Below are 57,671 nucleotides of genomic sequence, written 5' to 3'. Positions count from 1 at the left end.
GCCATTTTAAATTCTGCGGTCCGGCGCACTCCGGCCCGCCTTTGCCGATCAGGAAACAGCATGACCCCCACTCTGCAACTGGCCTTTGATTTAATCGCCCGCCGCTCAGTCACCCCGGATGATGATGGCTGTCAGGCCCTGATGATGGAGCGTCTGGCCGCCGCCGGTTTCAATAACGAAGAACTGCGTTTTGAAGAGGTGGAAAACTTCTGGTCACGCCGTGGCACAGAGGGTCCGCTGGTGTGCTTCGCCGGCCATACCGATGTGGTACCTACCGGCCCGGAAGGGCGCTGGAGCCACCCGCCGTTCACGCCAACCATTGTCGATGGACTGCTGTACGGCCGTGGTGCCGCCGATATGAAAGGCTCACTGGCCGCCATGGTGGTTGCCTGTGAAAACTTCGTGCGCAAACACCCAAATCACAAAGGCTCCATCGCCTTTCTGATCACCTCCGACGAAGAAGGCCCGGCGAAAAACGGCACGGTAAAAGTGGTGGAAACTCTCGAAGCGCGTAACGAGAAGATCGATATGTGCATCGTCGGCGAGCCATCTTCCACCAACGCTGTTGGTGATGTGGTGAAAAACGGCCGCCGCGGCTCACTGGGCGCCGTGCTGCATGTACACGGTATTCAGGGCCATGTGGCCTACCCGCATCTGGCGAAAAACCCGGTACACATTGCCGCCCCGGCACTGGCTGAACTGGCGGCAGAGCACTGGGACGAAGGCAACGAATTCTTCCCGGCCACCAGCTTCCAGATTTCCAATATCAAAGCCGGTACCGGTGCCACCAACGTTATTCCCGGCGAACTGGAAGTGGTGTTCAACTTCCGCTTCTCCACCGAACTGACCGCCGACATCCTGAAAGAACGCACCCACGCCATTCTCGATAAACACGGCCTCAGCTACGACATCGACTGGAACCTGAGTGGCGAGCCTTTCCTGACTGCACGCGGCCCACTGGTCGAAGCCAGCGTACAGGCCATTAAAGAAGTCACCGGTCGCGACACCGAACTGTCGACCGCCGGCGGCACCTCCGATGGCCGCTTTATTGCGCCAACCGGTGCCCAGGTACTGGAACTCGGCCCCTGCAATGCCACCATCCATAAACTGGATGAGCACATTGTCGCCGAAGATCTCGACACCCTGACCGTGATCTACGAACGCATCCTCGAATTACTGCTGGCCTGAGAGACAACGCGTGAACAAAGTGATTGCCTGCCCGGTATGCGGGCTGGAGCTGCAGGCCGCTGATAAGCGCTGGAGCTGCAGCGCCGGCCATACCTATGATGAAGCCCGTCAGGGCTACCTCAACCTGCTGCTGGCCCAGCATAAAAAATCGAAAGCTCCGGGCGACACGCTGGAAATGGTCGACGCCCGCCAGCGCCTGCTCGACAGCCAGGTCTACCGGCCGATTTCCGACATGCTCAATCAATGGGTGCTGGAACTGGCACTGAACCACGACGGCGGTCTGCAGATTGCCGACGTTGGCTGTGGCGAAGGCTATTACACCCAGCGTCTGCAGGAAGTGCTCGACGATCATCAGCTGCCGCATTGTTTATATGGTGTCGATATATCCAAAGACGCCGTCCGCCGTGCGGCACGGCGCAGTAAACAGATCGACTGGTTGGTCGCCTCCGGCGGCCAGCTGCCCTTTACTGCGCACAGCCTGGACCTGATCACCTGCCTGTTTACCAACCTGATGCCGCAGGGTTTTGCCCGCGCACTGCGCCCAGAAGGGCAGATTGTGCTGCTCAATACCGGCCTGCATCATCTGGTCGAACTGCGCGAGATCATCTACGACGAAGTGAACCTCGCCGCCCTTGATCCGCGTCCGGCCATGGCCGAACACGGCTTTGACTGCAAAGGCGAGCAGACCCTGAAATACCGTGTCAGCCTGACCAGTAACCAGCAGATTATGGACCTGCTGATGATGACCCCACACCGCTGGAAAGTGCGCAATGAAGCGCTGCAACGCCTGGAAGCGTTGAACGAACTGGAGGTAACCATCGACGTGGTTCTGCATCAGTTCGGACAATCGGTGTGACGCAGCGCAAAGAGCCTGACAGCAGCATTTGCCTTGCCCTGAGGCCAGAGGTAGCATTCTGGCCTCAGTTACCAACATGGCAGCCCTTGTCCGACCGGCCCAAGCCGGCACAGACCAGCCCGACCTCATGACCTGTATCCGCCAGCGGGCAAAAAGCCCGGAACAAAAAGCCCTGCGCCGCCAGCAAATTCTGGACGCCGCCGCCGGCTATTTTGCCGAAGCCCCCTTTGAACAGGTGAGCCTGCACGATATTGCCCAGCGGGTCGGCATCACCAAAGCTGCCCTGTACCGCTATTTCCGCAGCAAAGAGGCCCTGTTTCTGGCGCTTTACCACCAACAGATGGAACGGCTGATTGAACACGGCGAGCAACTGCCGCCGGGTGATGATGCTGCCACCGTCTGCGCTCAGGCCCTGGCTGAGGAACCCCTGTTCTGCCGTCTGAATGCCATTCTGCATACCGTACTGGAACGCAATCTGACCGAAGACGAAGCGCGCAACTTTAAGCTTGGCCTGCTGCCACTGCTGCAGCGCTTTGCCACATTAATCAGCCGCTGGCTCAGCATCTCAGTAGCCGAAGCGGTAGAACTGCTGCTGCATATTCAGCAGGCCATGATTGGCTGCTGGCATATCTGCCACCCGAGCAAAACCGTGGCCGCCGCCATTGCCGAGCCTCCGCTGACCCTGTTCCGGCTCGAATTCAGCGCCACACTGCAGCAGCACCTGAGCTGGCTGTTTGCCGGCTATAAAGCCAGCCATATACACCGTACAGCCGGTAACGCTCTCAATAGCGGACCGGCTCATAACAGCCCCGACAGCACGGCAGAAACACAATGACCCAGGTTGATTTTTACATCCTCGCCGCCCAGACCCGCGCCGAACAGATGCTGTTTGCCTGCCGCGTGGTGGAAAAAGCCTTCAGCAAGGGTAACCGCGTACTGATTCAGGTCGATGATGAAAGCACCGCCCGCCAGCTTGACGAGCAGCTCTGGCAATTCCGCGACGATGCCTTTGTGCCGCACACCCTGCTCAGCGCCAGCGACGCTCCGGCCGACTGCCCGGTCAGCATCAGCTGGCACAACGATCCAGGCCATCATCATGATGTGATGGTGAATCTCAGCAGCCAGCTACCGGCGTTTTTCAGCCGCTTTCAGCGATTTATTGCCGTCGTAGTACAGGAAGATCAGGTGCTGGACTACACTCGTAGTCACTACAAATTCCTCAAAGACCGGGGCTACCCGATCAACAATATCGACATGAGATTGCGTTAATGAACCAACGTAACGACCAGGACGAACCCGGCAATCTGCTGCGTGAACTGGAAAACCTGCAACGTGTACTCGATGATGCTGCCAGCGATCAGGTAGACCACAGCCGCAGCATCCCGACACTAGACCCGGCCGATGACATTCCGCTGCTGGACGAACTGTTCAGCGAGAATGACATACCGGTATTAAAAGCCGTATCGGCCAAACCAACCGCAGTGCCACTGCGCCCAATAGCCGATAGCAGCCGCCCGGCGAACCAACCGGCAGCCAAAGCGGCAGAAAGCAACGCAACGCAGAACAAGCCAGCAGAAGGCAAACCTCAGGCCGCCAGCCCACGTCCGGTATTGCGCGCACAGCCATTACCCGACGTGGTGATTCAGCGTCCGCAGGGCGATATGCCAGCCCGGCCAGCTCAGGTATCTGCCGCGCCACTGGTCGGCACAGAAACAACAGCACCGGTAACGACCCCGGCCACAGAGGCATCGGGCAATACTGGTACTGCTCCGGCACGGGTATCGGCTAACCCCTTTCTGCCCCAGGCCATTCTTGATCGCCTGACCCAGGAGCGCGAAGCGGCCCAGCACAGCGCCCAGGAAGCACACCGCACCATGCAGCGTGTAATGGAGCAAAAGCAGGCACGCGCCAGCGAACAGGCCGTGCAGCAGCACATGCAACAACTGACGCCACTGCAGAAAGAACACCTGATCGACCAGCTGGTTGCCGAAATGCTGCCGCAACTGACCGAACGCCTGCGTGAAAAGCTGCGCGAAAAGCTGAACCACTGACCTTCCCGCCATGGCGATTCCGGCAGCCGCCGGAATCGCCGCACAAACAGCGAAACGCTGCAAAACCCTGCCCCTGAACCGCAGTTTCCGTTATAATCGGCGCCATTTTTTGAACCCGAAACCAGCCACTGCCCCGCCGGGACTGGCTGCGATAACGACGAGACGAGCAGCAGCGAACCATGGATAAAACGTACAAGCCCAGCGCCCTTGAACAAACCTGGTACAAAGAGTGGGAAGAAAAAGGCTACTTCAAGCCTTATCAGGACGGACTGACCGGCGAAGGTTACTCCATCATGATCCCGCCGCCGAACGTCACCGGCTCGCTGCACATGGGTCACGCCTTCCAGCACACCATTCAGGATGCCCTCACCCGCTACAAGCGTATGCAGGGTAAAAAAGCGCTGTGGCAGGTAGGTACCGACCACGCCGGTATCGCCACGCAGATGGTGGTTGAGCGCAAACTGGCGGCCGAAGGCCAGCCTGACCGTCACGAATTAGGCCGCGAAAAATTCCTCGAAAAAGTCTGGGAATGGAAAGAACAATCCGGCGGTACGATTACGGGCCAGATGCGTCGTCTGGGTAACTCGGTTGACTGGGACACCGAACGCTTCACCATGGATGACGGTTTCTACAAAGCCGTACAGGAAGTGTTTATCCGCCTGCACAAAGACGGCCTGATTTACCGTGGCAAGCGCCTGGTCAACTGGGACCCGAAACTGCACACCGCCATTTCTGATCTGGAAGTGGAAAATAAAGAATCCAAAGGCTTTATGTGGCACCTGCGCTATCCGCTGGCGGATGGCCTGAAAACCGCAGAAGGCAACGACTACATCGTGGTGGCCACCACCCGTCCGGAAACCATGCTCGGTGATACCGGTGTAGCGGTTAACCCGGAAGACCCGCGCTATAAAGATTTAATCGGCAAAGACATTATTTTGCCATTAGTGGGCCGCCGCATTCCGATCGTGGGCGACGAGCACGCCGATATGGAAAAAGGCACCGGCGCGGTAAAAGTAACCCCGGCACACGATTTTAACGACTACGAAGTGGGCAAGCGCTGCGGCCTGCCGATGATTAATATTTTCACCTTTAATGCCGACGTGCGCGAAACCGCGCAGGTATTTAATACCGACGGCAGCGTGAATAACGACATCGACGCCAGCATCCCGGAAAAATACCGTGGCATGGAGCGCTTTGCCGCGCGTAAAGCCATTGTTGCCGATTTTGAAGCGGCTGGCCTGCTGCAGGAAATTAAAGACCACGATTTAACCGTACCTTACGGCGACCGTGGCGGTGTGGTGATTGAGCCAATGCTCACCGACCAGTGGTATGTGGATGCCAAAACCCTGGCCAAGCCAGCGATTGAAGCAGTAGAAAACGGCGACATTCAGTTTGTGCCGAAATCTTACGAAAATATGTACTTCAGCTGGATGCGCGACATTCAGGACTGGTGTATTTCCCGGCAGCTGTGGTGGGGGCACCGTATTCCGGCCTGGTACGACGAAGAAGGCAACGTATACGTTGCCCACGACGAAGCCGAAGTACGCGCGCAGAATCATCTGGCCGATGACGTCGAACTGCGTCAGGACAACGACGTACTCGACACCTGGTTCTCCTCTGCCCTGTGGACTTTCGGCACGCTGGGCTGGCCAAATCTGGACGACCCGGAAGTGGCCAAGCGTATGGCCGATTTCCATCCGACCGACGTGCTGGTAACCGGTTTCGATATTATTTTCTTCTGGGTAGCACGCATGATCATGATGACCATGCACTTCTGCAAAGACGAAAATGGCAAGCCGCAGGTACCGTTTAAAACCGTGTACGTTACCGGTTTGATCCGCGACGAAGTCGGCCAGAAAATGTCGAAATCCAAGGGCAACGTACTCGACCCGCTGGATATGATCGACGGTATTTCGCTGGATGAACTGCTGGAAAAACGCACCGGCAATATGATGCAGCCGCAGCTGGCCGAAAAAATCGGCAAGCGCACCAAAAAAGAATTCCCTGAAGGTATTGCCCCGCACGGCACCGATGCCCTGCGCTTTACCCTCGCCGCCATGGCCTCCACCGGCCGTGATATTAACTGGGATATGAAGCGCCTCGAAGGCTATCGTAATTTCTGTAATAAATTATGGAACGCGTCACGCTACGTCATGCTCAGCGTGGCTGGCGAAGAAGCCGTGGAAAACGCCGCCGCAGCCGGCAGCAATATCGCCATTACCGACGATATGAAAGTTTCCTGCGGTGCTAACGGCGAGCCAGCCGTATTGTCATTGGCCGACCGCTGGATTATTTCACGCTTGCAGAATGCCGAAAAAGAAGTAACCCGCCATATGGACCAGTATCGTTTTGATATGGCCGCACAGGCGCTGTACGAATTTATCTGGAACGAATACTGCGACTGGTATCTGGAACTGTCCAAACCAGTGCTGTGGGACGCCAACGCGCCAGAAGAAGCCAAGCGCGGCACCCGTGGCACCCTGGTACGCGTACTGGAAGCCACCTTGCGCCTGGCGCACCCGATTATTCCGTTTATTACAGAATCGATCTGGCATCAGGTAAAAGACCTGGCCGGCAAAACCGGTCCTGACTCGGCAAAGAGTATCATGCTGGCGCAATATCCGCAGGCACAGGACGCCTTTATTGATGCTCAGGCCGAGGCCGATATCGAATGGCTGCAGGGTGTGATCACCGCCGTGCGTAATATCCGTGCAGAAATGAATATTGCACCGGGTAAAGAACTGGAGCTGCTGTTTAAAAACGGCGACGACGAAGACTTCCGCCGCGCAGAAGAAAACCAGACCTTCCTGATGAAACTGGCCAAGCTGGAAAAACTCACCTGGCTGAACGACGGCGACGAAGAACCGATGTCGGTCACCCAGCTGGTTGGCGATATGGAGGTGCTGATTCCGATGGCCGGCTTTATCGATAAAGACGCCGAAGTAGCCCGCTTAGGCAAATCCATCGAAAAGCTGGAAAAAGAACTGGAGCGCGTAACCAACAAACTCGCTAACCCGGGCTTTACTGAAAAAGCACCGGCTGCGGTTCTGGAAAAAGAGAAAGAAAAAGCCGCAGGCTTTGAGCGCGACATTGTTAAGCTCAAAGAGCAGATCGAGAAAATTAAGGCGCTGTAAGCGCTGACTTACCGGCTCTGCAATAAAAACCGCCCACTTGATAAGAGTCGGCGGTTTTTTTATTTATGTCGGTCAGAAATACCTCAATATCGAAAAGTCTAAGCGCACGCCGGATAGAATAATGACACCCTTCCGTCTCCTGACAGCAACAGGTACCCTCAGCCTGATTATCTGGGTACTGATAACACCTCAGATTCCTCTTGCTGCCCTGCTACTGCTGATCCCGCTTATTCCGCTTATTCCGCTTATTCCGCTGCAGATAGTACTTTCGCAATCCTCCAGCCAGTGCACAGAATGCGGTATCAGCGTATCCGACCCGGCATTTAATAACCCGGAACGTGAACTGCCGTTTAAATTTGACTACAGCAAAATAGGAAATGACTGGGCATCCAAAAACTATCGCCGCAAGCTGGAAGCGCTGCCGCTGTGTGCGGCATGTAAGAAGCAGATCAGGGAAAGTGACGGACAAGATTCACTAAACTGAACTGCTTTAACTTTGAATTCGTTTGAATACTGCAATGTCTTTTCTGGCTGAATATATTCTGGCATTGGACACCTCGTCAGTTTGACTTCGGTGTCCGTTAAAATGGGGCAGGATCAGTTGTCCGCCAGCAGTGCTTTGTCAGGCATCCTCTGGCCCGATGTAAAGCAAAACTGAAAGGCCTCCGTTACTTTGCCGTCGGTGCTTGCAGAAAATCTGTGATCATAGGCACCAACCAATCGACCCGCGTCGTCACTTTCATGTGATCTGTATCGGGAAGCACGGCGAGCTGAGCGTGCTGGAAGAGCCGGAATGTTTCTACGGCATGTTCCGGGCGTATGACGTCGGCGTCGCCGACAACAATCAGCGTCGGCGCGGAAACGCTGCGGATCGCATCAGTTGGAATATCCTTGAATTCCAGCACGCGTCGCGCGGCCTTGTCGTGAAATAGCCGTAGATTCTCTGGGTGAGGCGCAACCTTGAGATATTCTTCTTGCAGTTCCTGTGGCATGTTTTCCAACTTGGCATTAGCCATCGCGTCCCAGAGCCACGGATACGCGCCATCGCGCTTGAGAAGGGCCGAGGCCAATACCAGCTTGCGCACTACCTTTGAATGTCTAATCGCCACCTGCAAAGCGATGGTTCCCCCGTTGCTGAAACCGAAAAGATCGGCTTTTTCAATATGCAGATAATCCAACAGTGCGGCAGTGTCGTCGGCCGATTGTTCAAAGCTGAATGGCCGTTCGATGATGTCTGCGGTGTGTCCATAGCCCTGCTGTTCGAATGCAATGATCTGCCGGGTGCGGGAAAGTTCTGGCAGGATTTGACCAAACGACGTATTAATTGTATCGCCACCACCGTGTAGCAGCACCAGAGGCGGCTGCGCTGGGTTCTTGATGCCATGGATCTCGAAGTAAATGCGCAGACCGTTGACAGGAGCGTAACCAGTCTGAACTGCTTGTGGGTTCTGATTCATTGCTAATTGCTCCGCATTCTGTGCTGCTGTTGGCGCAGCGCCCCCGAAAGTGAATATTGCTACTGTTGTGGTTAAATGCAGAAGCTGCATGACGATTCTTTTATTCATTGTGAAATCCTCTCGAAAGAATATACAAGGATGACAAGGCGCTCGATATTGATCGACCAGTCCTTAGCCCTCTATATAGTCGTACGAGAAGTTTCGAAATCGACATCAGTTGTAAATTTTTTGGGTTTCCGGTGAGTACGCCATTTGCCTATTTAACAAAGGGAATCATATCAACGCTAAGCTAAGCGCGTTAGCGCGTCCTTGCTTGAACGCCTTGTTAGGCCTGGATTTGATGCCAAATTTCTTCGCAAACTCAGGATCAACCCAAATCGATTCAACTTGATCTGGCTTCAGCTCAACTGTTTCAGGTTCTGCACACTAGAAATAAAATTATTCAATGAACTAGCAAGAAACTCCGTCTCAGAGGTTTCGTGATCCCAGAAGTAGACAGCCTCATCAACTTCAATGAAAAAGTTTCCTGATTCATCCTCTGCCAATACCTTTGCCCATTCAAGCTCACTTGAAAAAGGTAGTGAGGCTTTGCGGATTATTCCGAACTCAACACCCTCTTCACTAATGAATACCCTGGAAATGTACGATTCATTTCAAGAGCCCTAACGCCGCAAGCAGCGGTGAGCGAAGCGAATCCGCTGCTTTACCTTGTTAAGTATTTTTACCTTCTATAGCTTCTTGCCATTCGAAATATGTATAGTCAGCAGATAGCGATGCTGCTGGCATTTCAGCCCAGTACTTAATACCTTCAACTCTTGTTCTTTGATCGTAATTGAATGCTCTGCTCGATAGCAACTTATCGATTTCACTGATTACGTTATACTTCCCAAACTGAGCAACAAGATAGAAGGGAATAAGCTTATCACTAAGGTCCCATTTTGAATCTGCAACTTCCAATAGTAACTCTTCTGAGGACCGAATCGCTTTAGGGTCAAAATCAATCAACAACATTGCTGCTATTGAACTAGCTCCATCTAATTCATATTGCAATGCTATAGGAAACAGAAGCTCAAAAAGTCTCGCTGATCCCAAACGGAATACAGCTTGGCGCAACTCAAAGAATTGATCGTGATTCTTAATTTTGGACAAATTATCCCTTGAAATTAGCTCTTCTGGTTCCATGCTCGATTTCTACTTTGATGCTTAACGCCGCCAGCAGGGGCCGAAAAACCAGAGCGAAGCGGCGGTTTTTTGGTCCCTCTGGCTGGCCTTGTTAAACGCGGACTCAGAACAGTGTAAGAACATCATCACTCCACTCATGACTGTACTTTGTCCATTTTGTGTCCGGCGGTGGAAAGTTGGTTCGGCAATAGCCTCTTTTAGCAACAAAGTCGAAAGCTGCATGAGGATAGCCGTTTATTAGCAATAGAGCCTTGTTCCCGTCTCCTGACCACACTATTTGTGCTTCCGAGGGAAGATGTTTGTCAGTGACATTGGCGACATTATAAATATGGAGGGCATCGAGAATGGGGTTACCATCTCGGCCTCTATCTAATCCGTATAAATATCCAGTATCTCCGTCATCCTCGAACACTACCATGTAGCTATTCTTAGGCGACCCACTTTCAAGAGTAGTTTTTACTCCAACAGTAAACTCTGTTTCGGCATATATCATTGCCTCATCGGCCATGCTTATAAGGCTCCAGGTAATCGTTATTGTTAGTAGTAGATGCTTAATGCTTATTTTCGTTTAACGCCGCGCTCACCGGCAATTTTGGAGCGCAGCGGAAAAATTGTCCGAGTGCAGCGCTTTGTTAAGCGCTACTCTCCCAGATGAATGTGATGACTGAAACTGCTGTGTTCAATAGCGTCAACAAAAATCCGTCTAGCCTTTTCAAGGCTTTGATAGTAATCCCTAAATTGGAATGAGAGTTTATCGGCAAGCTCTCTTGATTCGGGTATGGGGATTAGAATCTCATGCATTCTTTTACCGACATCTTCTCTATTTGTTTGCATGAATACTATACGCTCCCACTGTGCAACTACTTCTTTAAGAGTAAGCGCCCAAAGTAAGTAAAATTGATCAAACAAGTCTGTATTAGTTCGGACAACAATAACCTCCTTGGTTAATACCGAGCTTTCTTGTCCAGGCATTAGAACACAAAACTCACCGATATTTTTAGATGCTCTTTCAGGGGAAACCAGATCATATGCTTTCAGACCTGAGGTATCCGCCCCCCAGAATTTCTTTGCTAGAGCAAGAGGAACCATATTTGTTGGATTAATATTGACATGCCCTGCGCGAAGATCGGACACCTTTATATATGGAATTTCACCAATCCGCTGATCGGAGCTGGGACTTCCATGACCACCGAATAATAATATCTTCTTTTCTTTTTTAAGCTGTCCTAATGACTTGATTGATAACCCTTGATTGTTTTTTGCAAGCTCTTCAATCCCCTCAAATGTTTTATGATCAAAATACTTTGGAACATATGAACCACTTTCTACAACTCTACTTGTGTCATAGAAAAAAACCTCTTTTCTAGAAAAATCCCCAGACTTAACAAGATCACAACATTCTGCCAGATCATCATCTATATCAGAGTTTGAGCGAATTCCAGTATCTGGATTCACAATATACTGTTCATGGCCATCCTTATTAATCCCGCAAGTTTTTGCGTTTACAATTAGGGTTTTTCCATCTTGGAACCAACTAGGTTTATGCATTTTTATTGGCCACCTTTTCGAAAATATAGAAGTTCGTCTTCGCACGACAAAATCCTTGAAATGCTTCCATAGCAATATTCAGCATCCCTTTTAATTCAAACCGATCTTTAAGCCAAAACCTAAGCCAGGCATAAGAGGGTGAAAACATATATGTTTCGGGCAGGATAATTCCTAACCTTCCGCCTTCTGCAAGCAAATCATAGCAGCGCTCAAGAAATAAAATCCCAATCTCTCGTTCTTCATAAATGCTCTTTGAAAACTCAAAACCGCCACTTGCAAGTTTCTTCGGCTTTCTGGAAATGGTAAAACCGGCAGCTTTTGCATCGACCTTTGAAACCTTTAATCCTTTTCCAAAAGGTGGGTTTGTTACAATGCATGTAAATGAACTAGGCGTAAGGGCAGTCTGCAAATCTTGAAAATATGTAGCCCACAAATGCTTTCTTATAGAGTCACCCAAATAAGTGTTCGTGCTCCCATCGCCAATGGTCAGCATAATTGCCTTTGTCAACTTAACATTGATACGGTCTTTATCGACTCCAAATAGATGTCGATTTGCCCAGCTCTTCGTATCACCGTCTGACATGTTAGGGTGGTTTTCGATTAGCTGTCTAAAGCTCTCTAAAAGAAACCCTCCTGTTCCACATGCTGGGTCTAGAACTTTGTCACTTGGCTTTATTTCCATTAATTTGATCGCACTCCGGATGACAGGATATGGAGTGTAATATTGGCCTTCTTCGGACTTTAAGCTCGACGTTCTAAATATTTGAAATGCCTCAGAGATAACGCTAATTGAGGTGTCACGAAGCTTATATTTAGAAATTTCATACGCACAAGCATGAATCGTATGGTCATCGAGATGTATGTCTTTGTCCGAATCAGTTAGAAATAGGTCGCTATGGGCAATGCGCATACCAGCAAAAAGTGCTTTCACCTTTGTCGCTGTTTCGTCTTCACTACCCCATACCTGAAAAGGGGCTGGATCATCTGGGGAATATTTGGCTAACTTATCACCTTCCAGCTTCGCAAGAATAATATTGCACAAATTGTTGAGCTGATCATCTCTGCGAGTACTTAAAGTATCTCTGCTTACCACTACATCTAACAGCCGGGAAAATGTTTTTTTTAATTCCGCAGTAGTCGGTACTTCTAGGTCAGCCCACGTTAAACGCTTCCCTGTCGTTCTTATAAGGCTATCCGTAGGCTTGGGAAGACTCCCATTCTTCTCAATTTCAAATTTTCCATCAGGAGTTCTATAAACAAGAATCAATTCCTGTCCATTAGTCCATATCCCAAGCAATACATGAGGCTCGAGACTCATGTAAATCTCTAACTGGTTTATTCCCTCATTTATAGTTGGTGCTTTTGTTTCAATTATGACTTGAAGATGCTGATAATCACCTACATGAGATGGATGATCAAAAATCGCAACATCGATAGGAAATGATTTAAAGCTCTGTCCTTTTTCACGACGACTAGCCTCGCTAGGTGTTTTCGGCACACGCCATTCCGGCTCATATTGAAGCTGGTTTTTATCCCATCCAAGCTTGAGTAATTTTGCTACAAGAGGAAGGCGTACTTCAGTATGTTCACTCATTAAGTTTACTTCTCATTAGTTTGTTTACTTCAACGTTGACTTTATCGCTTAACAGCTTATTAGTGTGCGTGCGCATTTATCCTGAGCGACACTTTCGAGAAAGCCTTTGTAAATCATTGACTCTTCTAAGAAATCTTCCATAACTTAAAAATCCCTTCCAGAAAAACGCGCACGCCTGCTAATTCCAGCTTTCTGTGCACATAAACTTGTCAACCAACGTTGTAAGCTATTGATTCAATTGACGTTTACATTACTACCCGCCAGCAAAACGAGCAAGCACGAATGTAAAGCGTGCCAGATTTCTTGAAAATCTTAAAATATACTGTATATATAAACAGCAAATCTTTACATTCGGAGGTCAGGATGGCGAAGAGTATATTTCTGACAGAGGTCCGTGAATTCATGCGGCTGCATGGCTACAGCATCCGCACAGAACATACCTATATCTACTGGATCAGGTTCTATATCCGGTTTCACCGCTTACAGCACCCCGCCAGCCTCAGTCCAGATCATGTCGTGATGTTTCTGAGCTTTCTGGCCAACCGTAAGGATGTTGCCATCAACACCCAAAAGATTGCCTTAAATGCTCTGGCTTTTTATATAATAAGTACCTGAACCAGCCCTTTGGTGATATCGGTTTTACCTTTGCTACCCGACCGCGTCACTTACCTACGGTATTATCATCCGCCGAAATAGGAAGGATTCTGAGTGTCTGCGATAACTGCGATCGGCTCATTTTCTCGCTGTTATTCGGTTCTGGCTTACGAATTTCAGAATGTTTGCGTTTACGAATAAAAGACTTCAACTTCAACCAAGGGTCGCTGACCGTCTTCGATGGCAAGGGCGCTAAAGATCGTGTCACTATCTTGCCGCACAGCCTGAAGCCCTTATGTAATGAGTTTTTTGATAAAACGATTACATTACAACAAAGTGATAATCAACGAGGTTTGGGTCCATCCCTACCCGGTGTACTCGGTAAAAAGTACCCTTCCGCTCACCGGCAACCCGCCTGGATGTTTGTGTTTCCATCGGCAGATGTTTGTATTCACCCCCGAAAATTCTCTGCCGCCATCACCTCCATGATTCTGTGCCCCGAAAGGCATTGAAGCAGGCAGTACAGGACGCAGGCTTATCCTCTAAGCAAATTACCTGCCATACCTTTCGTCATAGTTTTGCGACTGAGCTTTTACGCTCCGGGCGAGATATCAGAACCTTGCAGGAATTATTAGGCCATAGCGATGTGGCAACCACTCAAATCTACCCCCATGTAATTGGTCAACATTTTGCTGGTACTGCAAGCCCTCTGGATGCCATTGCATCGTTCTGAATTAAGGCACGTTGCCGCCCTTCTTTGTTGATGCCATAACAGGACTGGCAAAGTTTGATTTACGCATATCGTTCTCAGGGAGTATCAGCATCCGTTCCGCTGCTCAGACGAGCGGGTAGGCTCAGCAATCCCTGCTTTTTCATTAGACTATCGGACTTTATTACCGCCCTCAACTGATAAATCACTGATCATATACATGGGTATATTGTAAACAACCGCTCTGATTTATCAGCGCGTTAACCCCGATTTGTGCCTTCTCAACCCGGCCCGGCTGGATACCTGTATTTGTCGCGTCCTGGCAAATATCCGGCAAACCCCGCAAAACCGGCTACACTTGAATGCAGAGTTTCAATTTTAAAGCCTGCTCGCCAGACAGCGGCAGAAGCAGGCAGACCGTGACTGCCAGCCATCCCTCGCAGCACGCACACGGAGGTAATCTCACCATGACCGATCTGATGGAAAGCACCGAAGAACTCACCCGCCTGACCGCCGAGGTTGAGCGCTTGGAAGACGAAATTCACCGCATCGCCAATAAGCTGAACAACGATGGCTTTATATCCCGGGTTCCTGCGGCGATGATTGAAAAAGAGCAAAAGAAGAAGGCCAGCTTTGAGCGTGATCAGGCAAAACTGAAAGAAAAAATTGCGGCTATGGGAAACTGACCAATGATCGTTCTGCGCTCTCTTTTCGCAGGCTTTCTGCCAGCCCTGAGCCGGCTCAACGCCGGTCATCTGTCTGACCAGGTCTGAGCTCCGACTACAGAGGGTTCGGGCTTATGGTTTATTAGCCACCATGATCCGTTTCAGATCAGCATCTTCAGCCCTCACCGGATGAGCCAGAGGGGCTCCATCGTGCACATACACCTTGCGTGCTCCGGCACTTAATCCAAGCTCGGTGTACATGCGCCGCTCAATATCACTGATACCGCCTTCTGTTTTTTCCATCGGCTGAATAATCAGCACAGGCGAGCGCGGCAGAACAATTTTTTCATACACACTGGCAATGCCGTAACGCAGCAACCGTTCTGCATAAGCAAAATCGGCAATTAACAACCGTGGATGATCCAGAGGATTAGCCAGTGTTATATCCTGCGTTTGCTTTCCATTTTGTTGTTCGTTGCGCTGTTCTTTTAATTGCTCTTGCTGATACAACTGCGCAGCTTTACGTCCGACAGCCATCACAATTCTTTTACCGTTTTCGCTGCGTATCGCCAATAACGGCTGGTCGTCAAAAACCCTGGTTGATTGCGTGCAGCTTATACGGATACGGTCGCTCCAGAGTTGCGCATAGCAGGTTCCTGATGGCAGTGAGCGGATAAAATCAGACAGCATGTTTACTCCATTTAGTTGGTAATAACCTTCCCGGGCGATTTGTGGCTAAAGAATGTCAGGTGAATGTTATACATCATTTAACAGCGCCAAGGTGTAGTTCAGACGCTCGTTGGCCGAATCCATTTCCAGTATCTCCTGCAGAATATCGGCATCGAAAGCGATCATACCAAACAGTTCAAAACTGAACGCCTGCGCACTTATTGTCTGCCATTCTTCCGATTCCATTAAATATTCGATACTGCGTTGTACATCATCATCACCCTGCCCTAGCGCGTAAAGGCGATGCAGGATTTTATCTTTTAACAGGGCATTATCAGCATCATCCAGCTCCGCTTCTGGCGCGGGTAATTCGCGGTCGGGAAAGGGCTCACATTCGTATATCTGATAGGGCAATAACTGCACCGAGTCTCCCAAACGATAACGCTGTTCAAGATGCACATTCAGATACATGCGGCCGTCATCGCTGGTTTCTACCAACTCGCAGCGTCCGGCACTGACAACCGGATATGGCCGGTAGGTTGCCTGATTGCTGTTCAGCGCTTCTTTCAGATTCCCGGTGGGTTTGCCGGGACTGATCATCTTTTCGGTATGACAGATAGCGACCGGCATGCCGGTGTCGAGACAATGCTGGATCATGGCGCGATAGCGCGGCTCAAACACGTGCAGCGGGAACACCGTACCAGGAAAGGTAACGCAACCCGGGATCGGGAAAATACACAATCTGCTCATACAACCTCCACACGTCGGCACGTCAGGCTTGCTGCCACTATAACGCGATTTTCAGAAGGCTGCAGAGCATGGCTGAAGATAAATCTAAGGCGTTGTTATGGCGCTGTTATAGCACGACAGGTTTCCGCATTGGCCAGATCCATTGCCAGCGGCACGCGGCTCAGACGGTTCCCCAGAGCAGAAAGCTGATCAAAAATAAGGCCCTTCTCTGTTACCAGTAAATCGTAACCGTTAAAGCCTTCTCCGGCACCAATAGCCAGCGAGCTGGGTGATTCAAAGCTCAGCGGTGCTGTTGCTATTCGGTCCCCGGCCGCCGATTGATACACCAGCTGCCCCTGCAGGTACATCGCCACGGCAATACCACCGCAGTACGGCATGATGTCGTCAATCAGTGTCGCACCGCTGAACAATACGTTGTCGGCCGCAGCATTGCTGATGCTGTTGCCGGCGTAATCCGTCAGGGTTAAGGGTATTTCTCCCTGCGCATTAAATATAAAGCGGCGTACTTTATTACCATCCGATACGTACAGTGTGTTACCGCTGACCCGCACACCATTTGGCGATTGTATGCCGTAAGCATCTCCCAGCCAGTTTTTTTCAAAGCTTTTAATCGCTGGCGGTGATGCCGAATAATCCAGACTGATGCGGCCCAGTGCTGAACGACCAAAATAATTGGTATCGGCAATTATTAAGTTTCCATCCGGAGCAAATGCCAGACCATTGGGAATGGACAAACTATCCAGCGGGTCGGTTGTACCTTTACGATCCAGCGCGCGGAATATTAAAGGCCGTTGCTTTAGGCTGGCTGCCAGCAGGTGTGTATCCTGCACCAGAACCAGCCGGAACCAGCGCCATTCCAGCCGGTTTTCTTGACAGACCGTAAAAACCCAGCCGTTATGCTCGGCAATACCAGCAAAAGCACAGTCGCTCCCCTCATACAGTGCCCGCCTTTGGTAGCTGGTATTGCCAAGAGCATCCGTTGAACGCCGGATCTGATAAATATTTTTACCACCACTGACCAGTAAATCTCCGGTGGAAGTAAACAGAATATTTTCAGCATCTGGTATTCGAACCAGAGTTTCTTTTTCGATACAACCGGTAAGTACAAAAATGGTTATCAATGCGCAGATTATGCGTAAAGCCCATTCGGGAAAAAGCAGTTTCACTGCAAAGAAAGAACGCAGATAGCGTCCGGCAACAAACGGAGTGCGGGTAAGAGCAACGTTGCGCATGCAGAATCCTTTTTATTGTTTTGATTATTCCAGGTCCGGAATTCACCGGACTTATCAAAACTGGTTCAGCATGGTTAAAGGTGCAAATAACTGGCCCGGATTGTCCGGGCTTTTCTTTAACGTAAAACAACCGCCGGCACTGTTACTCTGGCGATAATAAAAATCAGGCAAAACAGCCAGGGAAGACTGTTATTTTTATTAATAAAGAGCGTGAAAATTTACGCCAGCATACGGATATTGTCAGCAGTCAGATTAATAATATTCTGCCGTGCCTGCGGACTGATCCAGGCGTTATGCGGAGTAACAATCAGATTAAGATTGCCCTGCTTAAGCGCGGACAGCAGCGGGTGTCCTTCGTCTGGTGGTTCTACCGGTAATACATCCACAGCCAGCCCACCCAGATGCCCAGACTGTAACGCCCAGAGTGCGGCCATTTCGTCGATGATGCCACCGCGGGCACAGTTCACCACCAGACAGCCGCGCTTCAGGCGGTCGATATTGTCGCGGTTGAGCAGGTGCCGGGTGTGTTCATTCAGCGGACAATGAAAACTGAGCACATCAGCCTGCTCAATCGCCTGCTCAAAAGGTAGGCGGCTGTCATCTTCTGCTCCCGGACGGGCGCAGAACATCACCGTCATGCCAAAGGCTTCAGCCAGTTTAGCCACGGCACTGCCCAGCGTGCCCTGACCAACAATTACCAGGGTTTTACCCGCCAGCTCAGTCGTATTGTGATTCAGCAAACAGAAGAATGGGCTTTGCTGCCAGGCACCACCACGGATGTCGTGCTGATAACGCGACAAGCGCGCCGCCAGCGCCAGTATCAGCATCAGGGTATGTTGTGCCACCGAGTGCGTGCCGTAATTGCTGACGTTGCGCACCGGTACACCCTGCGCCCGGGCAGCGTCCATATCGATATTGTTGGTGCCGGTGGCCAGCACCAGAATGCCCTTACGGCCCTGCATAGCCCAGCCGGGTATCTGCACCTTGTTGGTAAGAATCAGTTCGGCATCAGCCAGATGCTCTTCCAACTGTTCCGGGCTGGTACGGGTAAATACCCGAAGTTCGCTCACCAGCGCCCGGATCGGGCTTAAATCAACGCCAGAGCCGAGTGTGTCGGCGTCCAGTAATACGGCTTTCATCATGTTCGGCGTCCCAGTTCAGGATGTGTGGATCAGGCCTGCTGAATTCGGCCCATTGTTAGTGACTATAACGCTCAATACAACAGTCTGTTGCTGTGGCGGCGGGTGAAATCCGACGCTGCGGCCCTATATAGTTATCGCAATAAGTAAGTTACTCATTCATCCCGGAGAATGTATGTCCACCGATACCCAAGTTCTGTTCAACGCCACCATCACAGGCGATATTTCCCTGCCCAACCGTTTCGTTATGGCGCCACTCACCCGCTGCCGCGCCGTTGGCCACCAGCCCAATGAACTGATGGCCGAATATTATGCTCAGCGTGCCAGTGCCGGTCTGTTAATTACTGAATGCACGATGGTAACACCCCGCACGTCTGCCTTTGGTAATGATCCGGGTATTTACTCTGCGGAGCAGGTTGAAGGCTGGAAACTGACCACCGACGTCGTGCATAAAGCCGGTGGCCGTATTTTTATGCAGATCTGGCATGCCGGACGTGCAGCTCATCCGCTGCTGAACGACGGCACCGAAGCGGTTGCCCCAAGCGCCATTGCCATTAATGACGAAGTGCACACACCGGAAGGCAAAAAACCTTACAGCGTGCCACGTGCTCTGAGCAAAACAGAAATTGCCACCATTGTTGATGACTTCCGCAAAGCCGCTGCCAATGCCATTGCCGCCGGTTTTGATGGTGTGGAAATTCACGGTGCCAACGGTTATTTAATTGACCAGTTCCTGCGCGATGGCTCAAACCAGCGCACGGATGAATACGGCGGTTCGCTGGAAAACCGTGCCCGTTTTCTGACCGAAATTCTCGACGCCGTTACCGCTGAAATCGGCAGTGGCCGCGTTGGTCTGCGCTTATCGCCACTGAATAGTTTTAACGATATGCGCGACAGTGATCCGCTGGCCTGGACCGAGTATCTGGCCAAACACCTGAACCGTTTTAATCTGGCTTATCTGCATTTAATGCGTGCCGATTTCTTTGGTGTACAGCAGGCGGATGTGGTGAGTATTGCGCGTGAACATTATCAGGGCCATCTGATGCTTAACATGGGTTATAACGCCGATGAAGCGGCGGCCATTATTGCTGCCGAAAAAGCCGATTCTGTTGCCTTTGGCACCGGTTTTCTCGCCAACCCGGACTTGCCTGCACGGGTTCAGGCCGGAGCAGAACTGAACACACCGGATCAGAATACCTTCTACACCCAGGGTGCTGAAGGCTATACCGATTATCCGTTTATGACGGCCTGAAAATAAAAATCCTGCACCGGACTAATATCCAACGCAGGATTTTTTATACCCCGCAGATCTGATCAGGGACGTTCGTCGTACTGAGGAATATCGTCGTGCGGCTGATCCCAGGAGGCTTTTGAGCCCATATAAATATGGGCCACGGGTTTTACCTGCACATCGGTGTCGAGCGTGCCGATACGCAGCCGGTAAATATCCGGCATGGATGGACGCCGGCTGTACAACGGCGAGCCACAGTTTTTACAGAAGGTGCGGAAGACCCCCGGCGTGGATTCAAACTCCCCCACCAGTTCCTGCCCTTTCAGCAGGCGGAATTCATCGACCTTAATCGCCGCATTAACCGCAAAGGCGCTGCCATTGGATTTACGGCACTTGCCACAATGACAAACCATGGCCTGACCCAGTTCGCCATCGATCTGATACTGAATTCCATTACACAAGCAGCTGCCTGTCAGCATAACGATCTCCTTATCAGGCTTGCAGCGCACGCTGGATTGCATCTGCCACCACCGCATCGGTGACCTGCAGATCAGGAGCAAAACGGGCCAGAACCGTACCGTCTTTACCGATCAGGAACTTTTCAAAATTCCACATGATGTCGCTGTCATTGGCTGGCAGCAGATCTTTGGCGGCCAGCTTTTCTTTCAGCGCACCACCGGCAACGGCTTTTGGCTGGGCTGCAATTAATTGCTGGTACAGCGGATGGCGCCCCGGGCCATTTACCTCAAGCTTGGCGAACATCGGAAAGGTAACGTCATAGGTAAGGCTGCAGAACTGCAGAATTTCATCTTCACTGCCCGGTTCCTGTCCGAGAAACTGGTTGCAGGGAAAACCTAAAACTTCCAGCCCATTAGCCGCTTCAGCCTTGTACAGAGCTTCAAGCCCCTCATATTGCGGCGTCAGACCGCATTTGGACGCTACGTTCACCAGCAGCAGCACTTTGCCGCGGTAATCGTTCAGCGCCTGAGTCTCGCCCTGAATGTTTTTAACCTGAATATCGTAAATGCTCATACCTGATCTCCGCAGTAGGTTTTTACAGATCACAGGCTGAAGGAATAAACGCAGCTGGTCAACGACCAGAAATGGAAACAATGCTTGCAGGCTAACGCCGCTAATCGCCCTGACGGGTGCGCTTGATAAAATGCGCCTGACAATCTTCATTCACCAGAGTGAAGATGCTGTAGTATTTTTTACCGGTTTTTACGTAGCTGGCCACCTCTTTCTGGCGGCTGGGATGGTGCACTTTCAGCACCCGGGCCGGATGAAAAATTTCGGCCGTTTTGAAGTAGCTTTTGGCTTTATCGTCGCTGGCCGCTTTGGCGTCGCGGTCAAGGCATTCGGCATACGTCACTGGCGCCAGAAACAATAGCCCTGCCGTCAGAATTGCCAATAACCGTCTGAAAAAAGTGACCCAATAAACGCGCATAAACCTCTCCGGATATCAGGGAAGTGTAGACGTATCAACCGCCAGGTCGCCGGATAACAGACAAAAAAAAGCCGCAGACCAAAGGTGCTGCGGCGAGCTTCTCGAGCACAGAGAAATCGTTAGTCGTCGGAGCCCATCACACCCAGAATCTGCAGCAGACTCAGGAACAGGTTGTAGATGGCAACGTACAGGGTAACGGTTGCGGAGATGTAGTTCGTCTCACCACCGTGAATAATGGCACTGGTCTGGTAAGCAATCAGGCCGCTCATCAGCATGATAAACATGGCTGATACCGCTAGAGAGATCATTGGCAGACCCAGGAACAGGTTACCGATAGACAGCGCGAAGGCGACCAGAATACCCACCATCAGGGTTTTGCCCATACCGCTCAGGTCTTTACCGGTGCTAAGCACCCAGCCAGACATAGTCAGGAAGATCAGGCCGGTAGTACCCAGTGCCATGGCGATCATATCGGTACCGCCCGGCAGTTTGGCGTACATAGAGACGATTGGTCCCAGAGTCAGGCCCATAAAACCGGTCAGTGCGAATACTGAAACAATGCCCATCGCGCTGTTCTTGGTTTTCTCAACCAGAAACAACAGACCAAAGTAGCCCACCAGCGTCAGGATGATACCCGGATGTGGCCAGTTAAAAGCCATCGACATGCCAGCCACACCGGCACTGAAGATCAGTGTCATGGACAGCAGCATATAAGTGTTACGCAGTACTTTACGGCCATCCACGGCCTGCGTGTCATACGCCTGATTCTGTTCAGCCGGTACAACCACCGGCTCAGCGGATGCAGACTTCATGTTCAGATAATCGGGACGATTCATTGCCAACTCCTGTTTGTAAGAGATTGCGCCATTGTAGGCAGCGCGAATACAAAATAATATTCGAATTATCTTGCACTAATACATCGGTTTTTACGAACATTTTATGAAGCGCCTTAACTATAAGCACCTGCTCTACTTTCATACGGTAGCTGCAGAAGGCAGTATTCTTGCCGCCGCCAAACGGCTGAATGTGACACCGCAAACCATCAGCGGTCAGCTAAGGCTGCTGGAAGAAGATCTTGGCAATGCCCTGTTTGCCAAGGCTGGGCGTGGACTGGAGCTGACCGACGCCGGACGGGTGGCGCTGGATTACACCCGCGAGATGTTCCGCCTCGGTGATGAATTGCAGGAAGTGATGCACCAGGGAGCGACCGAACGACCACTGGAATTCCGAGTGGGTATTGTGGATGCGCTGCCCAAGTCCATCGCCCACCGCTTACTGGTACCGGCGCTGAGTTTATCCGGGCGCATGCGCATCGTCTGCCACGAAGAACAGATGCCTATTCTGCTGGGTGAGCTGGCCGTGCACCGTCTGGATCTGGTGCTGGCCGACAGCCCGATTCCTTCCGGGATGAATATCCGCTGCTTTAACCACCTGCTTGGGCGCAGTACGCTGGCTTGCTTTGCCACTCCGGCACTGCGTGAACGCTATTTGGGGGAGTTTCCTGAATGCCTGCGCGATGCCCCACTGCTGCTGCCGACCGATACCGCTTCTGGTCTGCGTACCGAGCTGCTGAGCTGGCTCGACCGCCTGAGCATTCCCATGCAGATTGCCGGCGAGTTTGATGACTCCGCCCTGCTGGAAGCCTTCGGTAATGAAGGCCATGGATTTTTCTTTGCACCAGCCGTTATCCGCGACGAAATCTGCCGCAAGTATCAGGTGGAATGCGTCGGGGAAGTGAATGATCTGGTGCAGGAATTCTATGCCATCTCGGCCGAACGCCGCATCAGCCATAACGCGGTCAGACTGATTACTGACCGCGCCAAGGATGGGTTTCTGACCAGCTGAACTCCTGACCAGCTGAACTCCTGACCAGTTGAACATGAGCCAAGAGTTACTCGACCGGGTTCAGACACTCGTTGCGGGTTGGGTCCACTTTGCAGCGGATTTTGCGCTGCAGTTTAAGCATCAGCGGGTCGTACACGCCTTTATCACGCAGAGCGATACGCAGATCACGCAGGCGTGCCTGCTCTCTGGCCTGATCCGCAGCCGGTACATCTATCCAGAACGATGCTGGAATATTCGCCCGCTCTTTTTCAACCCGTTTAACGTAGTTATCGAACTTGAACAGGAAATCTTCGCGCAGAATCTGTGCCAGACCGATCGGGAAACGCTCACTGCGGCCAATCAGCTGAATGGTCGACTGCGACAGTGGCATGTTCATTATTCCCATACCCTGTTTTGCCTTACCCGCACCCGCGACATGATAGGCAACCAGTGGCGCCAGCATGGCTTCGGCCTGCCCGCTGACAAACTGATCGACACTGGTCAGCAGACCTCCCGGACGGGCATTGGCTTTCAGCTGTCCGGCCAGCGCGCGTAATGATACATCGCTGTCCGGCACGACCAAATCTTTGCCGGCCATCTGGGCAAATTTATGCAGCGTCTTACTGCCGGAATAGGCGTAGTTTTCCCCCAGAGAAGCCACCCCCAGCACGACATAATCCCCTTCCTGCAGCCTGTCAGCCATTTTCGGGCTGGCAACCACCTGCATCAGCATCTGCAGGTGCTGCACATCAGGGATGCCACCCAGTGCTTCCAGCGTACCGGCAAAGCGGTTAAAGCTGAGGGCGCGACTACCGCTGATCAGAGCGGCATCACACTGCCCGGATGTCAGATCGTTGATCAGACTGTCCTCGTCCTGATAGGCGATAATGGTGAGGTCGAGCCCATAATGCAGCGAACGGAGTTTCTGATCATCAACGGCGGCAAATACCGGACCGGCCTTTCCGAGCATATCCCAGACGCAAAAACTGCGATTAATTTTGCCATTCTCCAGCTGGTCAGCGTACAGCTTCTTCAGTGCCCTGATCCGTTTTTCCAGAGGCAGATTCTGACTCATTACCGTTGCCTGCAGCTTATCCTGCTGCTTGGCATCGCGTTCCGCTGCACTCACCGTGTGCATGCCAAGTAATACTGTTGCCAGGCAGGCAACCCATAGGCCTTTGATCATCCGAATATCCTGCTGATGTGGTGTTTATGGTTGTTGTTGTTTTTATTGTTGGCAGTAAAGGACATGAACCATACAAGGCTTATCCCTTTGGGCCTTATATCTGTGAATCAGCGCGCATTAAATATAAACGGTGCCGTATCCACAATGTTGTAATCTGCCTTTATAACCCTTTTTATTGCCGGAGATAACCGTTACGACAGGCCAGTGCAAAGCACAGAATAAGAAAACAGACTGCTAACTATGCCTCTGTAATCGATATCGACAAAACGGGTGATAACGGAGTGGGCTATCAGTGTTCAGTTGTTCAGCAATTTACCATTCTTAACAGAACAAAAATGAGTTAGTTATTACTGTGTGAACAGCCCGAAATTCAGCAATAAAAATAACAAGGATTTACGCATGTCAGTCAAGACACCTCTCGAAATGCTTTATTACTGGGAAAAGACCACACCGGATGCCGTTTACCTGCGCCAGCCAATTGATGGGGTTTTTCATGATTTCACCTGGGCACAGGTGGGTGATCAGGTACGCAGAATCGCTAACGCACTGATTGCGCAGAACTTCGAACAAGGTTCACATATTGCCATTCTGTCGAAGAACTGTGCCGAATGGTTTATTACCGACCTGGCTATCATGATGGCCGGGCATGTTTCAGTACCCATTTATTTTACCGCCGGGCAGGAAACCATCCGCTACGTGCTTGCCCACAGTAACTGTAAGGCAATATTTATTGGCAAGCTGGACGATACCGAACACCAGTGTGCCGCCATCGACAGCCACATTACCCGTTTCGCTATGCCGTATGGCGATATACCTGCCCGCTATCAATGGCCGGAATTACTGCAGCAACCACCGCTGGCCAGCTCGCCGGTTCCTGATGCCTCTGACACCATGACCATTATTTATACCTCTGGCAGCACCGGTAATCCGAAGGGTGTCGTTAACACCTTTGGTTCTTACGGCTGGAGTTGCCAGGCTCTGGCCCAGGCTCTGAAGGTTGGCAATAAAGAACGCATGCTCAGCTACCTGCCACTGGCTCACATTACTGAGCGTGTGTATGTCGAGGGTGCCAGCCTGTATAACGGCTTCAGCGTTGCTTTTGTTGAGTCACTCGATACCTTTGCCGAAAACCTGAAGGCCGTATCACCGACGTTATTTATCTCGGTGCCGCGCCTCTGGACACGCTTCCAGATGGGCGTACTGGCCAAAATCCCACCGAAGAAACTCAATCGTCTGCTCAGTATTCCGATTCTGAAAGGCATCGTCGCGAAAAAAATCCGCCAGCAACTGGGACTCGACAGCGCACGCCTGTTTGGTTCCGGTTCGGCCCCGATTTCTCCGGCTACCCTGCACTGGTATGAACGCATTGGCATTAATATCAGCGAAGGCTGGGGTATGTCGGAAAACAATGGTCTGGGCACGCTGAGCTATCCGTTCCGCCGCGATAAAATCGGCTGTATTGGTCACCCCTACGACGGGGTTGATCTGCGCATTGCTGAAGATGGCGAAATTCAGCTGAAAGGTCCCTGCGTGATGAAAGAGTATTATCTGGAGCCGGAAAAAACTGCCGAAGCCTTTACCGCCGATGGCTATCTGCGCACCGGTGATAAGGGCACCGTCGACAGTGATGGTTACGTCCGGATTACCGGCCGCCTGAAAGAAATATTCAAAACCGCCAAAGGTAAATACGTCGCGCCGGTGCCGATTGAATCCTTATTAATGGAAAATTCACTGATTGAACAGATCTGTGTTACCGGCAGCAATCTTAAACAACCCATTGCTCTGGTAGTACTGACACCGGAAGCTCAGGCGCATAATAAAGACCACTTACGCGACAGCCTGCAACATACCCTGGAACACATAAATAAAAAGCTGGAAAGCCACGCCCGCCTGGATGCCATGGTCGTCGTGGATGACAGCTGGAGTGTGGAAAATGGCTTACTGACGCCGACGTTAAAAATCAAACGCCACTTAATTGAGAGTAAATACCACGACCTGATTCAGAGGGAACATGCCCAGAGTGTCGTCTGGCAGTAAGCCTGATAAAGGTACCACCAAAGAGAGCGGGCGTTATTCGCCCGCCAACTCCTCACAACGCCAGACGCCCTGCTCTCCGGCCAGGTGCTGACTCAGCCTTGGCAACAGGTTCTGCATTTTATCTTTCAGCGTCCATGGCGGATTAATCACAATCATGCCGGAAGACGTCATTCCCCGCCCTTCGGTATCCGCACTTAATCCCAGCTCGAATAACTGAATACGGGCAATGCCGCTGGCTTTCAGTTGCTGCTCCAGCTTATTGATACGACTGCGTTCCACCACAGGATACCAGAGTGCATAAATACCTGTGGCAAAACGCCGGTGGGCTTTTATCAGCGTATCAACCACCAGTTCATAATCGCTTTTAATTTCATACGGCGGATCAATTAATACCAGTCCACGACGTTCACGTGGTGGCAGCGCTGCAATTAATCCTTTAAATCCATCGCTTTGCTCAACACGCAAGCGGCGGTCAGTCGCCATTAATTCATCCAGCAAACGAAAGTCCTGCGGATGCAGTTCAAATAGCTGTGCGCGGTCCTGCTCTCGTAAAAACAGTTGCCCAAGTCTCGGTGAGCCCGGATAAAGCTGACTGGCTGTCAGACCACTCTGATCATGATCCGGGCGGCTGCTGGCCACCGCATTAAGGTAGCTCTGTAATTCCGGCCAGTCGCAGTTCTGCAGACGGCCGATACCGGTTTCAAACTCGGCATTCTTCTCTGCTTCCGCCGATTGCAGTGAATACAGACCGGCACCTGAGTGAGTGTCGATATAGACGAAAGGTTTTTCTTTCTGCTGCAGGTATTGCAGGATTTCAACCTGAATCAGATGTTTCAGTACATCGGCAAAATTGCCGGCATGAAAAGCGTGGCGGTAGCTCAGCATAGAATGTCCGCAGTGCTCAGATTAATGGTTATAAAAAGATAAAAAAAACGCATCGCCAGGCGATGCGTTTTTTTCTGACCAGAAAATATTATGGACGATCGTCCACTTCTTCCACTTCCGGCGGCATCAGATCTTCACGGCTGATCTTCATCATCAGCAACAGACTGGAGGCAACAAATACCGACGAGTAAGTACCCACCACCACACCAATCATCAGTGCCACCGCAAAGTTATGAATCAGGTCGCCACCGACAATCATCAGAGCAAACAACACCAAAGCGGTGGTTAAGGAGGTCATAATGGTACGACCCAGCGTCTGATTGATCGAATAGTTGATGACTTCTTCTGAATCACCGCGGCGCAACATGCGGAAATTTTCACGAATATGGTCAGCAACAACGATGGTATCGTTCAGCGAGTAACCGATGACCGCCAGCAGCGCTGCCATTACCGTCAGATCAAATTCCCACTGGAACAGTGAGAACAGACCAATAATGATGATTACGTCGTGGAACAATGCCACCACAGCGCCGACCGAAAATTTAAACTGGAAGCGTGCGGCAACGTAAATCATCACCACAAACAACGCCAGCAATAAAGCCAGACCACCCTGGTCACGTAATTCTTCACCGACCTGCGCACCAACAAACTCACTGCGCATCAGCGTCAGTTTATTATCGGCACTCTGGGTTTGCAGAACATTCAGAACTTCTGCACCCAGATTGTCGCGGAAGGCTTCTGACATACGCACTAATACATCGGTTTCCGCACCAAAATGCTGAACCGTTACATCACGGTAACCGGCATTTTCAAGTGCCGTTGATATACGCTCGATGGATTCCGGTGTTTCATACTGAACCTCCAGCAGCGTACCGCCGGTAAAATCCAGACCCAGATTCAGACCACGGACTGCGATAGAGCCGATAGAAATAACAATCAGAATAATCGACAGAATGCTGGCCGCATGACGCAGACGCATAAAGTTAAAGTTGGTCGCCCCAATCATGACTGACCTCCGATAGACAATGTTTCAATACGGCGGCCACCGTAAATCCAGTTAATAATGGCGCGGGTCAGAACAATGGCGGTAAACATCGAGGTGATAATACCGAACGACAGTGTAACCGCGAATCCTTTCACCGGACCGGTTCCGACAGCAAACAGAATGACCGCTACGATCAGCGTGGTCAGGTTGGCATCGAAAATGGTGATAAAGGCACGGTTATAACCTTCATGAATCGCCTGCTGTGGCGAGCGGCCATTGCCCAGTTCTTCGCGTATGCGGGCAAAAATCAGTACGTTGGCATCCACCGCCATACCCACGGTTAATACGATACCGGCAATACCCGGCAGCGTTAACGTGGCGCCGATCATCGACATCAGAGCAATCAGAATAACGATATTGGCCAACAGGGCTACGTTGGCAACCAGACCAAACAAGCGGTAGTAAACAGCCATCAGCACCAACACTAATGCCAGACCCAATACCACTGAGTTAATACCCATTTCGATATTTTCTTTACCCAGGCTTGGACCCACGGTGCGCTCTTCAACGAAGTACATTGGCGCCGCCAGTGCACCGGCACGTAACAGCAGGGCCAGCTCAGAGGCTTCTGCAGATTCCAGGCCGGTAATTCGGAAGCTGTTACCCAGCGTACTCTGAATAGTTGCCAGAGAAATAATGGATTTTTCCACAATCTGAATGGTTTTCGGTGTTTCCACACCATCGACCAGCTCATAGGTGGTTTTCGGCTTACGCTCAACAAAGAGTACCGCCATACGACGCTTTACTGCTTTACGGGTAACCTGAGTCATCATCGCGCCACCTTTGGCGTCGAGATCAATATTCACCTGCGGAAAGCCATTCTCATCAAAGGATGGCTGAGCGTTAGTTACGCTGTCACCGGTTGCGATAATGGCTTTTTCCAGACGCGCAGTACGGAACTGCTCATTACGGAAGGCATATTCTTCGGTCTGGAAACGACTGGCACCCGGCTCGGCTTCAAGACGAAACTCCAGATTCGCGGCTTTGCCCAGAATTTTCTTGGCTTCAGCAGTGTCCTGTACACCCGGCAGCTCAACCACGATGCGGTTACGGCCCTGACGCTGCACCAGAGGTTCAGCAACACCCAGCTCGTTCACCCGGTTACGCAGGGTCGTGAGGTTTTGCTTGATGGCGTAGTCTTCAAATTCTTTGATTTTTGCTTCGGTAATCGCCAGAACAACGTCAGCGTACTCACCTTTATCTTCATTTTCCTGCAGGAATTCAGGATAGGTGCGGGAAATAAAGCTGTTAGCCTGCGCCCGGACTTCAGCATCGACGAAGCTGATACGCAGCTTATGATCTTCAATCTGAATTCGACGGTACTTCAGCTGTTCTTCACGCAGACGGTTACGGAATTCTTCACGGTAATTGGCGATTTTACTTTTAACGTAATCATCCATATCCACTTCCATCAGGAAGTGCACACCACCGCTAAGATCCAGACCCAGCGTCATCGGGCCCGCGCCCATATTGAGCAACCAGTCGGGGGTGGTCGGCGCCAGGTTCAGTGCCACAATGAATTCATCACCCAGCAAACGCTGTACGGCGTCTTTTGCCGGCAACTGATTTTCGTTGCTGGTCAGGCGAAACAGTGCCGTACTGCCGCTCACTTCTTCACCAAAAAATTCGATATTGCGTTCCTGCAGAGCAGAACGGACTTTAGTCAGTACCGCTTCCGACATTTCAGCGCCAGAACGGGCCGGCGTTACCTGAATAGCAGCATCGGGCGGATACAGGTTGGGTGCGGCATAAAGACAGGCAAAAATCAGCGCCAGCACAATGAGAAGGTTTTTCCACAGCGGGTATTTATTGAGCATACAACTGCCCTTATTCCTTATTCAGAAAACAAAGACGGCCTCCTGAGAGACCGTCCTGAGCCCGGAGACGGGGCTTAAGCTTTAACGTCTTTGATGGTGCCTTTTGGCAGAGCCGCCGTGATGGCTACTTTCTGCACCGGCAACTGTACGCCGTCAGCCACTTCGATAACCACAAAGTCATCGGTAACTTTGGTGATTTTGCCCAGCATACCGCCGGCGGTTACCACTTCATCACCTTTGCTCAGGCCACCGATCAGATTTTTATGCTCTTTCTGACGCTTGCTCTGTGGACGCCACAGCAGGAAGTAGAAAATCAGCAGAAAACCGCCGAGGAATACCAGCTGACCGGTAATGCCCATTGGCTGTTGTGCTGCCGCGCCACCGTCGGCCATAGCCAGTCCGGAGGTAGTTAAGGCCAGAGCTGCCAGAATTGCTTTCATGTAGAGAGTCTCCCAATTACTTACCGCGAGTATGTCACGGCTGAACGACAAAATGTTTACAGACGGCACCGTAAAGCGCCGCGTGTTATTTATTCCCTGGCTCCGGAGTCCTGATCCAGTGGCGGGGTCTTCATGCCCCGTTTGGCATAGAACTCATCGACAAACCCGGCAAATGTACCTTCTTCCAGTGAGCGGCGCAAACCGGCCATCAGGGTCTGGTAATAATGGAGGTTATGAATGCTATTTAAAGTAGCCCCCAGAATTTCTTTGCATTTGTCCAGATGGTGCAGATATGCACGGCTGAAGTTTTTGCAGGTGTAGCAGTCGCACTCATCATCCACCGGGCCGTTGTAGGTACGGTTGGCGGCGTTGCGGATTTTCAGCACCCCTTTCGAGGTGAACAGGTGCGAGTTACGCGCATTACGGGTTGGCATCACGCAGTCAAACATATCCACCCCGCGACGCACACCTTCTACCAGATCTTCAGGCTTACCCACGCCCATCAGGTAACGCGGCTTGTCCTGCGGCATTTTCGGCGCCACATGACGCAACACGCGCATCATGTCCGGCTTCGGTTCGCCCACACTCAGACCGCCGATGGCATAACCGTCGAAACCGATTTCCAGCAGACCGGCGAGGGATTCATCACGCAGGTCTTCATACATACCGCCCTGAATAATGCCGAACAGAGCCGATGGGTTATCGCCATGGGCGTCTTTTGAACGCTTGGCCCAACGCAATGACATGCGCATCGAATCGGCTGCCTGCTTTTCGGTCGCCGGATACGGTGTGCATTCGTCAAAAATCATCACGATGTCGGAACCCAGATCGCGCTGCACCTGCATCGAGCTTTCCGGTGTCATCATGACCTTGTCGCCATTGACCGGCGAACGGAAAGCCACCCCTTCTTCGGTAATTTTGCGCATATCACCAAGGCTGAACACCTGAAAGCCGCCGGAGTCGGTCAGGATTGGCTTATCCCAGCCGATAAAATCGTGCAGATCACCGTGCTCTTTAATCACCTCAGTTCCGGGACGCAGCATCAGGTGGAAGGTATTGCCGAGAATAATCTCAGCGCCCAGCGCCTCAACCTGATCGGGGTTCAGGCCTTTCACCGAGCCATAAGTTCCCACCGGCATAAACGCCGGGGTCTGAATTTTGCCGCGCGGAAAGGTAATGGTGCCGCGGCGCGCGTGGCTTGAGCCATCAGTAATTTCGGAGTGCAGCTCAAACTGCATAAAACATTCACGGGTCATGGACATTATTCCGGTTGAGCGTCGTTCAGCACTGGCTGCGGACGGGATAAAAACATGGCATCGCCATAACTGTAAAAACGATAACGCTGGGCAACGGCCTCGGCATAGGCTGCCATGGTGTTATCACGGCCGGCGAAAGCAGACACCAGCATAATTAAGGTCGATTCCGGCAGATGGAAGTTGGTGATCATGGCATCGACGCTGCGGAAGCGGTAACCGGGGTAAATAAAGATACGGCTTTCATCATAGAAAGGCGCAATCTCACCACTCTGGCTGGCACTTTCCAGACTGCGCACCGAGGTGGTACCCACCGCCACGACACGCTTACCGGCAGCACGGGTGGCGTTCACCGCATCAACCACGTCCTGGCTGACTTCAATATACTCAGCGTGCATCTCATGATCGTGGATATTATCCACCTTCACCGGCTGGAAGGTACCCGCGCCCACATGCAGGGTAACGTAGGCAAAGTTAACGCCCTTCTCTTTAAGCACCTGCAGCAGCGGTTCATCAAAATGCAGCCCGGCAGTTGGTGCCGCCACTGCACCCGGCTTCTCGGCATACACCGTCTGATAACGCTCGCGGTCTTCTTCGGCATCATCACGCTCCATATAAGGAGGCAGAGGCATATGACCGACTTCATCGAGAATGCTCAGCAACGACCGTTCATCAAGGAAGCGTAACTGAAACAGCGCCCCTTCGCGGCCGACCACCTCAACCTCGACACCGCCCAACAAAATCCGGCTGCCGGGCTTCGGTGAACGGGAAGAACGCAGATGAGCTAACGCTTCATGCTCACCGGTCACTCTTTCTATTAAGGCTTCCAGTTTGCCGCCACTGAGCTTTTCGCCAAACAGGCGCGCCGGAATCACCTTGGTATTGTTAAACACCAACAGATCACCGGGCTCCAGCATGGAGGCAAGGTCTTTAAAAGTATGATGCGCACGCTCACCGGTTGCACCATTAAGGCACAACAGACGTGAGGCACTGCGTTCTGCCATCGGATAACGGGCAATCAGCTCGTCCGGCAGATCAAAGTGAAAATCGCTGGTCTTCATCTCGTTCTTGGCGGGCTCTGAGACTGCAAAAGTCGGCTTGCAGCCCCGGCCGGTGCGGTAATGACTGGAGGGCTGCAAGATTACCGGAGATAAGCCGGTAAGTTAAGGAAATCATTAGAGAAATTGTTGACAGCGCATTTTTTTCGAGTAGTATGCGCGCCACTGACACGCTACTGATGCGCCAGAGTGGCGAAATTGGTAGACGCAGGGGATTCAAAATCCCCCGCCTTTGCGGGTGTGCCGGTTCGAGTCCGGCCTCTGGTACCAAGCAAAAATAGTACTGTCAGTGTGATGTGCGAAGTGGTAACATGCCGCGCCTCAAGCCCAGGTGGTGAAATTGGTAGACACGCAGTGTTCAGGTCGCTGTGAGCTATGCTCGTGAGAGTTCGAGTCTCTCCCTGGGCACCAATCATTTCTCTGAATGATTGGTGAATACTTCCTCCCCTATTCCTTATCCCCCCGACAAACACATCCAGATTACCGACTCTGCACTTTATATTTGCAAAAAAGTCACGTTATAACCTTTAGTCCGAAACCCCGCCAGATCAGACAACGCCTGAAGACTACTACCATTTACTTCTGCGACTCCGCTCTGCTTTGACTAAGCTGAAAGGAATAACTATTCCGGAGCGTAATATGTCAAAGCATGGAATCCGCATATTGCTGGCAACGCTGATCAGCCTCATCGCCAGCCTGGTTCTGACACAACTGGCCCACCTGTCTACTCCGCCAGATCTGACGACAGTCTCTGTTATTGTGATAACAATCGCTGCTACTCTTGCCGTTCTGTATCGCATGGTCATCCGTCCCCAGATCCTGCTAAGCCACCAGATTGCACACCGTCTGACTCATCCCACGGCTCAGCACGACCGCACTCGCCATCCATTGCCTTCCTATTTGAAGAAAGATCTGGATCGGCTCGAACAGCAGCTGAGTATTTACAGCGAATTAAAAAGCAAACTGTCAGAACACGGCGGCCGCATTGCAATTGCCGCTGCGGAAATGTCGTATGCCGCCGACCAGATGAAAACCAAGATTCATGACGAAGTTGCCGATACCGACCAGATTGTTGCATCAGCCAACCAGATTCACGACACCGTTGAACACATGGTGAGCCAGACTCAGGAAGCCTCACGCGCAGCCAGTGAAGCCAAAACCATTAACTCCCATGGCAAAAAAGCCGTTGATGAAACCATCCCCCAGATGGAAGGAACCCGACAGCAGGTTAATACCAATGCTGAACTGATTGCACAGCTTGAAGCGAAATCCGAAGAAATTAAAGCCGTTACCCGGGTTATCAGCGACATTGCCGAACAAACCAACCTGCTGGCATTGAACGCAGCAATCGAAGCAGCCCGCGCGGGGGAACAAGGACGCGGCTTCGCCGTTGTGGCCGATGAAGTTCGCGCACTGGCAGCCAAAACGTCCGATGCAACACAGCAGATTGGCGATACCGTTAATCAGATTAATCTGGAAATTAAAAATGCTGTAGGAAACAGTCAACAGCTGACCGTAACCATTGACCATGGCGTGCAGATGACACAAAAAATCAGCACACACCTTAATGATATTTATGATCGTTCTGAAGAAATCGAACACAGCATCAGCACGATTGCATCCAGCGTTCAGGAAAATAGTCAGAATATCCGCCATATTTCATCCATCGTGCAGGAGACCAGCAAACGACTGCAACTGACCGAGCATGAAATAGCCTCCATTGCCGAACGCTCACTGGGGCTTTCTGAAACCGCTGAAAAAATTTACGAAGCCTTTGGTAACAGCGAGCTTGGAGAACCCCACGACACCGCAAAAAAAGAAGCAATAGCTGCCGCTGCGGCCATAGGCTCACTGCTCAGTGAAACAATAAGCAAAGGACAACTGACGGAAGATCAGGTATTTGATAAAAATTACCAGCCAATTAAAGGCACCAGTCCAACAAAATACTCAACCAGCTATGATGCGTTCAGTGATCAGCATTTTCCGGCGATTCAGGAGCCAATTCTTGAACGCAACAGCAGCATTGCCTATGCCGGAGCAGTTGATGTTAATGGTTATTTCCCAACCCATAATAAACGTTTCTCTCAGCCACTGACCGGCGATTACGCCAAAGATCTGCTGCAGAGCCGTACCAAACGTATTTTCAATGACAGAACCGGAGCACGTTGCGGCGCCAACACCCGGCCATTTTTATTGCAGACCTATAAGCGGGATACCGGTGAAGTGATGCACGATTTATCCGTGCCTATTTATGTGAATGGCCGTCACTGGGGAGGCTTCCGGATTGGCTACCGCAGTGAATAAAGCCCTATCATTCTGCAAGGAATAACTGAAAATAATAAAGGATGCCATGCATCCTTTATTATTTCTTACGACAATCATCCACGATAATGTGTCACCTGATTACGACCATTGGCCTTAGCATAATATAAGGCCTCATCGGCATAACGCACCCAATGCTCTGGCTTATCCTGATACTGCGGAACGTCACCATGTACCCCGATACTGACCGTTACTTTCAGGCCTTCGGCAAGACGGTCAAAACTCAGATTAGCAATGGTTTTGCGTAAACACTCAGCCACCAGCATCGCTCCGGACAACTCCGTATTGGGCAGAATAAGAATAAACTCTTCACCGCCATAACGCGCAATCAGATCGGTATTACGGTGTACCGTTTGCCGTATAGCCTGAGCGACCACACGCAGAATTTCATCCCCCGCCTGGTGACCATGAACATCGTTAACCTTTTTAAAATAATCCACATCCAGCATCAGCAGACTGAGCGGCTCACGCTCACGGATAGCACGGGCCATTTCCCGTTGCATAATCTGATCAAAGAAACGACGATTCCGGACATTGGTCAGCGGATCAGTGATACTCATTATCTCAAGTTTACGGTTGGCATCTTCCAGCTCTAAGGTGCGCTCTTTAACACGAAGCTCCAGAGTTTCCGTTGCTTTACGCTGAATTTCCAGCGCCTTTGCCTGCGCTTCACGTGCTTCACGTTCATGTTCCAGCGCTTTTTCCTGAGCAAGCCGCGCATTTCGCTCCTGCTCCAGCGCATCCTCTTGTGCTATGCGGGCTATTTTTTCATGCTCAAAAGCCGCTATCTGAGCCTCAAAACGTTCACGTTTTTCCTGATTTAAACGATCAGCCAGAGCAAAAGAGAGCAGAATAACTTCCAGTGCCGAGCCAAACTGGACGATATTCTCAGTAAACATATTACGCGGAATAATATTGAATTTATTCATTGCCAGAATCGCACCACCGATCAACATTGATGACCAGGCAACGGTGTAATAACGGGCCGCAGAATATCCCTGACTCCAGCGCCAGACACCACCATAAATAGCCAGGCCAATACCAATCACCGCCGTCGCAATCAAAACCCGGATCATGGTGTGATATGGGATAATATTGCTCATCACAACAATGGCCAGAGAAGCAATAACAATCACGCCAAAGGAGCGGTTAAGCCAGTTAACTTCCTGAAGATTAAGAAAATTACGGGTAAAAATAGCCGCAAAGAGTACAACGCCACTGAGGAATACAATGATACTCTGGTCATTCCACTCAGTAGCTGTCGGCCAGAGATATTGAAAGTTAATACCCTGCAAGCTACCAAGAAACGCTGCCATGCTGCCAACATACAGCACGTAGTACAGATAATTTGCTTCCCTTACCGCCAGAAATATAAACAGATTATACAGCACCATAATCAGCATAATGCCGTAATAAAGACCCATCCCAAGAATCTGGTGCTGGTCGTGAATAAAAAAATCACGCTCCTGCCAGATACTCAGTGGAAACTGCATAGAGCTGGAGGTCTCCACGCGGAATATCCACTCGTCAGCATCGCCGGCAGCCAGCGTCAGAGGAATAACAAAATAGCGGTGAATTACCGGTCGTTGATAAAATGATTGCTTATCACCCAGCTCCAGCTGCTGCCAATCTCCTTCATTACTGCGGTGATAGACACGGACATGATCCAGCACTGGATAGGTAAGACTGAGGAAGCGTTGTTCGGACCGATCCCCGGGATTACTCAACGCCAGACGAAACCAGTACACAGAATCGGTATAACCAAAAGACATTTTATGCTGCAGATTGTACTGCCAGGCCAAGGCTGCCGAAGGTACCCCCTGAATGGCCGCTTGGGTATCTTCGTAATATTGCAGCACCGGATCCAGCTCCTGCCCGGACGCTAATGTGCGGATATCGGTATATTCTGCCGTCCGGACATTACGATCAGTAATGCGCTCTTTATTATTGTTACCTTCTGCAATATCAGCGGTTGCTGCTATTCCATCAGGGACAGAAAAAAACATCAGCCAAATAAAAACCATTGGCGAAAGTAACCGCTGGGACATAATTCATCCATCCGTATGATGAATTCAGTCTAGCAGGCAAACCTTGCAGTGAAGGGAATAGCGGCTGATTTATTCCGAACAAGAAAAAGTACCGAAGTACCATATAAAGACCACTTACTAAGTATTCTGCATGAACACAGGCGACAGCAGATACAGCATGCCCCTTCTGCGCCACAAAAAATTACACTGCCGGTTCTGTCATATCATCAGAGTTGAGCGTTGTTCACAGTTTTTTCACGGAATGACTGCTATAAAAGATCCGATCCATCAGGACAATAACAAAAGGAATGCCCGCAGAAGGCATGATTCAACGCGGTGAGGCGAGGATGAAACACACACTCTGGTTGGTATTACTGCTGACTCTGGGCGCAACCCTGAGCGGCTGCAAGAGCGAATATTCAGGAGATGTTGGCGGCGCGTCGAATGGCGGCAATGGCACTCTGATTGGCAATTACAACCCCGAAGGACAGCGCCAGTATGAACGCCAGTGCGCATCCTGCCATGGGGTTGACGGTAACGGTACTCCCATTGGCTCGTCACTGGTTGCCTGTGCCACCTGCTCAACTCTGAGCGTTCTGGCGGATGAAATCAGCCGCACCATGCCCATCGGAAAAGTAGGCAGCTGCAGTGGCAGCTGTGCGACCGATACCGCGGAATACATCCTTTATGCGTTCAATGGTTATAACCTTGCCGCTGCCACAACCACACTGGAAGGTGTCGCCAATAACGAACTGACCGTTACCCTGCGCAGTGCAGCCTTACAACTGGCTGGCCGCCTGCCCACCGACAGCGAAATTGCCATGGTGGAAAATAATGGCGAAAGCGGCCTGAGCCTTGCGCTCAATCAGCTGATGAATGAAGAGAATTTTTATCAATGGCTGATGGAAGCTTTTAACGAACAGCTGCTGACCGACAAATACCTGACCAGTAATCAGTCTGAAGGTGGAGTCAACCTGCTGGACCCTGACGACTACCCTAACCGTAAATGGTACAACGATGCTTACCCAGCGGATGAGCAGAGCAGCATCCGTGGCTGTGTGCGCACACTTACTAACGATGCCGTTGCCCGCGAACCTCTTGAGCTGGTGCGTTACGCCGCCAAAAACGGTCTGCCTCACACCCTCTATATGAATGCCGACTACATGATGGTGAACTGGTACAGCCAGCAGGTCTATGAAGCAACATTGGTTGATTCCGGTACCCCCTTTAAGCAGCTGGCTGAGCCAGTTTGTGATGCCAACGGTGTTAAAGTTTATTACGACCCGAACGATTTCCGCCCGGCACAGGTAAAAAAGAATCTCGAATATGAAATAGGCGGCCTCTATCACGCCGGTGTGCTGACCTCTCCGATGTTCTTAAACCGCTATCCAACTACCGTAACCAACCGCAACCGTCACCGTTCACGTATTGTTTTTGATTATTTTCTGGACACCGACATTCTGAAAATTGAGGGTGACCGTCCGGGCGATGGTATTGGTACAGGTACTGCAAACCCGACGCTGCTTGATCAGGCCTGCTATGCCTGCCATCAGGTAATGGACCCGGTTGCTTCTGCTTTCCAGCACTTTACCGACCGCGGCCAGTTTATTGTGACCGGCAGCACCTCCCCTAACCGCTGGGACAGCTCCGATATAGAACCCGCAGGTCTGGCTGGTAAAACCATTCCACTGTCCGGCAGCAGCGGCTATTTCCGCAAGATGTTGCAGTGGCTGGGTACCGAAATCGCCAACGACCCGCGCTTTATCCGCGCCACCATGCGCACCCTGTATACCGGGATCATTGGCCAGGAGCCGCTGGAATCACCGGGCGAAAATGGCAGTGATGCCGACAAAGTCGCTTATAACAGCCAGCGCGCCGTCATTAACACCATCGGTCAGGCCATGGCGGCCGACGGCTGGAATATCAAAACCGGGGTAAAGGGCATCATCATGAGTCCTTACTACCGCGCCAAAGCGCTGGACGCCGGCAAACTGGTCGCCAACGAACACATCGGTGCCACCCAGTTCCTCAGCCCGGAACAGATGCAGCGCAAGCTGCAGGCTACCCTGGGCTTTGGCTGGGATGAGTTCGGCAATGAAAACAACCGCATTATGTACGGCGGCATGGATTCCGACAGCATTACCGAACGCATCCGTGAACCCAGCGGCCTGACCATCGCCATTCAGCAGCGTATGGCGACAGAAATGGCCTGCCGGGGTACCGCGCTGGATTTCACCCGCACAGCCACCGAACGCAAGCTGTTCCGTTATGTTGAGCCGACAACCACACCGCTGAACAGCGATGGCACGGTCAACGCTCAGGCTGTCAGTATGATTAAACACAACCTGCAGCATCTGCACTGGGTACTGCTGGGCGAACAGCTTGATATAAACAGCAGCGAACTGCAGGCCAGCTATGACCTGTTCTATCAGGTCTGGGCCCAGGGTCAGGAGCTGCTGGCTAATTACCGCGACTACGAACCACGACCAGGGACCTCTCTCGAAGGGGAATGTCGCGCGCGCTGGTACCGTGCCGCCGACGGCCGTACCAATGGCGATATGCCGGAGGAATTACGCCTTGAACGGGATGAGAATTACAGCATCCGCGCCTGGATGGCTGTAATTACTTATCTGCTGTCTGACTACCGCTTTGCCTACGAATAAGGAGAACGCCATGAAACGTCGTCACTTTCTGCAACTCATGGCGGCCACCGGCATGACCGCACAAATGCCGCTGTGGACTCCCAAGGCTCATGCTGCAGCCGCACCCGACCGGTTTCTGGTGGTTGTTAATGCCAGTGGTGGCTGGGACCCGACCTCGCTGTGCGATCCCAAAGGTCTGAACAGTGCCTATGAAGCTCAGTCTAACCGCCATCTGGGCTCTACCAACTCCGTCGATCTGGACCCGGCTAAAGCCTTCGGCAATATCCGCTGGAGTGCCATCCCATCCTTTGTATCCAACGACGATGCCGTACTGTTGCGGGTAGAAGGCCAGTTCGATCAGTTCTTCAATACCTATGGCAACCGTCTGACCGTCATCAACGGCATCGATACCGGCACCAATAACCACGATACCGGCAACCGCGTAATATGGTCTGGAAAAGAAGAGATTGGTTATCCCAGCCTTGCCGCCTACTTTGCTGCGGCCACCAGCCCAACCCTGCCAATGGCCTTTATCAGCAACGGTGGCTACGACTTTACCGACTCACTGGTTGCCCGTGCCCGGGCCAGTAATGCAGATTTTATTAACCAGCTGGCAGACCCTAACCGCTACAGCGGCGACCGGGGTTTTATGTTCCGCACCAGTGACCGCAGCATCGACCAGTACAGCGCTATTGTTGCTGCACAGAAAGCCAGGCTTCAGCGCCAGCAGCAACAGGAGCCACTGCCGTTACGCCGCCAGCAGCTGAGTCAGTTGTTCGGTATGCGCAGTGAAGACAGCAATCTTGGTCAGCTGAGCGTATCGCTGGCCGATATCCGTGCCAACGTCAGCCGCGACAGTAACTGGAACACGAACCGTTCCAACAGCCTGAAAAGTCAGGCAGAGGTGGTAACCGCCGCCTTCCACAGTGGCCTGGCGGCCTCGGCCAATCTGAATATCGGTGGCTTCGACACCCACGGTAATCACGACGCCAGTGCTTATCCGCAACTGGGGGACTTACTGGAAGGCATCCACTTCCTGCAGGTTGCCCTGCAATACGCCGGTATCGCCGACCGCACCACGGTCGTGGTTGGTTCTGACTTCGGCCGTACACCCTACTACAATTCCGGTAATGGCAAAGATCACTGGCCGGTAACCAGCATGATGGTATTGCACCCCGGCAGCACCGGCGGCAAAGTGTTCGGCGCCTCCACCAGTGAATATCGTGCTCAGACACTGAACCGCAGCACCGGCCTGGCCGATGCCAGCGGCGACAAGCTGACCCCGGCTCATGTTAACCAGGCTCTGCGTAAGCTGCTTGGAGTTGATCAAAGCGTCCTGAACAGCAATTATCCGCTGCGGGTTAACGACTTTGATATTTTCGCTTAATAAGGAGATAAGCCCGTGCGCTTACTGATGACCGCTGTACTGTTACTGACCAGCCTGCTGACCTCATCCCTGAGTCTGGCGGTGGAAACCGGCGACAAAGCCCCGGCCTTCAAACTGCCGCTGTTAACCCAGAAAGGTCAGCTGTCACTGGCCAGCTACAAAGGCAAAGTCGTGTATGTTGATTTCTGGGCCTCCTGGTGCGGCCCCTGCCGTAAGTCCCTGCCGTTGCTGAACGAACTGCGTTCTGAGCTTAAAGGCCAGGGTTTTGAAGTGCTGGCCATCAATCTGGATGAAGACGTCAAAGATGCCCGTGCGTTTCTGAAAGAATTCCCGGTCAGCTACCCAACGCTGTACGACGGCGAAGGCAAAACCCCCACCGCTTTTGGTCTGCGTGGTATGCCAACGTCTTACCTGATTGATCGTCAGGGACGGATTCAGAGCGTGCATCAGGGCTTCAAGCCCTCCGATATCAGCAAAATCCGCGCTGAAGTCATTCAGCAACTGCAGCAAAAATAACGGAGTATTGAGTCCATGCTCAGCCGATTACTGCTTACCGTAACTATCCTGCTGATGATCAGCGGCTGCAGCACGGTAAAACCCTGGGAACGGGGCAACCTGGCCCAGGACATCATGGCCTGGCAGCCCGACCCGCTGAAGGCCTCGCTCGATAACCATATTCATTTTTCCAAGGAAGGATCGTCCGGCGGCGGTCAGGCAGCCGGGGGCGGATGCGGCTGTAACTAGCCCGATATGTTATGAGCAAACACACACTCAATTCTCTGGCCGCTCTGGCAGCGGCCGCGGCGACTCTGCCGGTTCAGGCGGAAAGCGCGCCAACCGAACAGGTGATGGCGTACCGCTTCAGTCAGTATCAGGAAGCAGATGCTCCACGCGAGCGTACGTTCACTCCGATCACCGAACGCTACAGCATCGATATTCACCAGTTTCGCTATGGACGGCCATTAGGCGATGACTGGTATCTGAACAGCGAGTTTCAGTACGAAACCCTGAGCGGTGCTTCCCCCATGCAAACCTACCGCACGACGGAAGGCAAAAGCCTGATGCTGATGAGCGGTGCCAGCGGTACCATTAACGAGACCCGTTACGACCTGAAAATCGCTCCCAAACGCTATTTCAGTGGCGCTCTGAACGGCCAGCTCGACGGCACGCTGGGAACCAGTCTGGCCCTGTCGCAGGAAAACGATTACCAGTCTGTTGCTCTCGGTGCCGATGGTTCGCTGGAGTTGTTTAATAAACACACCACCCTGCTCGGCTCGGTGAGTATGTCACTGGATGAATTATCCCCCACGGATACCGATTCTTACGCGACACGAAAACCTGCCGATGGCCGTGGTAAGCGCAGTGTCTCCATTTACGAAGGTGTCTCGCAGGTTATTGATAAAAACCGCGTGGTACAGGTTGGCATCGGCTACACCCAGCTGTCCGGCTACCTGTCCGACCCGTATAAACTTGAAGACCGCCGCCCCGACCGGCGTGGACAGCTGACCTTCAGTGGTCAGTACCGGCACTTTTTTCCGTTGTGGGATGGCGCAGCCCTGCATGGCGATTACCGCTACTACAGCGATGACTGGGGCATTCGCTCGCACACCCTGACTGCACGCTGGGCACAGAGCGTCAGCCTGGCGCCGTTTTCGTTCCGCTTTATCCCGATGATGCGCTACTACCGCCAGACCCAGGCCGATTTTTACAGCCTCGAACAGAATCCGCCGGATGATCAGCTGAACAGCTCCGATGCGCGTTTATCGTCTTATGGTGCCTTCAGCTATGGCTTAGAAAGCCGCATTCTGTATCAGCAATGGACGCTCAGTATCGACTGGCAGCAATACCTGTCATCGGAAGATTTCGCCCTGGTACAGACCACCAATAACGAAACCCCGGCACTGGTCGATTACAGTATCCTGAGTCTTGGCATTGAATACCGCTACTGAAGCTGTAACCCTGTACCGCCATGAGTTTACCGCCATGGCGTCGCCCTGCTGCTTTCATCTGCCCGACCTGTCCGGTATTCATACACTGGCGCAGCAGATGGAAGAGGAAGTGCGCCGCATTGAGCAGAAATACAGCCGCTACCATCACGACAGCGTACTGTCCCGTCTGAACGAGCATGCAGGGCAAGCCAGCGTTATCGATGCCGAAACCGCCTGGCTGCTGAATTACGCCCGGGTCTGTTTTGAACAGAGCGACGGCCTGTTTGATATCAGCTCCGGCATTCTGCGCAGCGTCTGGAACTTCCGTCATCCCGCCCTGCCCGACAGCGCCACTCTGCAGCGCCTGTTGCCACGCATTGGCCTTGGCCGGCTGACCCTGAACGATAACGAACTGCGGATGCCCGCCGATATGGAGCTGGACTTCGGCGGAATCGGCAAGGAGTACGCCGCCGACTGTGCCGCTGCCATTGCCCGCAATGCCGGCGTGCATCAGGGAATTATCGATCTCGGCGGCGACCTGCACATTCTCGGCCCGAAAATCAGCGCACAGGGAGAAGAGCCCTGGCTGCTGGGTGTGCGCCATCCACGCAAGCCGCAGCAGGCCATTGCGCAACTTCCGGTTTATCGCGGCGGCATGGCCACCAGTGGCGATTACGAGCGCTATTTTGAGCTGGATGGCCGCCGTTACTGCCACCTGTTAAACCCACAATCCGGCTGGCCGGTCAGCCACTGGGCCTCGGTGACGGTGCTGGCTCCGTCCTGCCTGCTGGCCGGCACCTTATCCAGCATTGCCATGCTGCGTGAAGCCGCTGCCGTTGACTGGCTGCAGGAACAGGACGTTCATGCCCTGCTGATCGACCCTGCCCTGCAACTGCAGCCTCTGACACCAGAAGCCTGACACTCAGCGCCTGCGTTCTGACATTCAACCCCCATAACCTGACACCGGCGGCATTGGCCGTTACCGCCAAGGGCTGATATAAAGAGGCCCTCAATAAGAAAAACATCAGCAGGTCAGACTATGGAAACGCCAAGCGCCGATACCGTCAGTAATCCAGCCACGGAACAGGCTGAAGCCGTCCACGCAGCCCCTTTTGATTACCGCCAGCATGACGCGATGGGGCTGGCCGATCTGGTACGGCGCGGTGAGACTTCCGCCAGCGAACTGCTGGATCTGGCCATTACCCGGGCCGAAGCGGTCAACCCCAAAATCAACGCCATTATTACCCCCCTGTACGATTACGGCCGCGCACAAATTAATGCCGGCTTACCCGATGGCCCTTTTTCCGGCGTCCCTTTCTTACTGAAAGACCTGCTCTGTGCGGTCGAAGGTACACCGCTGAGCAACGGCAGCAATGCATTAAAAGGCCGTATTTCACCACGCGACAGTGAACTGGCCAGCCGTTTCAGACGCAGCGGTCTGGTGTTTTTTGGTAAAACCAACACGCCGGAACTGGGGCTGATGGGCGTCACCGAACCCAAGGCCTTTGGCCCGGCGCGCAATCCCTGGAATCTGAATCACACCCCCGGCGGCTCCAGTGGTGGTTCGGCCGCAGCTATTGCCGCCGGCATTGTGCCGATGGCCTCCGGTGGTGATGGCGGCGGTTCTATCCGCATTCCTGCCGCCTGCTGTGGTCTGTTTGGCCTCAAGCCAAGCCGTGGCCGGGTGCCGACCGGTCCCTATGCGCAGGAGTTCTGGGACGGTGCGGCGACCGAGCATGTACTCACCCGCAGTGTGCGTGACAGCGCCGCCATGCTGGATGTGATCGCAGGCCCCGATGGCTCCAGCCCCTACCCGCTGCGCAGCCGTAATAATTATCTCGAATGCCTGAACCAGCCGCTGCGCAAACTGCGTATCGGTTATACCAGTACCTCCTTTATCGGCCGCCCGGTCAGCGCTGAGGCCGTTGCCGCCGTTGAGCACAGCGTAAAATTGCTGGAGCAACTCGGCCACGAGGTGGAGCCGGTTGACATCCGTCTGGATGGCGAAGCGCTGGCCGACAGTTACCTGACCATGTATTTCGGCCATGTTGCGGCCGACCTTGAATTTATGGCGCAGCAGCTGGGCAGCCGCATCAGCAATCTGGATGTGGAAGACGCCACCAAGGTGCTTGGCTTCCTCGGTAAAACCATCTCCGCCGGAGATTTCGTGCAGGCCAAACGCCGCTGGAATGACTTTGCCCAGACCATGCACCTGTTTCATCAGCGCTACGATGTATTATTAACCCCGACTCTCGGCTCTGAGCCGGTGCCGATTGGCAGCTTTGAGCCACCGGCATGGGAAGCAATAGCCATGAAAGTGATCAATGCCTTTGGTCTGCATAAGTTACTGCTGAAAAGCGGTATGGTGAAACAGATGGCACTGGATAATCTGGAGAAACTGCCCTTTACCCAGCTCGCCAACCTGACCGGCCTGCCGGCGATGTCGGTGCCGTTATACTGGACGGCGAATAACCTGCCACTGGGCTCGCAGTTTATTGCGCCAATGGGCGATGAGAACACCCTGCTGCAGCTGGCCCAACAGCTGGAACAGGCGCAGCCCTGGATGCAGCGCATCCCGGATTTATAAGGTGCAACGCATCCTGGACTTATAAGGTGCAACGCATCCCGGATTTATAAGATGCAACAAACACGCTACAGAAACAGAAAATAAAAAGGCCATCCACAATCCTGTCACAGGATTGTGGCACCCTGACCGATAACAATTAAAAGATTGCCAATATGCCCATGAATAATAAAACCGTTCTGATTACCGGCTGCTCTTCAGGTATTGGCCGCGCCCTGACCGAAGAATTTCTGCGTCATGGTTATCTGGTGTATGCCGCCGCGCGCAATACCGACAGTCTGCATAACCTGACCAGCACCCATTTAATTCCCCTGCAGATGGATGTGAACAATGCGGCGGATGTTCAGCAGGCGGCTGAACTTATCCGTGAACGCTCAGGCCACCTGAACTGCCTGATTAATAACGCCGGTTACGCCGCTATGGGGCCGGTGGCCGAGCTCAGCAGCGAATCGCTGCAACAGCAGTTTGCCACCAACGTATTTGCGCCCATTGCGCTGACCAAAGCCTTATTGCCGTTATTACAGGCCGGCCAGAGTGAAAAACATCCGGCTCAGGTGGTCAACATCGGTTCGGTTTCCGGCATTCTGACCACACCGTTTTCCGGTGCCTACTGCGCCACCAAAGCCGCTCTGCATGCCTTATCCGATGCCCTGCGCATGGAGCTGGCGCCGTTTAATATTCAGGTTATTACCGTTCAGCCTGGTGCGATTCAGTCAAAATTCGGTGATAACTCTCTGGCCAATCTGGGCGATCTGATTCAACCCGGTTCACTTTACGCACCGCTGAAAAAACAGATTCAGGCACGGGCGACTGCCTCACAGGACAACCCGACTCCGGCAGCGGATTTTGCCCGCGAATTAATGGCACAGTTACTGAGCCAACCGGATCCGGTAATCCGTATCGGCAATGGCAGCCGCGCACTGCCCTTTATGAAACGCTGGATTCCACTGCCTCTGCTCGACAAAATTCTGAGTAAAAAATTCGGCCTGCTGGCGTTAAAACGCTGAGGCCGAGAGCACAACGTGGTCTCATAAAACATAACCTGACGCCATAAAAAAACCGCAGCCTGAGCTGCGGTTTTTTTATGGTCTTATTACGTCTGTTTAATCAGAAATAATAATCCATGGTCAGGTACAGTGCATCGTAGTCGCCGTCGTCCACTTCGCCGTCTTTACCGATATCACCATCATTGGATACGTATTCAAGGTAGAACCAGCCCGGGCCATAGTTATAGCTCACACCCGGCGCCCAGCTGTCGGCGGAGCCAACGGTATTACCCTTGGTATTCGATTCAGCATTGGTGTAATCCACATAAAACAGGTAATCACCCATGCTGTAGGTCAGCGTTACAGCTTTACGGTCGTTTTTAACCTTAGGTAAACCGCTTGCACCGCCAATACCGTTCAGATCACGTTCGGTGATCATATACAGAGCTTTAACACCTAAATTGCTGAACTCACCTTCGTAATACACAACCGCGGCATTATGCTCACCAACATACGGACGCTCAGCGTTAGCACCGGTCAGATCACGTAATTTACCGTTCTGGTAAGAGGCACCGACTTTTTGCTTATCAGCCAGATCATATGCACCGTTCAGCACAAAGGTCTGCGTTTTCTGGTAAGTGGCTGGGCTGCCCAATTCGCTACCCCAGTGACCACCGTCATCCATGGTTTCGGTGCTGGAACCAAAGTCATCAACGTGGAAGTAAGCAACGTCGTAGTTAACCGCACCCAGATCGGCACTCCATTTAACACCGACATCCATCTGGTCGGCATAACCACCCAGCAACTCATCGCCAGGCCAGAAGTTAACGGTTGCCCAACCAAAAGGTACCTGAGATTTACCGATTTTCAGCTCACCCTTGCCAAAGGTTTTACCCACCCAGGCTTTATGGAAACCGAAATGAGCACCGGTATTGTTATTCGCCGGATCGGTGAAAGCACCGGTGCCATAACGCATTTCTGAGGAGAACTGCCAGCCGGTTTTTTCATCGGTTTTATCGATATACAGAATCAGCGCTTCGTAGTTGGTATCACCATAAGACACTTCATCAACGTTATCGTTATAAAGCGCATGATTCAGCCAGAAGCCACCGCTGATCGATTCCGATGCAACAGCAGGCACCGCACTTGCACTGATGGCCGCAATGGCCAGGGATAAGTGTACTTTTTTCAAAAGACTCTCTCCTTCCTTATTATGAATGAATCCCGGAAAACTCAGGGTTTCCCGTGGATATCTGGCCAGAACAGACAGAGCTTACCGCCTGTTTGCCCGGCCAAATTACGGCATCAACCTAAAGTTGATACTAGTCGTCGGACATCATTTTTCCCAACAACGTATGGTACAGCTCGCGGTCACCGACAACGCCCTGCACCCCCTGTTCATCACCTACCAGAACCGAGTGGCCTGTGTGGTAACGGATTTCCATCACATCACGCATGGCTGTGCGCGGCCCCACACGGGTGGGGATTTGCTGCAGCGCGCTGATATCATCACCCTGCTGCCAACACTGTACAGCATAGACCTGATCTTTTACCTGTACCTGATTACCATCGGGGCTAAGCCAATAATCATGGCGTTTGCTCAGACAATAGCCCCGTTCCTGCTGCGCCATATCACTCAGCTCACGCATTATTGATACTGCACGCAATACATTCAGCGGATTGGTATGGGCAACAAAATCACGCACATAATCGTTCGCCGGATTGAGCACAATGCTTTCCGGTTTACCATGCTGCACAATTTCACCGTCTTTCATAATGGCGATATGGCTGCCGAGTTTCAGCGCTTCATCAAGATCGTGACTGACAAAAATAATGGTCTTCTTCAGTTTTTCCTGCAGCTGCAACAACTCATCCTGCAGCTGAGTCCGGATCAGCGGGTCGAGGGCAGAAAACGGCTCATCCATTAATAAAATATCGGACTCAACCGCCAATGCCCGGGCCAGACCAACCCGCTGCTGCATACCGCCGGATAACTTACCCGGTTTAAGCTTTCGCCATTCAGCCAGGCCAACGACTTCCAGCTGCTCACTGACCCGGCGTTTGATTTCAGCTTTCGGCAAGCCCTGTAATTCCAGTGGCATCGCAACATTCTGCTCCACCGTCAGCCAGGGCATTAATGCAAACTTCTGAAACACCATAGAAATCCGGCGCATACGGATATCGCGCTGGGTTTGTGCATCGGCGCTGGCAAAGTCGAGCATTTCACCGTCATGCTCAATATTTACCGCCCCACGGGCAACCGGATTAAGGCCATTAATACAACGCAACAGGCTGGATTTACCAGAGCCAGAAAGGCCCATCAGTACACAGATTTCACCGCGTTTTACCGTCAGTGATGCATCTTTAACGGCAATCAAAGAACCACTTTGGGCACGTACCTGTTCACGATCCAGTCCCTGATCAAGTAATGCCAGCGCCTGCTGGGGTTGTGGGCCGAAGACCACATCAAGATGTTTAATTTCGATCATATCAGCTCACCTGTTCCCGTTGTTTGCACAGACGATCGAGTAAAATCGCCAACAGAACAATGGCCAGTCCCGCTTCAAAACCGCTGGCAATATCTACCGTGTTCAGCGCCCGGACCACAGGCTTACCCAAACCATCGGCGCCGACCAGGGCGGCAATTACCACCATCGACAGCGACAACATAATGCACTGCGTCACACCGGCAGCAATATTAGCCGCCGCCGCCGGCAGTTCGATACGCCATAACAACTGTGAGCGCGTGGCACCAAAGGATTGACCAGCCTCAACCATTTCTTTCGGTACTTCAGAAATACCCAGATAGGTCAGACGCACCGGCGCGGCTATGGCAAAAATAATGGTGGAAATCAGGCCCGGTACAACACCCAGACCAAACAATGTCAGGGTTGGAATTAAATACACAAATGGCGGAACGGTTTGCATCAGATCCAGCACCGGCCGTAAGACGGTGTATAAACGCGGATGATGCGCCGCATATATACCGATAGGCAGACCTAATAAAATACAAAACAGCGTGGCATACAGCACCAATGACAAGGTCTGCATGGTTTCGACCCAGTACCCCAGGTTCCAGATCAGCAATAACGACGCAACGGCATACAATACCAATCCCACAGAGCGGTGCAGCCAGAACGCAAACAGTGCCAGAACCACAATAAAGGCGCCCGGATGCATCCAGGTAAGCGCATCAGTACTGGAATTAATCAGCCATTCCAGTGATTCGGCCATGGCATCAAAGAAACCGGAGGTGTTGTCCACCAACCAGTCGAAAAACAGCTCGATATATTCACCGAGTGGAATTTTAAAACTATCCATAAGACTCACATAGTTATAAAGAAACAAAACAGAAATCTGAGCAGAAGTCAGTGCAGAATGTGCACTAGGGCCTGTTAACACTAATTAAACAGGCCTGTTATCGGCTAAAAATTTCTCAGGCAAGGCGCTGAGAGTGTGGCCTAACGGGTTCAGCGAGCGAACAGCAACGCAGGATGAGGGATTTTTAGCCATAACCCTTCGGGCTGAGGCCAGTTTTCCCCATTAACATCGTCGTTCGTCATTCATTTAGCCCGCTAATATCACTCCTCTCTCCTTGTTCTGAGAAAAACTGGCTCTCAGCAGGCTCGATTCACTTAGTGTTAACAGGCCCTAACTTCCTGCGTTTATGGATACTTAGCGGAAAGCAGCCTGTGCCTTAGTTAAAGCCGGCGATCCGTCAGCGGCTTTAACGTCTTTCAGCCAGACGTTCAGGACGTCAGGGTTATTTTTCAGCCATTGTGTGGCTGCTGCTTTGGGTTTTTTACCGTCATCAAGAATGGCCGCCATCACCTGATTTTCCATTTCCAGGGTAAAGCTCAGGTTGTTGAGAAATTTACCGATTTCCGCGCACTGACCAACATAGTCTTTACGGGTATTGGTAAATACCGACGCGCCGCCCAGATCCGGGCCAAAGAAATCATCACCGCCTTCCAGATACGCCAGATCGAAGTTGCTGTTCATCGGATGTGGCTCCCAGCCAAGGAAAACAATCCACTTATCACGACGGGTTTTACGCTTAACCTGTGACAACATACCGGCTTCGCTCGACTCCACCACTTCAAAGCCTTTCAGGCCAAAAGCGTTCTGATCAATCATCTCCTGAATCAGACGGTTACCATCATTACCCGGCTCAATACCGTAGATTTTTTTATCGAACTTATCGGAAAATTCAGCGATATCCGCAAAGGTTTTTACTCCGGCATCATAAACGTACTGAGGTACAGCCAGAGTGTACTTGGCACCGCTCAGGTTTTTACGCACCGTATCGACCGTGCCACGTTCACGGTAGGCTTTAATATCGCCTTCCATGGTTGGCATCCAGTTGCCCAGAAATACATCAATATCGCCATTTTCCAGCGACTTATACGTCACCGGTACCGACAGTAACTGCGTACTGGTCTGATAGCCTGCACTTTCCAGCACCACGGAAGCCAGAGCGGTGGTGGCGGTAATATCCGTCCAGCCAACATCAGAAAAGCGTACGGTATCGCACTGCTCTGCCTGAGCGGCAGAAGTTACCGCCAGTACCATGGATAATAAAATCGTTCGTAAAGTCATCATTTGTCTCCTGCATTTTTTTGCCGGATCAGGCCGGCGGATTAGTCCGTTGTTTTTCTTTCCAGTCGGCTTCCATACCCACCTCTGCGTTACTGGGAGGTAAAATCTGTGAGCGGCCTGTCAGACTGCTGCGGATAAAATCCGCTGCACGCTCGGCCACCATAATGGTGGGGGCATTTAAATTGCCGTTGGGAATCGTCGGAAAAACGGAGGAATCCACCACGCGCAATCCCTGCACACCATGAACGCGGGTTTCGGGATCAACCACGGCTGATTCATCAGTACCCATTTTGCAGGAGCAGGATGGGTGATACGCGCTTTCGACATTGCTGCGCACAAATTCATCGATCTGTTCATCTGTCTGCACCTGCTCACCCGGTTGAATTTCACCATCGCGATAGGCATCAAATGCCGGCTGACCAATAATTTCACGGGTCAGCTTTACGCAATCGCGGAAACCTTCGCGGTCATCTTCGTGCTGCAGATAATTAAACAGAATACGTGGTGCACTGTGCGGGTCAGCGCTGACAGCGCGGATATAACCACGGCTTTTCGGTTTGTTATGACCGATATGCACCTGAAAACCATGGCCATCAAAAGCCGTACGGCCGTCATAACGCATTGCTGCGGGTAAAAAATGGTATTGCAGGTCGGGCCACTCAACCCCGGCTTTTGAGCGGATAAAGCCACAGGATTCAAAATGGTTGGTCGCGCCCAGACCTTTGCGGGTAAACAGCCAGCGACTGCCGATTAAAAACTTACTCCACAACCCCAGCTTGCTGTTCAGGGTAATAGGCTGTTTGCATTTAAACTGAAAATAAAATTCGAGATGATCCTGCAGGTTTTCACCCACTCCGGGTAAGTGATGGTTTACTTCAATACCGGCCTGCTCCAGTACATCACGCGGGCCAATACCGGATAACTGCAGAATATGCGGCGAACCTACGGAACCGGCTGATAAAATAACCTCTTTGCGTGCACGCAGATTTTCAATTTTGCCTTTACGCTCATAGCGCACACCGGTTGCACGTAACCCATCCGGCTGCTTGTCCAAAAGAACCTTATGCACCAGCGCATGGGTAATCACGGTTAAATTATTGCGTTTCATCGCCGGACGCAGATAGGCATTGGCGGTTGACCAGCGCAGGCCATTTTTTACCGTCATATGCATCGGGCCGAAACCTTCCTGCTGCTTACCGTTGTAGTCGGCGGTAAAGTCATAGCCAGCCTGCTGCCCGGCTTTAATAAAGGCCCCGTACAGCGGATTTTGCATATTATTGCCGTTATTAACGCCTAACGGTCCGCTGTCGCCGCGGTACTCATCACCACCAAAAGCCCAGGTTTCAGCCTTTTTAAAATAAGGTAAACAATGGGCGTAATCCCAGCCTTCAGCCCCCGCTTTTGCCCACTCATCAAAATCACGGGCATGACCACGCACATACACCATGCCATTAATGGATGACGAACCACCCAACACTTTACCGCGCGGGCAATGCATACGGCGGTCATTGAGATACGGCTCCGGCTCGGTTTCAAACTGCCAGGCGTATTTTTTGGTATTCATCGGAATGGATAATGCGGTTGGCATCTGAATAAAAATACTTTTATCCGAACCACCGGTTTCCAGCAGCAGTACCGATACCTGAGGATCTTCGCTCAGACGATTCGCCAGCACACAACCGGCGGAACCGGCACCAACAATAATATAATCAAATTCGTTCATGGGTATTTCCTCAGAATGGGCTTTCCAGTGGATTCATACCCACGTACACCGCTTTTAACTGGGTGTAGTGCTTAATGGTTTCGACGCCGTTTTCACGACCGATACCAGATAATTTGTAACCACCCACCGGCATTTCCGCCGGTGAGGCACCATAGGTATTAATCCAGCAGATACCGGCCTGCATCTGATGAATTACCCGGTGAGCACGGCGGATATCGCGGGTAAAGACACCGGCTGCCAGACCCAGACGGGTATCGTTGGCGCGACGAATCACTTCATCTTCATCGCGGAAAGTCAGCACCGACATCACCGGGCCAAAAATCTCTTCGCGCACGATGGTCATATCATCGCGGCAATCGGTAAAAATGGTGGGTGCAACAAAATAGCCGTTCGGTGCACTGTCCGGCGCCAGCGCAAACCCACCACTGGCCAGAGTCGCACCTTCGGCTTTGCCTTTGTCGATATAACTCAGAACCAGTTGCTGGTGTTTGGCGGAAATTAAAGCGCCGAAATTCACGTCCGGGTCCATCGGATGACCCGCCACAATATTATTTTCGGTACGCTTCAGCAGACGCTGCATAAAATTGTCATATACCGCTTCATGCACAAATACCCGTGTGCCATTGGTGCAGATCTCACCCTGGGTATAAAAATTCGCCAGCATGGCCGCCGATACCGCATCATCAAGATCAGCATCGTCAAAAATAATCAGCGGCGATTTACCACCCAGTTCCATGGTGACGTCTTTTAAACCGCCAGCCGCAGCAGCCATTACTTTTTTACCGGTGCCGACTTCGCCGGTAAAAGATACCTTGGCAATGCGTTCTTCGGCCGTCAGCCAGGCACCTACTTCGGCTGCACCGTGGACAACGTTAAACACACCGGCAGGCACACCGGCTTCAATAAATATTTCCGCCAGTTTGACTGCGCCATACGGGGTTTCTTCCGATGGCTTAAAAATCATCGCATTGCCGCAGGCCAGTGCCGGGGCAGATTTCCAGCAGGCAATCTGCAGCGGATAATTCCACGCGCCGATACCGGCGCAGATACCCATCGGTTCGCGGCGGGTGTAATAAAAATCACCGCCTAAATCCTGCTGATTCCCTTCAATGGCTGGCGCGATACCGGCAAAAAATTCAATCGAGTCGGCACCGGTAACCACATCCACCACGGAGGCTTCCTGCCAGGGTTTACCGGTATCCCGTACTTCGCCGGCGGCCAGTTCATCATTACGCTCACGCAATAACGCCACGGCTTTTAATAAAATACGGCTGCGTTCCATAGCCGGAGTTGCCGACCATTGCTCAAAACCACGCTGGGCGCTGTCCAGCGCAGCGGTTTTAATGCTGTCGTCGGCGACCTCCACCTGATAAGCCACTTCGGCTGTGGCCGGATTAATCACATCGAAGGTTTCACCGCTTTGATTGGCCAGCGGCTGGCCATCAATAAAATTCATCAGTCGCATGGATTCAGATCTCATCGGTGCGACCGCTGGTCGCTATCAGTGAATCAATAAAGGCTTTGCACAAACGCTCGGCTTCGTTAAAAGCCTCATCGGTTGCAGGAGTCAGATTGAGGGTGCTGCGCAGCCACATGCCGTCAATCATGGCGGCGGTCATCGCCGCCGCATCGCGGGCGGCAATGGGGTCAGCGATTAACTGGCGGAAGGAATACAACAGGTTGCTGCTCAGGCGCTGGCTGTTAACCCGCTGTAAGCGGGCCAGAGCCGGGTCATGCATGGCTTTCGCCCAGAACGCCAGCCAGGTAACGGTGGCCGAAGACGAGCGCTGAAAACCGGCAAAGTTGGTTTCGACAATCATCATCAGGCGCTCGCGTGGTGATACCTGGCGCGCCTGACCGGCCTGCAGTTGTTGCAACAAGCCCTGCTTCAGCTGCTCCAGCAGATGTCGCACAGCGGCTTCGATAACACCCTGCTTGCCACCGAAATAGTGGCTGATGATGCCGGATGACATCCCCGCCAGCTTGCTGATGGTAACGATGGTCGTGCCCTGAAACCCATACAACTCAATGGATTTCAGAGTGGCGTCAATCAGCTGCTGACGCCGTAAACCCTCGATATTTGCTCTGTTTAAACCGTTACTCAACTGCTTTCCCGCCATTGATTGAACGTTCAATCAATACGAGTCTAAAGTTTAGTTCTCTATGGATCAACCCATCTGCGCAGGACAAAGCACGCAGCGGAGAAGCAGCAAAAAGGCCGCAGGCCAGCCACCATGCGCCCTGAGCAGGGGTAAAAATTAATTAGATATCTATGGAATTTTTATACTGAACAGCGGCAAAAATACTCATTCCCCGGAAAGCAGACATAAAAAAACGCAGCCCCGGCAATGCGGCAGCTGCGTTTTTTTGTCTGACTTATACGTGACAGCAAGGCCGCGGGTGCGGCCAGCTATTACTCAGCGCGGTGTTCGCGCGCCAGGTATTCATGTGATTGCATTTCCAGCATACGCGAGGTGGTGCGCTGGAATTCAAACTCCAGCTTACCCTGACCGTAAATTGCCGGAATGGCCGCATCGGCCGACATAATCACTTTCACACCACGATCATAAAACTCATCAATCAGGTTGATATAACGGCGCGCCAGGTCGTCGTTTTTAATGCCCATGACCGGCACATTCGAAATCAGAATGGCGTGAAACTGCTTACCCAATTCGATGTAATCGTTCTGCGAACGCGGGCCATCGCACAATGCGGTAAATTCAAACCAGGCGATATCGTCACACAGTGCTTTAACCGGAATCTTACGCCCCAGAATTTCCACTGTGCAGTTGGTTTTAACGTGACGCGGGTCGGCGATCAGGCTGTCGAAACTTTTCTGCAGACTGGCTTCTGCACCACTGTCCAGCGGGTAATGGTAAAGCTCGGCCTGCTCCAGCGTGCGCAGACGGTAATCAACACCCGAATCCACATTCACCACTTCGGTGTATTTATTCAGCAGTTTAATTGCCGGAATAAAGCGGTCACGCTGCAGACCGTCTTTGTACAGACCGTCAGGCACGATGTTCGAAGTAGCCACCAGGGTAACACCACGGTTGAACAGTTCCTGCATCAGGCCGCCGAGAATCATGGCGTCGCCGATATCGGAGACGAAAAACTCGTCAAAGCAGATCACTGCGGCCTCATCGGCAATGCGGTCAGCAACGATATTCAGCGGGTTCTTTTCGCCGGCCAGCGCCGTCAGATCGCGGTGTACGCGCTGCATAAAACGGTGAAAGTGAGTACGCATTTTGCGTTTGAACGGCAGCGCATCGTAGAAGGTATCGACCAGATAGGTCTTACCGCGACCAACGCCGCCCCAGAAGTAAATCCCTTTTTCCGGTTCCGGCTTTTTCTTGCTCAGCTTGCCAGCCAGCTTACCGAACAGCCCCTGTTGCGCACGGCGGTTTTCCGCGGCGACCAGGTCGTCAAACAGACGTTGCAGATGCTTAACCGCCATTTCCTGCGCGGCATCATAAGAAAAGTCATCGCGTTGCAGATCGGCTTGATAGAGTTCCCAGGGCGTAGACACAGACAGTCTCCCTTATAGAAGTGGGATATCGGGAAGAAATTCAGGGCGCGCAATTTAACCAAGCAGGGGCAAAAGTGCAAATCCTGACCATGGTCGGACAGCAGGAAAAACCTGCCAAACCGGCCTGAGTCAGCCCCCCTATCAACTCACCCCGGCCGCCTTAAGCAGCGGCGCCCAGTCTTCCTGCAGACTGGCCTTAAGATCGGTCAGGCGACCATGAAAGAAATGGCTGCCCTCACAGAACACCTGATAGTGTGGCGTTGGTACCACCCGCTCAGCCCAGTCGCTGACTTCATCAAAAGGCACTACTTCGTCGGCATCGCCCATATAAATAAAGGTTTCAAACTCATAAGGCAGCTGGTTAGGAGCATCAAAGTGATGCACCGCCGGCGCCAGCAACACAAGCGCCGCAATGCCTTCCGGCGCACGGCAGGCGCTTAAGCAGGCCATACCGGCACCAAAGGAAAACCCCGCCAGAATCACCTTTTGCCAGCCCAGCTCGTTACGCACATAGTTCAGCGCCGCCAGCACATCGTCCTGCTCGCCCACACCGTTATCGTGAACACCTTCACTGTTACCGACTCCGCGAAAATTAAAGCGCAGGGTCGGCAAGCCCAGACCTGCCCCTGTGCGCGTGACGGTAGTAACCACCTTGTTGTCCATCGTGCCGTGAAACAGCGGATGCGGGTGACACATCAGCACGCCCAGACGGCTCTGATCCGCCACCTGCCAGCGTGCGTCCAGTGCTCCGGCCGGGCCTGCAATCGTGATTTTCTGTTCCTGCGCCATAACGTCTTTTCCTCATCTGTCCGGCAACTATATGGCAACTGCTGAAGCCTGCCGTGGCGGGCGCCGGGCGGCCCAAACCAAAGCATCTTCTTCACCATATGCATATAGCTAAATGTTATTGAATATACCTTCTTATATATCAGGCAACTTGGTATATTTCGCGC

The 57,671-nt window shown here is 52.0% G+C and carries 53 protein-coding genes and 2 tRNA genes; 25 read left to right on the top strand and 30 right to left on the bottom strand.

Annotated features, from left to right (window positions below):
- Nucleotides 1-60: 60 nt before the first annotated feature.
- The 7 genes from dapE to HUF18_RS08480 all read left to right on the top strand — a co-directional run bounded on the left by dapE (nt 61) and on the right by HUF18_RS08480 (nt 7,713).
- On the top strand, nt 61-1,188 hold the full coding sequence (gene dapE / locus HUF18_RS08510) for a succinyl-diaminopimelate desuccinylase (RefSeq protein WP_145469034.1): 1,128 nt from the start codon (nt 61-63) through the stop codon (nt 1,186-1,188).
- A gap of 10 nt (nt 1,189-1,198) precedes the next feature.
- Nucleotides 1,199-2,044 carry a putative RNA methyltransferase gene (locus HUF18_RS08505; protein ID WP_145469035.1) on the top strand — a complete coding sequence of 282 codons (846 nt, stop codon included), beginning with the start codon at nt 1,199-1,201 and terminating at the stop codon, nt 2,042-2,044.
- A gap of 127 nt (nt 2,045-2,171) precedes the next feature.
- Nucleotides 2,172-2,879: a TetR/AcrR family transcriptional regulator gene (locus HUF18_RS08500; protein ID WP_225691866.1), complete on the top strand. Its 708-nt coding sequence runs from the start codon at nt 2,172-2,174 to the stop codon at nt 2,877-2,879.
- The gene (locus HUF18_RS08495; protein WP_145469037.1) at nt 2,876-3,313 is read left to right on the top strand and encodes a DNA polymerase III subunit chi; all 438 of its coding nucleotides are present in this window, start codon (nt 2,876-2,878) and stop codon (nt 3,311-3,313) included. The genes HUF18_RS08500 and HUF18_RS08495 overlap by 4 nt, the downstream gene beginning before the upstream one ends.
- The gene (locus HUF18_RS08490) at nt 3,313-4,095 is read left to right on the top strand and encodes a hypothetical protein (RefSeq protein ID WP_225691865.1); all 783 of its coding nucleotides are present in this window, start codon (nt 3,313-3,315) and stop codon (nt 4,093-4,095) included. The genes HUF18_RS08495 and HUF18_RS08490 overlap by 1 nt, the downstream gene beginning before the upstream one ends.
- A gap of 179 nt (nt 4,096-4,274) precedes the next feature.
- Nucleotides 4,275-7,229 carry a valine--tRNA ligase gene (locus HUF18_RS08485; protein WP_225691864.1) on the top strand — a complete coding sequence of 985 codons (2,955 nt, stop codon included), beginning with the start codon at nt 4,275-4,277 and terminating at the stop codon, nt 7,227-7,229.
- Between the two features lie 121 nt (nt 7,230-7,350).
- Nucleotides 7,351-7,713 carry a hypothetical protein gene (locus HUF18_RS08480; protein ID WP_225691863.1) on the top strand — a complete coding sequence of 121 codons (363 nt, stop codon included), beginning with the start codon at nt 7,351-7,353 and terminating at the stop codon, nt 7,711-7,713.
- A 184-nt stretch (nt 7,714-7,897) separates the two neighbouring features.
- On the opposite strand, the gene HUF18_RS08475 is transcribed toward HUF18_RS08480, so the two are convergent.
- The 5 genes from HUF18_RS08475 to HUF18_RS08455 form a co-directional block, all read right to left on the bottom strand.
- Nucleotides 7,898-8,794: an alpha/beta fold hydrolase gene (locus HUF18_RS08475; RefSeq protein WP_225691862.1), complete on the bottom strand. Its 897-nt coding sequence runs from the start codon at nt 8,792-8,794 to the stop codon at nt 7,898-7,900.
- Between the two features lie 603 nt (nt 8,795-9,397).
- On the bottom strand, nt 9,398-9,868 hold the full coding sequence (locus HUF18_RS08470; protein WP_225691861.1) for a hypothetical protein: 471 nt from the start codon (nt 9,866-9,868) through the stop codon (nt 9,398-9,400).
- A 103-nt stretch (nt 9,869-9,971) separates the two neighbouring features.
- On the bottom strand, nt 9,972-10,376 hold the full coding sequence (locus HUF18_RS08465) for a DUF2251 domain-containing protein (RefSeq protein WP_225691860.1): 405 nt from the start codon (nt 10,374-10,376) through the stop codon (nt 9,972-9,974).
- 131 nt (nt 10,377-10,507) lie between these two features.
- Nucleotides 10,508-11,416 (bottom strand): hypothetical protein, encoded by a 909-nt coding sequence (locus HUF18_RS08460; RefSeq protein ID WP_225691859.1) that lies wholly within the window; start codon nt 11,414-11,416, stop codon nt 10,508-10,510.
- Nucleotides 11,409-13,010, bottom strand: a complete 1,602-nt coding sequence (locus HUF18_RS08455; RefSeq protein ID WP_225691858.1) for an HsdM family class I SAM-dependent methyltransferase — start codon at nt 13,008-13,010, stop codon at nt 11,409-11,411. Before HUF18_RS08455 ends, HUF18_RS08460 begins: the two co-directional genes overlap by 8 nt.
- Nucleotides 13,011-13,373: 363 nt before the next feature.
- Between HUF18_RS08455 and HUF18_RS19705 the strand changes: the two genes are divergently transcribed.
- The 4 genes from HUF18_RS19705 to HUF18_RS08445 all read left to right on the top strand — a co-directional run bounded on the left by HUF18_RS19705 (nt 13,374) and on the right by HUF18_RS08445 (nt 14,999).
- Nucleotides 13,374-13,625 carry a site-specific integrase gene (locus HUF18_RS19705; RefSeq protein WP_342453566.1) on the top strand — a complete coding sequence of 84 codons (252 nt, stop codon included), beginning with the start codon at nt 13,374-13,376 and terminating at the stop codon, nt 13,623-13,625.
- Entirely contained in the window at nt 13,622-14,116 is a 495-nt protein-coding gene (locus HUF18_RS19700; protein WP_342453568.1) for a tyrosine-type recombinase/integrase, read from the top strand. Before HUF18_RS19705 ends, HUF18_RS19700 begins: the two co-directional genes overlap by 4 nt.
- Nucleotides 14,098-14,337, top strand: a complete 240-nt coding sequence (locus tag HUF18_RS19695) for a tyrosine-type recombinase/integrase (protein ID WP_342453565.1) — start codon at nt 14,098-14,100, stop codon at nt 14,335-14,337. The genes HUF18_RS19700 and HUF18_RS19695 overlap by 19 nt, the downstream gene beginning before the upstream one ends.
- Before the next feature lie 443 nt (nt 14,338-14,780).
- Nucleotides 14,781-14,999 (top strand): hypothetical protein, encoded by a 219-nt coding sequence (locus HUF18_RS08445; protein ID WP_225691857.1) that lies wholly within the window; start codon nt 14,781-14,783, stop codon nt 14,997-14,999.
- A gap of 111 nt (nt 15,000-15,110) precedes the next feature.
- On the opposite strand, the gene HUF18_RS08440 is transcribed toward HUF18_RS08445, so the two are convergent.
- The 4 genes from HUF18_RS08440 to HUF18_RS08425 form a co-directional block, all read right to left on the bottom strand.
- A complete protein-coding gene (locus HUF18_RS08440) occupies nt 15,111-15,668 on the bottom strand; it encodes a rod shape-determining protein (protein ID WP_225691856.1) in 558 nt (185 codons plus the stop codon).
- 66 nt (nt 15,669-15,734) lie between these two features.
- Nucleotides 15,735-16,397: an LON peptidase substrate-binding domain-containing protein gene (locus HUF18_RS08435; protein WP_225691855.1), complete on the bottom strand. Its 663-nt coding sequence runs from the start codon at nt 16,395-16,397 to the stop codon at nt 15,735-15,737.
- A gap of 95 nt (nt 16,398-16,492) precedes the next feature.
- Nucleotides 16,493-17,629, bottom strand: a complete 1,137-nt coding sequence (locus HUF18_RS08430; RefSeq protein ID WP_225691854.1) for an SMP-30/gluconolactonase/LRE family protein — start codon at nt 17,627-17,629, stop codon at nt 16,493-16,495.
- A 218-nt stretch (nt 17,630-17,847) separates the two neighbouring features.
- A complete protein-coding gene (locus HUF18_RS08425) occupies nt 17,848-18,771 on the bottom strand; it encodes a D-2-hydroxyacid dehydrogenase (RefSeq protein ID WP_225691853.1) in 924 nt (307 codons plus the stop codon).
- Between the two features lie 172 nt (nt 18,772-18,943).
- On the opposite strand from HUF18_RS08425, the gene HUF18_RS08420 reads away from it, so the two are divergent.
- Nucleotides 18,944-20,020, top strand: a complete 1,077-nt coding sequence (locus tag HUF18_RS08420; protein ID WP_225691852.1) for an alkene reductase — start codon at nt 18,944-18,946, stop codon at nt 20,018-20,020.
- Between the two features lie 62 nt (nt 20,021-20,082).
- Here HUF18_RS08420 and HUF18_RS08415 read toward each other — a convergent pair whose 3' ends face one another.
- From HUF18_RS08415 to HUF18_RS08400, 4 genes are all read right to left on the bottom strand, one after another.
- A complete protein-coding gene (locus HUF18_RS08415) occupies nt 20,083-20,478 on the bottom strand; it encodes a GFA family protein (RefSeq protein ID WP_225691851.1) in 396 nt (131 codons plus the stop codon).
- 13 nt (nt 20,479-20,491) lie between these two features.
- Nucleotides 20,492-21,031: a glutathione peroxidase gene (locus HUF18_RS08410; protein WP_225691850.1), complete on the bottom strand. Its 540-nt coding sequence runs from the start codon at nt 21,029-21,031 to the stop codon at nt 20,492-20,494.
- Between the two features lie 100 nt (nt 21,032-21,131).
- Nucleotides 21,132-21,446: a hypothetical protein gene (locus HUF18_RS08405; RefSeq protein ID WP_225691849.1), complete on the bottom strand. Its 315-nt coding sequence runs from the start codon at nt 21,444-21,446 to the stop codon at nt 21,132-21,134.
- 119 nt (nt 21,447-21,565) lie between these two features.
- Nucleotides 21,566-22,282, bottom strand: a complete 717-nt coding sequence (locus HUF18_RS08400) for a Bax inhibitor-1/YccA family protein (RefSeq protein ID WP_225691848.1) — start codon at nt 22,280-22,282, stop codon at nt 21,566-21,568.
- Nucleotides 22,283-22,385: 103 nt separating this feature from the next.
- On the opposite strand from HUF18_RS08400, the gene nhaR reads away from it, so the two are divergent.
- Nucleotides 22,386-23,291 carry a transcriptional activator NhaR gene (gene nhaR / locus HUF18_RS08395; protein ID WP_225691847.1) on the top strand — a complete coding sequence of 302 codons (906 nt, stop codon included), beginning with the start codon at nt 22,386-22,388 and terminating at the stop codon, nt 23,289-23,291.
- Nucleotides 23,292-23,337: 46 nt separating this feature from the next.
- Here nhaR and HUF18_RS08390 read toward each other — a convergent pair whose 3' ends face one another.
- On the bottom strand, nt 23,338-24,456 hold the full coding sequence (locus HUF18_RS08390; protein ID WP_145471004.1) for a putative solute-binding protein: 1,119 nt from the start codon (nt 24,454-24,456) through the stop codon (nt 23,338-23,340).
- A 399-nt stretch (nt 24,457-24,855) separates the two neighbouring features.
- Between HUF18_RS08390 and HUF18_RS08385 the strand changes: the two genes are divergently transcribed.
- Nucleotides 24,856-26,493 (top strand): AMP-binding protein, encoded by a 1,638-nt coding sequence (locus HUF18_RS08385; RefSeq protein ID WP_225691846.1) that lies wholly within the window; start codon nt 24,856-24,858, stop codon nt 26,491-26,493.
- Nucleotides 26,494-26,526: 33 nt separating this feature from the next.
- Here HUF18_RS08385 and HUF18_RS08380 read toward each other — a convergent pair whose 3' ends face one another.
- The 6 genes from HUF18_RS08380 to queA form a co-directional block, all read right to left on the bottom strand.
- Nucleotides 26,527-27,378, bottom strand: coding sequence for a 23S rRNA (adenine(2030)-N(6))-methyltransferase RlmJ (locus tag HUF18_RS08380; RefSeq protein ID WP_225691845.1), 852 nt, complete (start codon nt 27,376-27,378; stop codon nt 26,527-26,529).
- Nucleotides 27,379-27,466: 88 nt separating this feature from the next.
- Nucleotides 27,467-28,384, bottom strand: coding sequence for a protein translocase subunit SecF (gene secF, locus HUF18_RS08375; RefSeq protein WP_225691844.1), 918 nt, complete (start codon nt 28,382-28,384; stop codon nt 27,467-27,469).
- A complete protein-coding gene (secD, locus tag HUF18_RS08370; RefSeq protein WP_225691843.1) occupies nt 28,381-30,240 on the bottom strand; it encodes a protein translocase subunit SecD in 1,860 nt (619 codons plus the stop codon). Before secD ends, secF begins: the two co-directional genes overlap by 4 nt.
- Before the next feature lie 74 nt (nt 30,241-30,314).
- Nucleotides 30,315-30,680 (bottom strand): preprotein translocase subunit YajC, encoded by a 366-nt coding sequence (yajC, locus tag HUF18_RS08365; protein ID WP_145471000.1) that lies wholly within the window; start codon nt 30,678-30,680, stop codon nt 30,315-30,317.
- Between the two features lie 89 nt (nt 30,681-30,769).
- Nucleotides 30,770-31,918: a tRNA guanosine(34) transglycosylase Tgt gene (gene tgt, locus HUF18_RS08360; protein ID WP_446751462.1), complete on the bottom strand. Its 1,149-nt coding sequence runs from the start codon at nt 31,916-31,918 to the stop codon at nt 30,770-30,772.
- A 23-nt stretch (nt 31,919-31,941) separates the two neighbouring features.
- Nucleotides 31,942-32,994 carry a tRNA preQ1(34) S-adenosylmethionine ribosyltransferase-isomerase QueA gene (gene queA, locus HUF18_RS08355; RefSeq protein ID WP_225691841.1) on the bottom strand — a complete coding sequence of 351 codons (1,053 nt, stop codon included), beginning with the start codon at nt 32,992-32,994 and terminating at the stop codon, nt 31,942-31,944.
- A gap of 180 nt (nt 32,995-33,174) precedes the next feature.
- Here queA and HUF18_RS08350 point away from each other — a divergent pair.
- The 3 genes from HUF18_RS08350 (at nt 33,175) to HUF18_RS08340 (ending at nt 35,295) form a co-directional block, all read left to right on the top strand.
- Nucleotides 33,175-33,261, top strand: a tRNA-Leu gene (locus HUF18_RS08350).
- A 55-nt stretch (nt 33,262-33,316) separates the two neighbouring features.
- Nucleotides 33,317-33,402: transfer RNA gene (locus HUF18_RS08345), tRNA-Leu, on the top strand.
- Between the two features lie 228 nt (nt 33,403-33,630).
- Nucleotides 33,631-35,295: a methyl-accepting chemotaxis protein gene (locus HUF18_RS08340; RefSeq protein WP_225691840.1), complete on the top strand. Its 1,665-nt coding sequence runs from the start codon at nt 33,631-33,633 to the stop codon at nt 35,293-35,295.
- A 74-nt stretch (nt 35,296-35,369) separates the two neighbouring features.
- Here HUF18_RS08340 and HUF18_RS08335 read toward each other — a convergent pair whose 3' ends face one another.
- Nucleotides 35,370-37,361, bottom strand: a complete 1,992-nt coding sequence (locus HUF18_RS08335; protein ID WP_225691839.1) for a sensor domain-containing diguanylate cyclase — start codon at nt 37,359-37,361, stop codon at nt 35,370-35,372.
- Nucleotides 37,362-37,687: 326 nt separating this feature from the next.
- Between HUF18_RS08335 and HUF18_RS08330 the strand changes: the two genes are divergently transcribed.
- From HUF18_RS08330 to HUF18_RS08295, 8 genes are all read left to right on the top strand, one after another.
- Nucleotides 37,688-40,003 (top strand): c-type cytochrome, encoded by a 2,316-nt coding sequence (locus HUF18_RS08330; RefSeq protein ID WP_225691838.1) that lies wholly within the window; start codon nt 37,688-37,690, stop codon nt 40,001-40,003.
- A 10-nt stretch (nt 40,004-40,013) separates the two neighbouring features.
- On the top strand, nt 40,014-41,369 hold the full coding sequence (locus HUF18_RS08325) for a DUF1501 domain-containing protein (protein ID WP_225691837.1): 1,356 nt from the start codon (nt 40,014-40,016) through the stop codon (nt 41,367-41,369).
- Nucleotides 41,370-41,384: 15 nt separating this feature from the next.
- Complete coding sequence (locus HUF18_RS08320; RefSeq protein WP_225691836.1) at nt 41,385-41,885, top strand: TlpA disulfide reductase family protein; 501 nt, start codon at nt 41,385-41,387, stop codon at nt 41,883-41,885.
- Between the two features lie 15 nt (nt 41,886-41,900).
- On the top strand, nt 41,901-42,113 hold the full coding sequence (locus tag HUF18_RS08315; RefSeq protein WP_225691835.1) for a DUF4266 domain-containing protein: 213 nt from the start codon (nt 41,901-41,903) through the stop codon (nt 42,111-42,113).
- Nucleotides 42,114-42,124: 11 nt separating this feature from the next.
- Nucleotides 42,125-43,318, top strand: a complete 1,194-nt coding sequence (locus tag HUF18_RS08310) for a DUF3570 domain-containing protein (RefSeq protein ID WP_225691834.1) — start codon at nt 42,125-42,127, stop codon at nt 43,316-43,318.
- Nucleotides 43,302-44,216, top strand: coding sequence for an FAD:protein FMN transferase (locus tag HUF18_RS08305; RefSeq protein WP_225691833.1), 915 nt, complete (start codon nt 43,302-43,304; stop codon nt 44,214-44,216). The genes HUF18_RS08310 and HUF18_RS08305 overlap by 17 nt, the downstream gene beginning before the upstream one ends.
- 120 nt (nt 44,217-44,336) lie before the next feature.
- A complete protein-coding gene (locus HUF18_RS08300; protein ID WP_225691832.1) occupies nt 44,337-45,884 on the top strand; it encodes an amidase in 1,548 nt (515 codons plus the stop codon).
- 158 nt (nt 45,885-46,042) lie between these two features.
- Nucleotides 46,043-46,888, top strand: a complete 846-nt coding sequence (locus tag HUF18_RS08295; RefSeq protein ID WP_225691831.1) for an SDR family oxidoreductase — start codon at nt 46,043-46,045, stop codon at nt 46,886-46,888.
- Nucleotides 46,889-46,988: 100 nt separating this feature from the next.
- Here the strand turns inward: HUF18_RS08295 and HUF18_RS08290 are convergent, their stop codons facing one another.
- The 9 genes from HUF18_RS08290 to HUF18_RS08250 all read right to left on the bottom strand — a co-directional run bounded on the left by HUF18_RS08290 (nt 46,989) and on the right by HUF18_RS08250 (nt 57,507).
- Entirely contained in the window at nt 46,989-48,059 is a 1,071-nt protein-coding gene (locus HUF18_RS08290) for a porin (protein WP_225691830.1), read from the bottom strand.
- A 130-nt stretch (nt 48,060-48,189) separates the two neighbouring features.
- A complete protein-coding gene (gene choV / locus HUF18_RS08285; protein ID WP_225691829.1) occupies nt 48,190-49,356 on the bottom strand; it encodes a choline ABC transporter ATP-binding protein in 1,167 nt (388 codons plus the stop codon).
- A 1-nt stretch (nt 49,357) separates the two neighbouring features.
- Nucleotides 49,358-50,197, bottom strand: a complete 840-nt coding sequence (gene choW / locus HUF18_RS08280; protein ID WP_444875583.1) for a choline ABC transporter permease subunit — start codon at nt 50,195-50,197, stop codon at nt 49,358-49,360.
- Nucleotides 50,198-50,542: 345 nt separating this feature from the next.
- Nucleotides 50,543-51,469 carry a choline ABC transporter substrate-binding protein gene (locus HUF18_RS08275; protein WP_225691828.1) on the bottom strand — a complete coding sequence of 309 codons (927 nt, stop codon included), beginning with the start codon at nt 51,467-51,469 and terminating at the stop codon, nt 50,543-50,545.
- 25 nt (nt 51,470-51,494) lie between these two features.
- Nucleotides 51,495-53,189: a choline dehydrogenase gene (gene betA, locus HUF18_RS08270; protein WP_225691827.1), complete on the bottom strand. Its 1,695-nt coding sequence runs from the start codon at nt 53,187-53,189 to the stop codon at nt 51,495-51,497.
- Nucleotides 53,190-53,199: 10 nt separating this feature from the next.
- Complete coding sequence (gene betB, locus HUF18_RS08265; protein ID WP_225691826.1) at nt 53,200-54,669, bottom strand: betaine-aldehyde dehydrogenase; 1,470 nt, start codon at nt 54,667-54,669, stop codon at nt 53,200-53,202.
- Nucleotides 54,659-55,294: a transcriptional regulator BetI gene (gene betI, locus HUF18_RS08260; RefSeq protein WP_225691825.1), complete on the bottom strand. Its 636-nt coding sequence runs from the start codon at nt 55,292-55,294 to the stop codon at nt 54,659-54,661. Before betI ends, betB begins: the two co-directional genes overlap by 11 nt.
- A gap of 308 nt (nt 55,295-55,602) precedes the next feature.
- Nucleotides 55,603-56,718, bottom strand: a complete 1,116-nt coding sequence (gene zapE / locus HUF18_RS08255; protein WP_225691824.1) for a cell division protein ZapE — start codon at nt 56,716-56,718, stop codon at nt 55,603-55,605.
- 141 nt (nt 56,719-56,859) lie between these two features.
- Nucleotides 56,860-57,507: an alpha/beta hydrolase gene (locus HUF18_RS08250; RefSeq protein ID WP_225691823.1), complete on the bottom strand. Its 648-nt coding sequence runs from the start codon at nt 57,505-57,507 to the stop codon at nt 56,860-56,862.
- Nucleotides 57,508-57,671: the final 164 nt, after the last annotated feature.

Origin of the sequence: Thalassolituus sp. ST750PaO-4 (assembly GCF_020320405.1) — a bacterium.
Lineage (GTDB): Bacteria > Pseudomonadota > Gammaproteobacteria > Pseudomonadales > Oceanobacteraceae > Venatoribacter > Venatoribacter alkanivorans.
Note: the sequence above shows the minus strand (reverse complement) of the source record. Positions and strands in the feature narration are given on the sequence as shown.

Excerpts from the sequence above, each read along its gene's own strand:
- dapE (WP_145469034.1), top strand. The coding sequence starts at position 61 with ATGACCCCCACTCTGCAACTGGCCTTTGATTTAATCGCCCGCCGCTCA.
- HUF18_RS08500 (WP_225691866.1), top strand. The coding sequence starts at position 2,172 with ATGACCTGTATCCGCCAGCGGGCAAAAAGCCCGGAACAAAAAGCCCTG.
- HUF18_RS08495 (WP_145469037.1), top strand. The coding sequence starts at position 2,876 with ATGACCCAGGTTGATTTTTACATCCTCGCCGCCCAGACCCGCGCCGAA.
- HUF18_RS08490 (WP_225691865.1), top strand. The coding sequence starts at position 3,313 with ATGAACCAACGTAACGACCAGGACGAACCCGGCAATCTGCTGCGTGAA.
- HUF18_RS08485 (WP_225691864.1), top strand. The coding sequence starts at position 4,275 with ATGGATAAAACGTACAAGCCCAGCGCCCTTGAACAAACCTGGTACAAA.
- HUF18_RS08480 (WP_225691863.1), top strand. The coding sequence starts at position 7,351 with ATGACACCCTTCCGTCTCCTGACAGCAACAGGTACCCTCAGCCTGATT.
- HUF18_RS08475 (WP_225691862.1), bottom strand. The coding sequence starts at position 8,794 with ATGAATAAAAGAATCGTCATGCAGCTTCTGCATTTAACCACAACAGTA.
- HUF18_RS08470 (WP_225691861.1), bottom strand. The coding sequence starts at position 9,868 with ATGGAACCAGAAGAGCTAATTTCAAGGGATAATTTGTCCAAAATTAAG.
- HUF18_RS08465 (WP_225691860.1), bottom strand. The coding sequence starts at position 10,376 with ATGGCCGATGAGGCAATGATATATGCCGAAACAGAGTTTACTGTTGGA.
- HUF18_RS08460 (WP_225691859.1), bottom strand. The coding sequence starts at position 11,416 with ATGCATAAACCTAGTTGGTTCCAAGATGGAAAAACCCTAATTGTAAAC.
- HUF18_RS08455 (WP_225691858.1), bottom strand. The coding sequence starts at position 13,010 with ATGAGTGAACATACTGAAGTACGCCTTCCTCTTGTAGCAAAATTACTC.
- HUF18_RS19705 (WP_342453566.1), top strand. The coding sequence starts at position 13,374 with ATGGCGAAGAGTATATTTCTGACAGAGGTCCGTGAATTCATGCGGCTG.
- HUF18_RS08445 (WP_225691857.1), top strand. The coding sequence starts at position 14,781 with ATGACCGATCTGATGGAAAGCACCGAAGAACTCACCCGCCTGACCGCC.
- HUF18_RS08440 (WP_225691856.1), bottom strand. The coding sequence starts at position 15,668 with ATGCTGTCTGATTTTATCCGCTCACTGCCATCAGGAACCTGCTATGCG.
- HUF18_RS08435 (WP_225691855.1), bottom strand. The coding sequence starts at position 16,397 with ATGAGCAGATTGTGTATTTTCCCGATCCCGGGTTGCGTTACCTTTCCT.
- HUF18_RS08430 (WP_225691854.1), bottom strand. The coding sequence starts at position 17,629 with ATGCGCAACGTTGCTCTTACCCGCACTCCGTTTGTTGCCGGACGCTAT.
- HUF18_RS08425 (WP_225691853.1), bottom strand. The coding sequence starts at position 18,771 with ATGATGAAAGCCGTATTACTGGACGCCGACACACTCGGCTCTGGCGTT.
- HUF18_RS08420 (WP_225691852.1), top strand. The coding sequence starts at position 18,944 with ATGTCCACCGATACCCAAGTTCTGTTCAACGCCACCATCACAGGCGAT.
- HUF18_RS08415 (WP_225691851.1), bottom strand. The coding sequence starts at position 20,478 with ATGCTGACAGGCAGCTGCTTGTGTAATGGAATTCAGTATCAGATCGAT.
- HUF18_RS08410 (WP_225691850.1), bottom strand. The coding sequence starts at position 21,031 with ATGAGCATTTACGATATTCAGGTTAAAAACATTCAGGGCGAGACTCAG.
- HUF18_RS08405 (WP_225691849.1), bottom strand. The coding sequence starts at position 21,446 with ATGCGCGTTTATTGGGTCACTTTTTTCAGACGGTTATTGGCAATTCTG.
- HUF18_RS08400 (WP_225691848.1), bottom strand. The coding sequence starts at position 22,282 with ATGAATCGTCCCGATTATCTGAACATGAAGTCTGCATCCGCTGAGCCG.
- nhaR (WP_225691847.1), top strand. The coding sequence starts at position 22,386 with ATGAAGCGCCTTAACTATAAGCACCTGCTCTACTTTCATACGGTAGCT.
- HUF18_RS08390 (WP_145471004.1), bottom strand. The coding sequence starts at position 24,456 with ATGATCAAAGGCCTATGGGTTGCCTGCCTGGCAACAGTATTACTTGGC.
- HUF18_RS08385 (WP_225691846.1), top strand. The coding sequence starts at position 24,856 with ATGTCAGTCAAGACACCTCTCGAAATGCTTTATTACTGGGAAAAGACC.
- HUF18_RS08380 (WP_225691845.1), bottom strand. The coding sequence starts at position 27,378 with ATGCTGAGCTACCGCCACGCTTTTCATGCCGGCAATTTTGCCGATGTA.
- secF (WP_225691844.1), bottom strand. The coding sequence starts at position 28,384 with ATGATTGGGGCGACCAACTTTAACTTTATGCGTCTGCGTCATGCGGCC.
- secD (WP_225691843.1), bottom strand. The coding sequence starts at position 30,240 with ATGCTCAATAAATACCCGCTGTGGAAAAACCTTCTCATTGTGCTGGCG.
- yajC (WP_145471000.1), bottom strand. The coding sequence starts at position 30,680 with ATGAAAGCAATTCTGGCAGCTCTGGCCTTAACTACCTCCGGACTGGCT.
- tgt (WP_446751462.1), bottom strand. The coding sequence starts at position 31,918 with ATGCAGTTTGAGCTGCACTCCGAAATTACTGATGGCTCAAGCCACGCG.
- queA (WP_225691841.1), bottom strand. The coding sequence starts at position 32,994 with ATGAAGACCAGCGATTTTCACTTTGATCTGCCGGACGAGCTGATTGCC.
- HUF18_RS08340 (WP_225691840.1), top strand. The coding sequence starts at position 33,631 with ATGTCAAAGCATGGAATCCGCATATTGCTGGCAACGCTGATCAGCCTC.
- HUF18_RS08335 (WP_225691839.1), bottom strand. The coding sequence starts at position 37,361 with ATGTCCCAGCGGTTACTTTCGCCAATGGTTTTTATTTGGCTGATGTTT.
- HUF18_RS08330 (WP_225691838.1), top strand. The coding sequence starts at position 37,688 with ATGAAACACACACTCTGGTTGGTATTACTGCTGACTCTGGGCGCAACC.
- HUF18_RS08325 (WP_225691837.1), top strand. The coding sequence starts at position 40,014 with ATGAAACGTCGTCACTTTCTGCAACTCATGGCGGCCACCGGCATGACC.
- HUF18_RS08315 (WP_225691835.1), top strand. The coding sequence starts at position 41,901 with ATGCTCAGCCGATTACTGCTTACCGTAACTATCCTGCTGATGATCAGC.
- HUF18_RS08310 (WP_225691834.1), top strand. The coding sequence starts at position 42,125 with ATGAGCAAACACACACTCAATTCTCTGGCCGCTCTGGCAGCGGCCGCG.
- HUF18_RS08300 (WP_225691832.1), top strand. The coding sequence starts at position 44,337 with ATGGAAACGCCAAGCGCCGATACCGTCAGTAATCCAGCCACGGAACAG.
- HUF18_RS08295 (WP_225691831.1), top strand. The coding sequence starts at position 46,043 with ATGAATAATAAAACCGTTCTGATTACCGGCTGCTCTTCAGGTATTGGC.
- choV (WP_225691829.1), bottom strand. The coding sequence starts at position 49,356 with ATGATCGAAATTAAACATCTTGATGTGGTCTTCGGCCCACAACCCCAG.
- HUF18_RS08275 (WP_225691828.1), bottom strand. The coding sequence starts at position 51,469 with ATGATGACTTTACGAACGATTTTATTATCCATGGTACTGGCGGTAACT.
- betA (WP_225691827.1), bottom strand. The coding sequence starts at position 53,189 with ATGAACGAATTTGATTATATTATTGTTGGTGCCGGTTCCGCCGGTTGT.
- betB (WP_225691826.1), bottom strand. The coding sequence starts at position 54,669 with ATGAGATCTGAATCCATGCGACTGATGAATTTTATTGATGGCCAGCCG.
- HUF18_RS08250 (WP_225691823.1), bottom strand. The coding sequence starts at position 57,507 with ATGGCGCAGGAACAGAAAATCACGATTGCAGGCCCGGCCGGAGCACTG.